47 protein-coding genes and 1 pseudogene (2 of these 48 cut by a window edge) are annotated in these 56753 nt (G+C 75.2%); 12 read left to right on the top strand and 36 right to left on the bottom strand.

What is annotated here, in order from left to right:
- The 3 genes from ACF1AK_RS15980 to ACF1AK_RS15970 form a co-directional block, all read right to left on the bottom strand.
- Window positions 1-472, bottom strand: the beginning of a protein-coding gene (locus ACF1AK_RS15980; protein ID WP_391499352.1) for a VWA domain-containing protein. The gene continues 731 nt to the left of window position 1, outside the view; only the first 472 of its 1203 coding nucleotides appear in the window; it begins with the start codon at window positions 470-472; the stop codon falls past the left edge of the window.
- A gap of 108 nt (window positions 473-580) precedes the next feature.
- Complete coding sequence (locus tag ACF1AK_RS15975) at window positions 581-2929, bottom strand: DUF5682 family protein (protein WP_391499351.1); 2349 nt, start codon at window positions 2927-2929, stop codon at window positions 581-583.
- Between the two features lie 104 nt (window positions 2930-3033).
- The gene (locus ACF1AK_RS15970; RefSeq protein ID WP_391499350.1) at window positions 3034-4128 is read right to left on the bottom strand and encodes an AAA family ATPase; all 1095 of its coding nucleotides are present in this window, start codon (window positions 4126-4128) and stop codon (window positions 3034-3036) included.
- A 189-nt stretch (window positions 4129-4317) separates the two neighbouring features.
- On the opposite strand from ACF1AK_RS15970, the gene ACF1AK_RS15965 reads away from it, so the two are divergent.
- A complete protein-coding gene (locus ACF1AK_RS15965) occupies window positions 4318-5628 on the top strand; it encodes an SWIM zinc finger family protein (RefSeq protein WP_391499349.1) in 1311 nt (436 codons plus the stop codon).
- A gap of 74 nt (window positions 5629-5702) precedes the next feature.
- Window positions 5703-7283 (top strand): DUF5691 domain-containing protein, encoded by a 1581-nt coding sequence (locus ACF1AK_RS15960; protein ID WP_391499348.1) that lies wholly within the window; start codon window positions 5703-5705, stop codon window positions 7281-7283.
- Between the two features lie 68 nt (window positions 7284-7351).
- Here the strand turns inward: ACF1AK_RS15960 and ACF1AK_RS15955 are convergent, their stop codons facing one another.
- The gene (locus ACF1AK_RS15955; protein ID WP_350542253.1) at window positions 7352-7759 is read right to left on the bottom strand and encodes a cobalamin B12-binding domain-containing protein; all 408 of its coding nucleotides are present in this window, start codon (window positions 7757-7759) and stop codon (window positions 7352-7354) included.
- Window positions 7760-8066: 307 nt separating this feature from the next.
- On the opposite strand from ACF1AK_RS15955, the gene ACF1AK_RS15950 reads away from it, so the two are divergent.
- Window positions 8067-8924, top strand: coding sequence for a M23 family metallopeptidase (locus ACF1AK_RS15950; RefSeq protein ID WP_391499347.1), 858 nt, complete (start codon window positions 8067-8069; stop codon window positions 8922-8924).
- Window positions 8925-8955: 31 nt separating this feature from the next.
- Here the strand turns inward: ACF1AK_RS15950 and pcrA are convergent, their stop codons facing one another.
- From pcrA to ACF1AK_RS15935, 3 genes are all read right to left on the bottom strand, one after another.
- Window positions 8956-11586 carry a DNA helicase PcrA gene (pcrA, locus tag ACF1AK_RS15945; RefSeq protein ID WP_391499346.1) on the bottom strand — a complete coding sequence of 877 codons (2631 nt, stop codon included), beginning with the start codon at window positions 11584-11586 and terminating at the stop codon, window positions 8956-8958.
- A 191-nt stretch (window positions 11587-11777) separates the two neighbouring features.
- The gene (locus ACF1AK_RS15940; RefSeq protein WP_380292114.1) at window positions 11778-12455 is read right to left on the bottom strand and encodes a LuxR C-terminal-related transcriptional regulator; all 678 of its coding nucleotides are present in this window, start codon (window positions 12453-12455) and stop codon (window positions 11778-11780) included.
- On the bottom strand, window positions 12448-13788 hold the full coding sequence (locus ACF1AK_RS15935) for a PspC domain-containing protein (protein ID WP_391499465.1): 1341 nt from the start codon (window positions 13786-13788) through the stop codon (window positions 12448-12450). Before ACF1AK_RS15935 ends, ACF1AK_RS15940 begins: the two co-directional genes overlap by 8 nt.
- A 262-nt stretch (window positions 13789-14050) precedes the next feature.
- Here ACF1AK_RS15935 and ACF1AK_RS15930 point away from each other — a divergent pair, with 262 nt between their 5' ends.
- Both ACF1AK_RS15930 and ACF1AK_RS15925 read left to right on the top strand, forming a co-directional pair.
- Window positions 14051-15577: a PspC domain-containing protein gene (locus ACF1AK_RS15930; RefSeq protein ID WP_391499345.1), complete on the top strand. Its 1527-nt coding sequence runs from the start codon at window positions 14051-14053 to the stop codon at window positions 15575-15577.
- Complete coding sequence (locus ACF1AK_RS15925) at window positions 15574-15786, top strand: hypothetical protein (protein WP_380292110.1); 213 nt, start codon at window positions 15574-15576, stop codon at window positions 15784-15786. The genes ACF1AK_RS15930 and ACF1AK_RS15925 overlap by 4 nt, the downstream gene beginning before the upstream one ends.
- Here the strand turns inward: ACF1AK_RS15925 and ACF1AK_RS15920 are convergent.
- From ACF1AK_RS15920 to ACF1AK_RS15885, 8 genes and pseudogenes are all read right to left on the bottom strand, one after another.
- Complete coding sequence (locus ACF1AK_RS15920) at window positions 15783-16196, bottom strand: ubiquinol-cytochrome c reductase iron-sulfur subunit (protein WP_391499464.1); 414 nt, start codon at window positions 16194-16196, stop codon at window positions 15783-15785. The two genes, ACF1AK_RS15925 and ACF1AK_RS15920, sit on opposite strands and share 4 nt — an antisense overlap.
- A 57-nt stretch (window positions 16197-16253) precedes the next feature.
- A pseudogene (locus ACF1AK_RS15915) lies at window positions 16254-16844 on the bottom strand (DoxX family membrane protein); the annotation flags it as partial.
- Between the two features lie 187 nt (window positions 16845-17031).
- Window positions 17032-18627: a glutamine-hydrolyzing GMP synthase gene (guaA, locus tag ACF1AK_RS15910; RefSeq protein ID WP_391499344.1), complete on the bottom strand. Its 1596-nt coding sequence runs from the start codon at window positions 18625-18627 to the stop codon at window positions 17032-17034.
- A gap of 1050 nt (window positions 18628-19677) precedes the next feature.
- Window positions 19678-21369, bottom strand: coding sequence for a hypothetical protein (locus tag ACF1AK_RS15905; RefSeq protein ID WP_391499343.1), 1692 nt, complete (start codon window positions 21367-21369; stop codon window positions 19678-19680).
- A gap of 174 nt (window positions 21370-21543) precedes the next feature.
- Window positions 21544-23334, bottom strand: coding sequence for a GMC oxidoreductase (locus tag ACF1AK_RS15900; RefSeq protein WP_391499342.1), 1791 nt, complete (start codon window positions 23332-23334; stop codon window positions 21544-21546).
- 58 nt (window positions 23335-23392) lie between these two features.
- Window positions 23393-25036: a succinic semialdehyde dehydrogenase gene (locus tag ACF1AK_RS15895; RefSeq protein ID WP_391499341.1), complete on the bottom strand. Its 1644-nt coding sequence runs from the start codon at window positions 25034-25036 to the stop codon at window positions 23393-23395.
- A gap of 80 nt (window positions 25037-25116) precedes the next feature.
- Window positions 25117-26871, bottom strand: coding sequence for a protein kinase (locus tag ACF1AK_RS15890; RefSeq protein WP_391499340.1), 1755 nt, complete (start codon window positions 26869-26871; stop codon window positions 25117-25119).
- Between the two features lie 172 nt (window positions 26872-27043).
- Window positions 27044-28144: a protein kinase gene (locus ACF1AK_RS15885; protein WP_391499339.1), complete on the bottom strand. Its 1101-nt coding sequence runs from the start codon at window positions 28142-28144 to the stop codon at window positions 27044-27046.
- An 86-nt stretch (window positions 28145-28230) separates the two neighbouring features.
- On the opposite strand from ACF1AK_RS15885, the gene ACF1AK_RS15880 reads away from it, so the two are divergent.
- Window positions 28231-28776 (top strand): SHOCT domain-containing protein, encoded by a 546-nt coding sequence (locus ACF1AK_RS15880; RefSeq protein WP_391499338.1) that lies wholly within the window; start codon window positions 28231-28233, stop codon window positions 28774-28776.
- Window positions 28777-28795: 19 nt separating this feature from the next.
- Here the strand turns inward: ACF1AK_RS15880 and ACF1AK_RS15875 are convergent, their stop codons facing one another.
- Window positions 28796-30706: a protein kinase gene (locus tag ACF1AK_RS15875; RefSeq protein WP_391499337.1), complete on the bottom strand. Its 1911-nt coding sequence runs from the start codon at window positions 30704-30706 to the stop codon at window positions 28796-28798.
- A 254-nt stretch (window positions 30707-30960) separates the two neighbouring features.
- Here ACF1AK_RS15875 and ACF1AK_RS15870 point away from each other — a divergent pair, with 254 nt between their 5' ends.
- A complete protein-coding gene (locus ACF1AK_RS15870; RefSeq protein WP_391499336.1) occupies window positions 30961-31524 on the top strand; it encodes a hypothetical protein in 564 nt (187 codons plus the stop codon).
- A gap of 67 nt (window positions 31525-31591) precedes the next feature.
- Here ACF1AK_RS15870 and ACF1AK_RS15865 read toward each other — a convergent pair whose 3' ends face one another.
- From ACF1AK_RS15865 to ACF1AK_RS15850, 4 genes are all read right to left on the bottom strand, one after another.
- Window positions 31592-32719: a GuaB3 family IMP dehydrogenase-related protein gene (locus tag ACF1AK_RS15865; protein ID WP_391499335.1), complete on the bottom strand. Its 1128-nt coding sequence runs from the start codon at window positions 32717-32719 to the stop codon at window positions 31592-31594.
- A 179-nt stretch (window positions 32720-32898) separates the two neighbouring features.
- Window positions 32899-34404 carry an IMP dehydrogenase gene (guaB, locus tag ACF1AK_RS15860; protein WP_391499334.1) on the bottom strand — a complete coding sequence of 502 codons (1506 nt, stop codon included), beginning with the start codon at window positions 34402-34404 and terminating at the stop codon, window positions 32899-32901.
- A gap of 258 nt (window positions 34405-34662) precedes the next feature.
- Window positions 34663-35331 (bottom strand): RNA polymerase sigma factor ShbA, encoded by a 669-nt coding sequence (gene shbA / locus ACF1AK_RS15855; RefSeq protein WP_391499333.1) that lies wholly within the window; start codon window positions 35329-35331, stop codon window positions 34663-34665.
- Between the two features lie 317 nt (window positions 35332-35648).
- Entirely contained in the window at window positions 35649-36260 is a 612-nt protein-coding gene (locus tag ACF1AK_RS15850) for a response regulator transcription factor (RefSeq protein ID WP_014136228.1), read from the bottom strand.
- Window positions 36261-36830: 570 nt separating this feature from the next.
- On the opposite strand from ACF1AK_RS15850, the gene ACF1AK_RS15845 reads away from it, so the two are divergent.
- On the top strand, window positions 36831-37160 hold the full coding sequence (locus ACF1AK_RS15845; protein WP_391499332.1) for a WhiB family transcriptional regulator: 330 nt from the start codon (window positions 36831-36833) through the stop codon (window positions 37158-37160).
- Between the two features lie 96 nt (window positions 37161-37256).
- Here the strand turns inward: ACF1AK_RS15845 and ACF1AK_RS15840 are convergent, their stop codons facing one another.
- The 3 genes from ACF1AK_RS15840 to groES all read right to left on the bottom strand — a co-directional run bounded on the left by ACF1AK_RS15840 (window position 37257) and on the right by groES (window position 40442).
- The gene (locus ACF1AK_RS15840) at window positions 37257-38261 is read right to left on the bottom strand and encodes a LysR family transcriptional regulator (RefSeq protein ID WP_387671568.1); all 1005 of its coding nucleotides are present in this window, start codon (window positions 38259-38261) and stop codon (window positions 37257-37259) included.
- Between the two features lie 134 nt (window positions 38262-38395).
- Window positions 38396-40024, bottom strand: coding sequence for a chaperonin GroEL (groL, locus tag ACF1AK_RS15835; RefSeq protein ID WP_391499331.1), 1629 nt, complete (start codon window positions 40022-40024; stop codon window positions 38396-38398).
- A 112-nt stretch (window positions 40025-40136) separates the two neighbouring features.
- Entirely contained in the window at window positions 40137-40442 is a 306-nt protein-coding gene (gene groES, locus ACF1AK_RS15830) for a co-chaperone GroES (RefSeq protein WP_014136232.1), read from the bottom strand.
- 256 nt (window positions 40443-40698) lie between these two features.
- Between groES and ACF1AK_RS15825 the strand changes: the two genes are divergently transcribed.
- Entirely contained in the window at window positions 40699-41928 is a 1230-nt protein-coding gene (locus ACF1AK_RS15825; RefSeq protein ID WP_391499330.1) for a methyltransferase domain-containing protein, read from the top strand.
- On the opposite strand, the gene ACF1AK_RS15820 is transcribed toward ACF1AK_RS15825, so the two are convergent.
- The 5 genes from ACF1AK_RS15820 to tsaB all read right to left on the bottom strand — a co-directional run bounded on the left by ACF1AK_RS15820 (window position 41904) and on the right by tsaB (window position 45520).
- The gene (locus tag ACF1AK_RS15820; protein WP_391499329.1) at window positions 41904-42833 is read right to left on the bottom strand and encodes a polysaccharide deacetylase family protein; all 930 of its coding nucleotides are present in this window, start codon (window positions 42831-42833) and stop codon (window positions 41904-41906) included. The two genes, ACF1AK_RS15825 and ACF1AK_RS15820, sit on opposite strands and share 25 nt — an antisense overlap.
- 99 nt (window positions 42834-42932) lie before the next feature.
- A complete protein-coding gene (locus ACF1AK_RS15815) occupies window positions 42933-43196 on the bottom strand; it encodes a hypothetical protein (RefSeq protein ID WP_391499328.1) in 264 nt (87 codons plus the stop codon).
- Window positions 43193-44281 (bottom strand): tRNA (adenosine(37)-N6)-threonylcarbamoyltransferase complex transferase subunit TsaD, encoded by a 1089-nt coding sequence (tsaD, locus tag ACF1AK_RS15810; protein ID WP_391499327.1) that lies wholly within the window; start codon window positions 44279-44281, stop codon window positions 43193-43195. Before tsaD ends, ACF1AK_RS15815 begins: the two co-directional genes overlap by 4 nt.
- A complete protein-coding gene (rimI, locus tag ACF1AK_RS15805; protein WP_391499463.1) occupies window positions 44274-44804 on the bottom strand; it encodes a ribosomal protein S18-alanine N-acetyltransferase in 531 nt (176 codons plus the stop codon). Before rimI ends, tsaD begins: the two co-directional genes overlap by 8 nt.
- Window positions 44805-44863: 59 nt before the next feature.
- Entirely contained in the window at window positions 44864-45520 is a 657-nt protein-coding gene (gene tsaB, locus ACF1AK_RS15800) for a tRNA (adenosine(37)-N6)-threonylcarbamoyltransferase complex dimerization subunit type 1 TsaB (RefSeq protein ID WP_391499326.1), read from the bottom strand.
- A 205-nt stretch (window positions 45521-45725) separates the two neighbouring features.
- Here tsaB and ACF1AK_RS15795 point away from each other — a divergent pair, with 205 nt between their 5' ends.
- The gene (locus tag ACF1AK_RS15795) at window positions 45726-46355 is read left to right on the top strand and encodes a hypothetical protein (protein WP_391499462.1); all 630 of its coding nucleotides are present in this window, start codon (window positions 45726-45728) and stop codon (window positions 46353-46355) included.
- Between the two features lie 31 nt (window positions 46356-46386).
- On the opposite strand, the gene ACF1AK_RS15790 is transcribed toward ACF1AK_RS15795, so the two are convergent.
- The 5 genes from ACF1AK_RS15790 to ACF1AK_RS15770 form a co-directional block, all read right to left on the bottom strand.
- Complete coding sequence (locus ACF1AK_RS15790) at window positions 46387-46602, bottom strand: hypothetical protein (RefSeq protein ID WP_391499325.1); 216 nt, start codon at window positions 46600-46602, stop codon at window positions 46387-46389.
- 118 nt (window positions 46603-46720) lie between these two features.
- Complete coding sequence (gene tsaE / locus ACF1AK_RS15785; RefSeq protein WP_380294372.1) at window positions 46721-47221, bottom strand: tRNA (adenosine(37)-N6)-threonylcarbamoyltransferase complex ATPase subunit type 1 TsaE; 501 nt, start codon at window positions 47219-47221, stop codon at window positions 46721-46723.
- A gap of 119 nt (window positions 47222-47340) precedes the next feature.
- A complete protein-coding gene (locus ACF1AK_RS15780) occupies window positions 47341-48555 on the bottom strand; it encodes an alpha/beta fold hydrolase (RefSeq protein WP_391499324.1) in 1215 nt (404 codons plus the stop codon).
- Window positions 48552-49724: an alanine racemase gene (gene alr, locus ACF1AK_RS15775; protein WP_391499323.1), complete on the bottom strand. Its 1173-nt coding sequence runs from the start codon at window positions 49722-49724 to the stop codon at window positions 48552-48554. The genes ACF1AK_RS15780 and alr overlap by 4 nt, the downstream gene beginning before the upstream one ends.
- A gap of 121 nt (window positions 49725-49845) precedes the next feature.
- On the bottom strand, window positions 49846-51366 hold the full coding sequence (locus ACF1AK_RS15770; RefSeq protein ID WP_391499322.1) for an NAD(P)H-hydrate dehydratase: 1521 nt from the start codon (window positions 51364-51366) through the stop codon (window positions 49846-49848).
- A gap of 179 nt (window positions 51367-51545) precedes the next feature.
- Between ACF1AK_RS15770 and ACF1AK_RS15765 the strand changes: the two genes are divergently transcribed.
- Window positions 51546-52094, top strand: a complete 549-nt coding sequence (locus ACF1AK_RS15765) for a Uma2 family endonuclease (RefSeq protein WP_391499461.1) — start codon at window positions 51546-51548, stop codon at window positions 52092-52094.
- Between the two features lie 30 nt (window positions 52095-52124).
- On the opposite strand, the gene glmS is transcribed toward ACF1AK_RS15765, so the two are convergent.
- Complete coding sequence (gene glmS, locus ACF1AK_RS15760; RefSeq protein WP_391499321.1) at window positions 52125-53981, bottom strand: glutamine--fructose-6-phosphate transaminase (isomerizing); 1857 nt, start codon at window positions 53979-53981, stop codon at window positions 52125-52127.
- Between the two features lie 99 nt (window positions 53982-54080).
- On the opposite strand from glmS, the gene coaA reads away from it, so the two are divergent.
- On the top strand, window positions 54081-55076 hold the full coding sequence (gene coaA, locus ACF1AK_RS15755) for a type I pantothenate kinase (protein WP_380292260.1): 996 nt from the start codon (window positions 54081-54083) through the stop codon (window positions 55074-55076).
- 64 nt (window positions 55077-55140) lie between these two features.
- Here coaA and glmM read toward each other — a convergent pair whose 3' ends face one another.
- Window positions 55141-56505 (bottom strand): phosphoglucosamine mutase, encoded by a 1365-nt coding sequence (gene glmM / locus ACF1AK_RS15750; RefSeq protein ID WP_391499320.1) that lies wholly within the window; start codon window positions 56503-56505, stop codon window positions 55141-55143.
- Window positions 56506-56675: 170 nt separating this feature from the next.
- Window positions 56676-56753, bottom strand: partial view of a 30S ribosomal protein S9 gene (gene rpsI / locus ACF1AK_RS15745; protein ID WP_030300426.1) — the 3' portion only. Its footprint extends 426 nt past the window's final position; the window shows 78 of its 504 coding nt (coding positions 427-504); its start codon lies beyond the right edge, outside the window — the gene reads right to left on this strand; its stop codon occupies window positions 56676-56678.

Here is a 56753-nt window from a genome sequence, read left to right as displayed (position 1 = left end):
CGACCACCCGGCCGACGACCGCGCGGGCGGTCTCCCGGGTGGTCTCGGGCAGCGCGTGCTTGAGCGAGAGCAGGGTGCCGACCAGGTGGACGTCCGGCTCGACGGCCTCCAGCATCTCGGGTTCCAGCAGCAGCTGTTCCAGCCCGAGCCGGGTGATGGCGTCCTGCTGCATCAGCTGGACGACGGTGGCCGGGAAGTACGCGCGGATGTCGCCCAGCCAACGGGCCACCTGGGGGGCCGAGCCGCCGAGCCCGGCGCTGCGGCGGCCGGAGCGCGGCTGCCCGGCCCGGCCGTCCTCGGCGGCGCCCCGGTAGAGCGCGGCGAGCGCGCCGTCCATCGCGGCGTCGCGGCCGTTCAGGGTGCGGCCGGTGCCGTCCGCCTCGCCGCCGAGGACCAGCCGCCAGCGGCGCAGCCGCTCGTCGGAGGAGGCGGTGAGGGCGGCGGAGGCGGTGCCGGGGGTGGTGACGGCCATCGGGGGCTCCTCTGCGGGCGGCGTGCGCTCTGCGGTCGGGACGGGGAGGGGACAGAGGGGACAGGGACGGGGACGGGGACGGGGGCGGGAACGGGGGCGGCGGGATCGTCAGGTGTCGCGGCCCTCGGCCTGACGGGGGATCCGCGGGTGGTCGCCGGACTCCCCGGCGGCGCCCGGCAGCCCGAGCAGCAGGGCGACCACGGGCAGCGCGGCGTCGGCCCGCGCCGGGTCCAGCGCGGCGTCCTGCACGACGGGTTCGGCGCTCCCCGCGTCGAGCGGTCCGGCCGCCACCCGGCTGCCGACGGTGTGCCGGACCCCGGCCTCCAGGGTGGCGAAGGTCCGCCGCAGCAGCGGCAGCACATCCGTGAAGACCTCCGCCGGGACCGTGGTCAGCCAGCCGTCGAGCAGGCCGAGCAGCCGGGGGTCGTGGAGCAGCAGTGCGCCGCCCCCGGTCAGGAAGCCCTCGATCCAGCCGGCGGCGTCCGCCGGGCTGTTGGCGGCCGACAGCACCAGGCCGAGCCGCCGGCCGGCCTCCGCGGAGTCGAGCCGGCCGTCGTCCAGCAGCAGCCGGACGGCACGCCCGCGCAGCAGGCCGGGGACACCGGTGGCCGGTCCGCCGGACGGTTCGCGCCGGGCGAGCGCCCGCAGGGTGGCGGCCCAGCGGTCGGCGAGTCCGGCGGCGGGGCCGTCCGCCCGGTCCAGCAGGCCGATCGCGCCGTGGACCTCGTCGAGGTGGCCGCGCATCGCGGCGGCTCCGGCGGCGTCCAGGCCGGTGCAGGCCGGCGGCAGGCCGACGCAGATCCGGTCGGCGAGGCCGGCGGCGACCTCGCCGAGGGCGCCGTGGTCGGTGCCCCGGACGTCGCCGTAGCGCAGCGCGCGCACCAGGGCGGGCAGCGCGCCGGCCAGGTGGGCGACATCGGTGTCCAGCGCGGCGCAGTCGGCCAGCACCCGCATCACGGCGGGCAGCGCCTCGGCGAGCCCGGCCACCAGGCAGGTCTCCACCAGGCCGGTGAGCTCGGCGAGTTCGACGGCGGCCCGGGCGGTGCCGACCGCCTTGCCGGCGGCGGCCCGCTCGACCGTGGTGCCCCACTGGGCGGCCTCGGCGATCCGGACGGCGAACTCGGGCTGCCAGCACAGCCGCCAGCTCTCCCGGAAGGTGCCGGTGGAGGTGACCGAGGAGCGGGCCGGCACGCCCCAGTCGACGCCGAGCAGGCGCAGCCGGTGCAGCAGCCGGGAGCGGGCCGCGTCGTTCTCCTTGCGCAGGTCGAGGTCGAGGTCGCGCGGGGCGGGGTCGGGCTTGAGGCGCAGGGTGCGCTGGAGGCGGGCGAGGTCGCGCTGGAGCGGGACGGCGGGCGCGGCCTCGGGCACCTCGCCGAGCGCGTCCCCGATCACCAGCCGCTCCCGGACGAGCGCGAGGGGGACGTCCGAGCCGTCGCACATCACCGCGCGGACGGCGTCCAGCGTCTCGGTGAGACCGGCCAGCGGGCGGCCGCGCAGCACGGCGAGGGTGCGGGCCAGCCGGACGGCCTCGATGACGTGCGCGGAGGAGACCGGGTGGTCCTCGGCGCGCAGCAGGTCGGCGGCCCGGGCGAGCCAGCCGGGCAGCGGGTCGCCGTCCGTGCGGTGCAGGTGGCGGTACCAGCCCGGGGAGACGATCCCGGCGCCGTAGCCGGTGAGGTGGGAGAGCCGGCGGTGCGTCCAGGGCACCCAGGTGACCTCGGTGCGCACCTTCTTCGGCAGCCCGGCGAGCAGCGCCCTGTCGTGCGCGACGGTGGGCATGGCGGCCAGGGCGGGGACGTGGAAGGCCCCGCAGACCACCGCGATCCGCTGGTGGCCGGCCCGGCGGGCGGCGCGGATCTGCTGGCGCATGTACGCCTCGCGCCGCTCGTCGCGCAGGCCCGCGCCGCCGTCCTCGCGCAGTGCGGTCATCGCCTCGGCGACGGCCGCGAAGGGCGCGAGGGCGTCCTCGCCGTCGCCGGGGCGGCGGTGCTCGACGACGTCCTCCCACCAGCGTTCCGGGTCGTCGTGGCCGGCCGCCTCGGCGAGCCGGGCGATCGGGTCGCGCGGCAGCCCGGCGTTCTCCCCGTCCTCGCCGTCACCGTCGCCGTCACCGTCGCCGTCCTGGTCGGCGGCGTCCGCGAAGGCGTAGCCGGCCGGCAGGTCGATGAAGCGCAGCGGGACACCGAGCCCGGTGGCGTAGCGGATGGCCACCCACTCCGGCGAGAACTCGGCGTACGGCCAGAACGCGGCGCGGGCCGGGTCGTCGGCCGCGTGGGCCAGCAGGGCGACCGGCGGCACCATGTCCTTCCCGGCGGCCAGCCCGAGGATCGGGTCGGCCTCCGGCGGGCCCTCCACCAGGACCGCGTCCGGTCGCAGCTGCTCCAGGGCGGCGGCCACCGAGCGGGCCGAGCCGGGGCCGTGGTGCCGGACGCCGAGCAGCGTCACCTCTGCGCTCATCGCGCTCTGCCTCCCTTGGTCTTCCGAGGTTGCGGTCGTTCGGTGCACGGCCGTACGGGGCACGGCCGTACGGGGCACCGTGCTGCGGTGCACGGTGGTGCCGTTCAGCGGGCGTTCTCACGGGCGGCGCGGTAGAAGTCCTTCCAGCCGTCCCGCTCGCGCACCACGCCCTCTACGTACTCGCGCCAGACCTGCTGGTCGGCGGCCGGGTCGCGGACCACCGCGCCGATCACACCGGCCGCGACGTCGCCGGCCCGCAGCACGCCGTCGCCGAAGTGGGCGGCGAGCGCCATGCCGTTGGTGACCACCGAGATGGCCTCGGCGGTGGAAAGGGTGCCGCTGGGGGTCTTCACCTTGGTCCGGCCGTCCGTGGTGATCCCGGAGCGCAGCTCCCGGAAGACGGTCACCACGCGCCTGATCTCCTCGGCGCCGCCGGGCAGTTCGGGCAGTTGGAGGGAGCGGCCGAGCTGCTCGACCCGGCGGCTGACGATCTCGACCTCCTCCTCCAGCGAGCCCGGCAGCGGCAGCACCACGGTGTTGAAGCGGCGGCGCAGCGCGCTGGACAGCTCGTTGACGCCCCGGTCGCGGTCGTTGGCGGTGGCGATGAGGTTGAAGCCGCGCACGGCCTGGGTCTCGGTGCCCAGCTCCGGGACCGGGAGGGTCTTCTCGGACAGGATGGTGATCAGACTGTCCTGTACGTCGGCCGGGATGCGGGTCAGTTCCTCGACCCGGGCGATCCGGCCCTCCGCCATCGCCCGCATCAGCGGCGAGGGCACCAGCGCCTCCCGGCTGGGCCCGTTGGTGAGCAGCTGGGCGTAGTTCCAGCCGTACCGGACGGCCTCCTCCGGGGTGCCGGCGGTGCCCTGCACCAGCAGCGTGGAGTCGCCGCTGATCGCCGCGGCGAGGTGCTCGGACACCCAGGTCTTGGCGGTGCCCGGCACACCGAGCAGCAGCAGCGCCCGGTCGGTGGCGAGCGTGGTGACGGCGACCTCCACCACCCGGCGCGGACCGATGTACTTGGGGGTGATGACGGTGCCGTCGGGCAGCTCGCCGCCCAGCAGGTAGGTGGCGACGGCCCACGGGGAGAGGTTCCAGCGCTCCGGGCGCGGACGGTCGTCCTGGGCGGCCAGCGCGGACAGCTCGGCGGCGAAGGCGTCCTCCGCGTGCTGCCGCAGGACCTCGGTCACGACGTCGGTCATCGGGGCTCCTTCGGGTCGGCCGCCGGGCACACGGATGCCCGGGCGGCGGGGTGATCGGGGGGAGCCAGGTCGGCGTCCCGGCCTGCGGAAACCACGATGCACCGGACCACTGACAATCCTGACCGGACCTCAGTTCGGGCCCTCCGGGCGCCGGCCCGGATGTCAGTGCCGCCGCCTAACGTCGTCGTCATGGAGGAACGCTGGAGCACCGAACACGTCCTGTCCCTGGCACCCGACGCCGCCTCGCGGAAGGCCGCGGGCAAGCTCTCCGCGCCCGCCCCCTGGTCCGCCACCGGTACCGACGGCGGCGCGGTCTGGGGCGAGTGCAAGGGCAGCGGCAGCACGCCGTACCGCACGGTCGTCGAGCTCGCCACGCCCGCCTACCAGTGCAGTTGCCCGAGCCGGAAGTTCCCCTGCAAGCACGCCCTCGGGCTGCTGCTGCTCTGGAGCGGTTCGCCCGCCTCGGTGCCGGAGGGCGCCGAGCCCGTCGACTGGGCCGCCGCGTGGCTGAAGGGCCGCCAGGAGCGCTCCGAGCAGCGGGCCGTGCGGGCGGAGGCGCCGGCCGACCCGGCCGCCGCCCGCCGCCGCGCCGAGAAGCGTTCCGCCCGGGTCGCGGCGGGCGCCGCCGAACTGCGGCTGCGGCTCGCCGACCGGGTCCGCCACGGGCTCGCCGACCAGGCCACCGCCGGCCCCTGGGAGGAGGTCGCGGCCCGCATGGTCGACGCCCAGGCCCCCGGCCTGGCCACCCGGGTCCGCGAGCTCGACGCGCTGCCGCAGCAGGGGCTGCTGGCGGAGTACGCCATGCTCCACCTGCTCGCCACCGCCGCGACCCGCCTCGACGACCTGCCCGCGCCGCTCGCCGCGACCGTCCGCAGCCGGGTCGGCTACACCACCGAGACCGCCGAGCTGCTGGCCGGACCGACCGTCAGGGACCGCTGGCAGGTGCTCGGCAGCCGTGACACCTCGGACGAACGGCTGACCACCCGCCGGCTCTGGCTGCGCGGCGGCAAGACCGGCCGCCCGGCCCTGCTGCTCGCCTTCGGCCGCCCCGGGCAGGCCCCCGAACTCGCCCTGCCCACCGGCCAGGTGGTCGAGGCCGAGGTCGCCTTCCACCCCGGCGTCCGGCCGCTGCGGGCCGTCCTCGGCACCCGCTACGGCGCCCCCGCGGCCGGGCCCGACGGCCCGCCGCCCGGCCTGGCCGTCGCCGAGGCGGTGGCCGGCTACGGCACCGCGCTGGCCGACGACCCGTGGCTGGACGCCTGGCCGACGGTGCTCACCGACGTCGTCCCGGTGCTCTCCGAGGAGGGCTGGCACCTCACCGACGGCCGGCACACCGTCCCGGTGCACCGCGCCGCCGTCCCGGAGGCCGCGCTCTGGCGGCTCGCCGCCGTCTCCACCGGCCGCCCGCTCACCGTCTTCGGCGAGTACGGCCACCGCGGCTTCGCGCCGGTCACCGCCTGGGGGCGGGACGGCCGCCCGATCGGCCTCACCACACCCTGAGCGGGCCCCGCCGCACCCCGCGCGCCCGCCGACCCCGACCCACCCGCACCCGTTCCACCGGAGGAGGAGGCCCCGTGTCCGACCCCTGGGAGTCCCTGCAGACCACCGCCCTGCTGGGCACCGACCGCCGCCCGCTCCCCGCGCCCGGCCCGGCCGCCCCGTACGACGGCGCCGTCGACCGCACCGACCCGGCCACCGCGCTGCTCGAACTCGCCGCCCTGGAGACGGTCCGCCGCCGGGCCGGCGCGCTGCCCGCCCCGGCCGCCGACCCGGTGGGCCCGCCCGCCGCCGAGGACCCCCGCCCCGAGCTGCCGGCCGGCGCCGCCCGACGGCTCTCGCTGCTGCTCTCCACCCGCGGCGGCGGCAGCGGCGTGCTCGCCAACGTCGGCGAACTGCTCCCGCAGTGGCTGGCGAGTGCCCGCGAAGGGGGCTACCGCGCGCCGGCCGCCAGCGTCCCGGCGCTGCTGGACGCCGCCCGCGCCCGCAGCGAACTGCGCCCCGACGCGGTCGCGCTGGCCGGTCCGCTGGGCCGCTGGCTCGCCGAGCGCAACGCGGACTGGCGGTTCGTCCAGCGCGCCGCCCCGGAGCCCCCGGCCGGCCCGGACGCCGCGCCCGCCGAGGGCGACCACCTGTGGCACGAGGGCCTGTTCGCCGAACGGGTCACCCACCTCACGCTGCTCCGCCGCCGCGACCCGGCGGCCGGCCTCGCGCTGCTGCGCGGCACCTGGTCCACCGAGCGCGCCGAGGACCGGCTGCTGTTCCTGGACGCCCTCCAGGAGGGCCTGTCGCTCGCCGACGAACCCTTCCTGGAGGCCGCGCTCGGCGACCGCAGCAAGAACGTCCGGGCCACCGCCGCCGAACTGCTCTCCACCCTGCCGGGCTCCGCCCTGGCCGCCCGGATGGCCGAGCGCGCGCGCGGCGCCGTGCGCCTGTCCGAGCACGGCACGCATCTGCTGGTCACCCCGCCGACCGCCTGCGACCCGGCGATGCAGCGCGACGGCATACCGCCCAAGTCGCCCACCGGGCGCGGCGAACGGGCCTGGTGGTTCGGCGAGGTGATCGCCGCCGCGCCGCTCTCCCTGTGGTCCGGGCACACCGGTCTGACGCCCGAACGGCTGCTGGCCCTGCGGGTCGGCGACGCCATCGACGAGACCAGCAGCACCTGGGCCGACGACCTGCGCGAGGCCTGGGCCCGGGCCGCCGTCCGTCAGCAGGACGCCGGCTGGTCGCGCGCGCTGCTCGGCCCCGCGCCCGTCCCCGGCCCCGGGCGCCCCGCCCGCACCACGGGCGCCCCCGCCAAACTGCTCGCGGTGCTCCCGCCCGCCGAACGGGCCGCCTGGACGGCCGCCTTCATCGAGGCGCACGGCCTCGGCGAGGCCTTCCAGCTGCTGGGCGCCTGCGCCGCCCCGTGGACGCCGCCGCTGTCCACGGCGGTGGTCGACGCACTGGCCCGGGCCGCCGCCTCCGGCGCCTACCCGTGGAGCCACAGCGGGGTGCTCGGCATGACCGAGCGCGCGCTCTCCCCGCAGAGCGCCGCGGCGGTCGAGGCACTGGCCGCCGGATCCGCGCCCGCCACCGCCTGGGGCGAGACCTTCGCCCGGCTGGCCGGGACGCTGCGCTTCCGCGAGGCGATGCTCGCCGAACTGGCGGCCTGACCGGGCGGCGCCACGCGACGGGGCCGGTGCCGGACGAGGTGTCCCGGCACCGGCCCCGTCGGCGGCGGTCAGCCCGCGGCCCGCAGATTGGCCTCGACCCAGGCGACCACGTCGCTGGTCGGCGTGCCCGGGGTGAAGATGTCGGCGACGCCCATCGCCTTCAGCTCGACGATGTCCTCGTCCGGGATGATCCCGCCGCAGAAGACCTTGATGTCCTCGGCGTCGCGCTCCTTCAGCAGCTCCAGCACCCGCGCGCAGAGCGTCATGTGCGCCCCGGACAGGATCGACAGGCCGATGCCGTCCGCGTCCTCCTGGATCGCGGTGTCGACGACCTGCTCCGGCGTCTGGTGCAGACCGGTGTAGATGACCTCCATGCCGGCATCGCGCAGGGCGCGCGCGATGACCTTGGCGCCGCGGTCGTGGCCGTCCAGCCCCGGCTTGGCGACCACCACGCGGATCGGGCCTGACACACCCATCACTGCCTCCCGGACCTCGTCGTCCATCCCCCACCGGACCTCGTGGGCTCGGGCGAGGTTAACGATCAATAACCAACCTGAGGGGAGGGTAGCGCCACCCACCCGGGTTGGCGGCTCCACCCCTCAAGACGAGGGGAAAATCACAGACCGCCACCACCCGTCCCTGTTCTACCCCGCAACCGCACACCCGCAGCCCCTTGACATCCGGACTTTTGTCCGGATGTCGGGCTTCCGGCTACAGTCTCGGTCGTTTAGCCCCGCTCCCCGCCCGACGACGCGCCCGAGGCCCACTGAGGAGGCAGCCGCGATGGCTCCCGAAGCAGCCGCCCGCCCGACCCGTGCGGAACTGCGTCTCGCCGCCCGCGAGCAGTCCCGGTCCCAGCGCCGCGACGCCGCCAGGGCGGCCACCCGCACGGCGCTGCTGCGGGTCGCGCTGCCCTCGGTGGCCGCGCTCGGCGTCGCCGCCGCGGCGGCCGTCACCGTCCAGGGCGAGGCCGACCAGCAGCGCGCCCAGGCCGCCGGCCGGGTCCCCGAGCAGGCCGGCGCCCTCGACGCGCCCGACAACGCGCACACCGAGGCCGCCCGGGCCGCCCAGCAGGCGCTGGCCGCCGGCGCGGCCGACCAGGCCTCCCGCGGCGACGGCCGCCAGGCGCTCTCGGCCACCCAGGGCGCCCCCGACGCCACCGGACAGGCCGGGCCGGGCGCGCAGGCCGGGCAGCCGGCCGCCCAGGCCGCCGTCACCGACCAGGCGCCCGCACCGGCCCGCCCCACGATCTCGATGCCGGTCGCCGAGCACGGCATCGGCGAGGCCTTCGGCGCGGCCGGCACCCACTGGGCCAAGCGACACACCGGCATCGACTTCCCGGTGGACGGCGGCACCCCGGTGATGGCCGTCACCGACGGCACCATCCGCACCCAGTGGAACCCGTCGTACGGCTACATGACGATCCTCAAGACGGCCGACGGCACCGAGGCCTGGTACTGCCACCTGCGCTCGTACAAGATCCGCAAGGGCACGGTGAAGGCCGGCGACGTCATCGCCTTCGTCGGCAGCAGCGGCAACAGCACCGGCCCGCACCTGCATTTCGAGATCCGCCCGGCCGGCGGCGGCGCCCCCGTCGACCCGCTGCCCTGGTTCCTCGCCCAGGGCCTCGACCCGCGCTGAGCACCGCGCGGGCCGCGGCGGCCCCGGTCCGCTACAGCTTCTCCACCGGCGCGTAGCGCAGCAGCAACTGCTTGCGCCCCTCCGTGCCGAAGTCCACCGTCGCCTGTGCCTTGTCGCCGGCCCCGGTGGTGGCCACCACCGTGCCCAGCCCGAAGGTGTCGTGGGTGACCCGGTCGCCGACCGCCAGCGCGACCACCTCCCGCTCCACCGCCGCGCCCGGGCGCCGCGCCGACTGCCCCCAGCCCGCCTTCGGCGAGGCCGCGGCCGACGAACCGCGCGAGGAGCCGCCGCGCGACGACCCGCCCGAACCGCCCGAGGACCTCCCGCCCCAGGACGACCCCGACGAGAAGCCCCGCGAGGCCGGCGCCGGCGCCGCCCCCGTGCGCTTCCACTCCACCAGCGTCTCCGGGATCTCCTCCAGGAACCGCGAGGCGGGGTTGTACGACGGCTGCCCCCAGGCGCTGCGCAGCACCGACCTGGTCAGGTAGAGCCGCTGCCGCGCCCGGGTCAGCCCGACGTACGCGAGGCGCCGCTCCTCCTCCAGCTCCTTGACCTGGTTGAGCGCCCGCATGTGCGGGAAGATGCCGTCCTCCATGCCGGTCAGGAAGACCACCGGGAACTCCAGGCCCTTGGCGGTGTGCAGGGTCATCATCGTGATGACGCCCTGCCCCTCCTCGTCCTCGTCCGGGATCTGGTCCGAGTCGGCGACCAGCGCCACCCGCTCCAGGAAGTCGGCCAGCGAGCCGACCGGCGGCGCGCCGTCCTCGCCCGCGTCCGGGCGCTCGCCCGGATCCTGCTCGTACTCCAGGGCGACCGAGGCCAGCTCCTGGAGGTTCTCCACCCGGGTCTCGTCCTGCGGATCGGTGGAGGCCTGCAGCTCGGCCAGGTAGCCGGTCTCCTCCAGCACCGCCTCCAGCACCGCCGCCGGGCCCGCGCCGGACGCGACGACCTGGCGCAGCCCGGCCATCAGCGCGTTGAACTTCTTCACCGCGTTCGCCGAGCGCGCGGCCATCCCGTACGCCTCGTCGACCCGCTGCAGCGCCTGGGCGAAGGAGATCCGCTCGCGCGCCGCCAGCGCGTCGACCATCGCCTCGGCCCGCTCGCCGATGCCGCGCTTGGGCACGTTGAGGATCCGGCGCAGCGGCACGGTGTCCTCGGGGTTGGACAGCACCCGCAGGTAGGCGAGGACGTCCTTGACCTCCTTGCGCTCGTAGAAGCGCACCCCGCCGACCACCTTGTACGGCAGGCCGACCCGGATGAACACCTCCTCGAAGACGCGGGACTGCGCGTTGGTGCGGTAGAAGATCGCGACGTCGCCGGGCTTGGCCGCGCCCGCGTCGGTGAGCCGGTCGATCTCGTCGGCGATGAACTGGGCCTCGCCGTGCTCGTCGTCCGCGACGTAGCCGACGACCTTCTCGCCGTCCTCGCCGGCCGTCCAGAGCTTCTTCTCGCGCCGGTTGGCGTTGCGCTCGATGACGGCGTTGGCCGCGCTCAGGATGGTCTGGGTGGAGCGGTAGTTCTGCTCCAGCAGGATCGTGGTGGCGTTCGGGTAGTCCTCCTCGAACTGGAGGATGTTGCGGATCGTCGCGCCGCGGAAGGCGTAGATCGACTGGTCCGCGTCACCGACCACGCACAGCTCGGCCGGCGGCACCTCGGCCGTCCGGCCGGCCGCCGGGCCCACCCGGTCGCCGTCGACGGTGCGCTTCGGGGCGTCGCCGGCCGCGCCGCCGGTCAGCTCGCGGACCAGCGTGTACTGGGCGTGGTTGGTGTCCTGGTACTCGTCGACCAGGATGTGCCGGAACCGCCGCCGGTAGTGCTCCGCGACGTCGGGGAAGGCCTGGAGCAGGTTCACCGTCGTCATGATGATGTCGTCGAAGTCGAGGGCGTTGGCCTCGCGCAGGCGCCGCTGGTAGAGGAAGTACGCCTCGGCGAGCTTCTTCTCCATCGGGTTGGCGGCCTGGTCGGCGTAGGTCTCCTCGTCGATCAGCTCGTTCTTGAGGTTGCTGACCTTGGCGGTGAAGGACTTCGGCGGGAACTGCTTCGGGTCCAGGTCGAGGTCGCGGCAGACCAGGGCCATCAGCCGCTGCGAGTCGGCCGCGTCGTAGATCGAGAACGACGAGGTGAAGCCGAGCAGCTTGGACTCGCGGCGCAGGATCCGCACGCAGGCGCTGTGGAAGGTGGAGACCCACATCGCCCGGGCGCGCGGGCCGACCAGCTGCTCGACGCGCTCGCGCATCTCGCCGGCCGCCTTGTTGGTGAAGGTGATCGCCAGGATCTCGCCGGGCTGCACGCCGCGCGCGGCCAGCAGGTACGCGATCCGGTGGGTGAGCACCCGGGTCTTGCCGGAACCGGCGCCGGCCACGATCAGCAGCGGCGAGCCGGCGTGCAGCACGGCCTCGCGCTGCGGGTCGTTCATGCCCTCCAGCAGGGCGGCCGGGTCGATGACCGGGCGGGCGGTGCCGTTGCGGTACCAGGCGTCCCGCTCCGCCTCGGCGGCGTGGTCGGTGTGGAACAGCCCGTCCGGGATCGCCTCCTCGTAGGCGTCGTACGGGACGTCGTCCTCGTACGGCGGCTCCTCGCCGATCGGCGGCGCGGGCTGCTTCGACCCGGCGGCGGGGGCCTCGAAACCGGGGAGCGGGAGGTCGTCAAAGAGGCTACTCATGGCACTGACGAGTCTATGGCCCCGCGCCGACAACCCGGCCCCGTCCGGCGGAGCGCCCCGCAGCGCGCGCTACGCCGTCCGGTCCGGCTCCGCCCGGCGGCGGCCGGAGGGGGTACGGTCCCCACGGCGTCCCGCACGCCCCCCCGCCCGGGCCGCGGGGCCGGGGCGGGGAGGGGCGGGGCGGGGCGGGCTCAGACCAGGCGGCGCGCGGTCGCCCAGCGGGTCAGCTCGTGCCGGTTGCTGAGCTGGAGCTTGCGCAGCACCGCCGAGACGTGGCTCTCCACCGTCTTGACCGAGATGAACAGCTGCTTGGCGATCTCCTTGTACGCGTAGCCGCGGGCGATCAGCCGCAGCACCTCGCGCTCGCGCTGGGTCAGCCGGTCCAGGTCCTCGTCCACCGGCGGGGTGTCGGTGGCGGCGAAGGCGTCCAGCACGAACCCGGCCAGCCGGGGCGAGAAGACGGCGTCCCCGTCGCCGATCCGGAAGATCGCGTCGACCAGGTCGGTCCCGGTGATGGTCTTGGTGACGTAGCCACGGGCGCCGCCGCGGATCACGCCGATCACGTCCTCCGCCGCGTCCGACACCGAGAGCGCCAGGAACTTCACTCCCCCCTGCTCCCCCATCAGCCCGGCCGAGCGGCGCAGCACCTCGACACCACCGCCGCCGGGCAGGTGGACGTCCAGCAGCACCACGTCGGGCCGCGTCTCGGCGACCACCCGGACCGCGGACTCCACGTCGTCGGCCTCGCCGACCACGTCGATGCCGGTCGTCTCGGTGCGCCCGATCTCCGCCCGTACCCCCGTCCGGAACATCCGGTGGTCGTCGACCAGCACGACCCTCGCGCGGCGCTCCGGCGCTGCCTCAGTCATCAGCTCTCTCCATCTCCAGCTCGACCTCGGTCCCGCCGTCCGGCGCCGGCCGCACCCGTGCGGTGCCGCCGTTGCGCTTCATGCGGCCGAGGATCGACTCGCGTACGCCCATCCGGTCCTCGGGCACCGTGTCCGGGTCGAAGCCCGGGCCGTGGTCGCGGACGAACACCATCACGGTCCTCCCCTCGACCTCGGCGTAGACCTGGACCGGTCCACCGCCACCGTACTTGGCCGCGTTGACGGTCGCCTCCCTCGCGGCCTGCATCTGGGCCGCGATCCGCTCGTCCATCGGGCAGTCGCCGACGATCACCACCTCGACCGGCACCCCGTGCCGGTCCTCGACCTCGGCGACCACCGCCCGCAGGCTCTCCGCCATGGTGTCCGGGGCCTGCTCGGCGACCGCCTCCGGGCGGTAGAGCCACAGCCGCAGCTCGCGCTCCTGGGCACGGGCGAGCCGCAGCACCTCCTTCGGGTCCTCGGCGCGGCGCTGGATGAGGGTCAGCGTGTGCAGCACCGAGTCGTGGACGTGGGCGGCGATCTCGGCGCGCTCCTGGGCGCGGATGCGGGCGGTGCGCTCGGCGCCGAGGTCCTGCCACATCCGCAGCGCGTACGGGCCGACCAGCACCAGCACCCCGGCCAGCACCGCGAGCGAGGCCTCGACCACCGAACCGATCGTCGAGCCGCTGCCCTGGGTGGCGAGGAAGGCGATGATGCCGGCCACCACCAGCAGCACGCCGGCGCCGACCCGGGTGTAGGCGCCCCGGCGCTTCTCGCCCTCCTCCAGGCCGAACCAGCGCTGCCAGCGCGAGTCGTCGGCCTGCCGCCAGACCAGCGCCACCCCGACGCCGATCGCCAGCAGCGGCCAGGTGTACGGCTTGGCGGTCTGCACGTTGAGCGCGTTGAGCAGGGCGATCACGCCGATCACCAGCATCACCAGCGCGGCCAGCTGGCCCAGCCCGCCCTGCCGCTGGCCGGGGGCCGCCGCGCCGGGCGCTCCGGCCCCCTCGCCCGCCTCGACCGGCTCGCCGCGCAGGGCGTGCTGCAGCACCTCGCGCAGCCGGGCGATCCACCCGCCGGACCTGCGGCCGCCCTTGCGCAGCTCGCCGCCGCCGCCCGACTGCCAGGAGCCGACCGGGACGAAGGCGCCGTTGACGTAGACCCAGTGCGCCCCGGCCCGCGGCTCGCCGATGCCGATCGGCACCACGAACCAGAACGCCGCGTAGAGCAGCGCACCGAGGCCCTGCGCGAAGAACAGCACCACGAAGGCGATCCGCACCCAGCTGACGGGCAGTCCGAGGTGCACGGCGAGGCCGTGCGCGACGCCGCCGAGCATCCGTCCCTGCGGGCTGCGGTAGAGCCGGCGGTACGGCGGCTTCCCGCCGGCGGGCGCGGACGGGTCGCCGGCGCCGGGCGGCGCGGGCTCGGGGGCGAGGGGGCGGGAGTCGGAACCGGGTGCTGCCACGGCACCGATGGTTCCACGCGGGCGGACCCGGACGCATCAGGGTGGGGCCCTGACGCTTCTCAGGGACAAGTCAGGGTCCGAGCAGGGGCGGGACCGGTTGGGCGGGGGTCCGGCACCCACCAGGATGGTGGGCATGACCGAAGACCACCGCACGGAGGAGCTCCACGAGGCCGGGACGAGCACCCCGTCCGCGCCGGACCGACCCCCGCTGACCCGGGCCGAGCACCACCGCGTGGTGGCCGGCGTCTGCGGCGGCCTCGGCCGCCACCTCGACATCGACCCGGTGGTGTTCCGCGTCGTGACGGTCGTGCTCTGCCTCTCCGGCGGCCTCGGCCTCTTCCTCTACGGCCTGGCCTGGCTGATCGTGCCGACCGAGCGGGGCGCGGACGGCAAGGGCGGCCGCGCGGCCCGCACCGAGCTCCAGCGGGTGCTCACCGGCCGGGTGGACGGCCAGTCGATCGGTGCGGTGCTGCTGACCGTGATCGGCACCGGGGTCTTCTTCTCCTCGATGGGCGACGGCGGCCAGCTGTTCCCGCTGCTGCTGCTCGCCGGGCTGGTCTTCCTCGCGGTCCGCTACGACCCGGAGCGCCGGCGCGGCGGCCGGACCCGCGGCCACCGCAACCGGCACCACCACGAGTACGGGGGCGGCGACCGGCCGGGCGGCCCGTACGACCGGTACTTCCCGGACGCCGGCCCCGCCGCCGGAACCGCCGGGACGGCCGCGGACGGCTACCGCTGGCCGCCCGAGGAGCCGGCCGCGGCCGAGGAGGCCCGCGCCCGGCACGCCGCCGCCCGCGAGGCCGGCACCGTCCCCGCCGACACCCCGCACGCCGGCCCGTCCGGCTACCTGTGGGACCCGCGCCACCCCGAGCGCAACCCGTACGACGGCGCCGCGCCGACCCCGCCCTACGGCTCCCCGGCTCCGCCGCCCGGGGCCCCGGCCCGGCCGTGGTGGCAGCGGACCGACCTGCCGCAGGGCGACCCGCTGCGCAAGGAGGCCGGGCCCGTCCCGCCGGCCCCGCCGCGCCCGCCCGTGATGGTGCACCGGCGCGAGCGCTCCCCGCTCGGCCTGATCGGCCTGCTGCTGGCGGTGGGCGCGGCCAGCGCCGTCTGGTCGGCCTCGGCCGACGGCGGGACGACGGTGCGGGCCGGCAGCGTGCTGGCCACCGCGCTGCTGGTGATCGGGCTGACCCTGCTGCTCGGCGCGAAGTTCGGCCGGGCCCGGCGGCTGGTGGTCCCGGGCCTGCTGCTCACCGTGGCGCTGACCGCGGTCGGCGGGTCCTCGGTCACCACCAGGAACCTGGCCGGCGACCGCGACTGGACCGTCACCGCGGCCACCGAGCTGCAACCGAAGTACACCCTGGGGGTCGGCACGCTGCGCCTGGACCTCAGCGGGATCGACCCGGCCGGCGCGACCCTGGCCACCACGGCCGAACTGGGCGCCGGCGACCTGACCGTGACGGTCCCGTCGGACGTGGCGGTGAACGTGCGCAGCGAGATCGGCCTGGCCGAGGTCCGCATCACGGGCCGCGAGGGCTACGACGACGGGCCCGGGGACCGCACCTACCAGCTGCTCCCGGTGAACGGACAGGCATCCAAGGGCACGCTCGACCTCACGCTGAAGGTCGGGCTCGGCAACGTCAAGGTGGTCCAGCAGTGAGGAAGCACCAGCTCGACCTGTTCTCGCTGATCGCCGGGGGGCTGTTCACCGCGATCGCGGTGCTCTACCTGGTGGCGGCGGTGAACGACGTCTCGGTGAACGGGCGGATCGTCATCCCGGTGACCTTCATCGTGCTGGGCGTGGGCGGCCTGGCCGGGGCGGTGGCGGCAGCGGTGCGCCGCTCCCGGCCGGAGGACCGCGAGGGCTAGGACTCCAGCGGTCCCAGGTGCAGCTGGTCGCCCTCCTGGGTGACCCGGTACCTGGGCAGCGCCTTGGTGGCCGGGCCGTTCACCACCGCGCCGGTGGCCGCGTCGAACCGGGAGCCGTGGCAGGGGCAGTACAGCTGGCCGTTCTTCGGCGCGTCGACCGCGCAGCCGGAGTGGGTGCAGACCGAGGAGAACGCGCAGTACTGGCCCGCCTTGGGCTGCACCACGTAGACCGCGTCGCCGCTGGCCGGGTCCTTCACCCGGGCCGAGCCGCCGACCGGGACGCTCGCGGCGGCCACCGTGACCGGCGCGCCGGCCGGCGCCGGGGCGGCCGGCTGCTTCGCCGTCGCGGTGGGCTCGTCCCGCCCGAAGGTGGCGGTCAGCGAGCCGGTGAGGAGCCCGGCGCCGCCCATCGCGACGGCCGCGATGCCGCCGTCCATCAGGGCGCGGCGCCGGACGTGGTCCTCGTGCAGGCCGCGCCGGCGGTCCCGGGCGGAGCGCCGGGCGAGGTAGCCGTCCACCGAGAGGTACGGGGTGCCGGCCAGCAGCAGCGGCGTCCAGGCCATCAGGTAGGCGAGGTCGTTGCCGAGGTAGTACGGCGTGACGCTCCAGCTGACGGTGAGCCAGAGGGTGAGGCTGATCAGGGCCCCGCCGGCGGCGGCGAGCCGGCCCCAGAGGCCGAGCAGGGTGCCCAGGCCCACCGCCAGCTCGCCGAAGGCGACCAGCAGGGCGAACGGGGTGGGGTGGTGCAGGGCCGGGCCGAGCAGGAAGCCGATCGGGCTGGCGTCCTGGACGGCCCTGGTCTGCGACAGGAACGAGGCCGGGTCGCCGGACCCGGCCAGGTAGTGGCTGTCGGAGAGCTTGTCGAGCGCCGCGTAGACGAAGGTGACGCCGAGGAAGATCCGCAGCGGCAGCAGTGCCAGCCGCGAGCCGGCCGCCTTCCACGCGGCGATCCGCCCGGAGACGCCCGCCGGGGCCGCGCCGTCCGGGGCGTCCTGGACCGGCCCGGCCGCGCCGTCGCCGACGGTCCCGGCCGCCACAGAGCTGCTGGCCTCCGCCATGACCCACACCTTCCCTCACCGGCCCGTCACCGCCTGACAGGTCCGGACGCATTCTGCCCGCTCATGAGCGCTTTCGGTGGGAGGGCCCACCAGGGGGCCCGGAAACCACCGGCGCCACCGACCCCTGGTACGGGGGCGGCGGCGCCGGTGTTCAGAACCGGTCAGGACCGGCCGGGACGGGGAGTGCTCACTCCCACTCGATGGTGCCCGGCGGCTTGCTGGTGCAGTCCAGCACCACGCGGTTGACGTCGCGGACCTCGTTGGTGATCCGGGTGGAGATGCGGGCCAGCACGTCGTACGGCAGGCGCGACCAGTCGGCGGTCATGGCGTCCTCGGAGGACACCGGGCGCAGCACGATCGGGTGACCGTAGGTGCGGCCGTCGCCCTGGACGCCGACGCTGCGGACGTCCGCGAGCAGGACCACCGGACACTGCCAGATCTCGCGGTCCAGGCCGGCCGCGGTCAGCTCCTCGCGGGCGATCGCGTCGGCCTCGCGCAGCAGGTCCAGGCGCTCCCTGGTGACCTCGCCGACGATCCGGATGCCCAGACCCGGGCCCGGGAACGGCTGGCGCTGGACGATCTCCTCCGGCAGGCCCAGCTCCTGGCCGACCATCCGGACCTCGTCCTTGAACAGCTTGCGCAGCGGCTCGACCAGCTCGAACTGGAGGTCCTCGGGCAGGCCGCCGACGTTGTGGTGGGACTTGATGTTGGCGGTGCCGGTGCCGCCGCCCGACTCCACCACGTCCGGGTACAGGGTGCCCTGGACCAGGAAGTCGACCGACTCGCCCTGCTCGCCGGCCTCGGCGACGATCTCGGCCTGCGCCTGCTCGAAGACCCGGATGAACTCCCGGCCGATGATCTTGCGCTTCTCCTCCGGGTCGCTGACGCCCTTCAGCGCGTCGAGGAAGCGCTCCTGCGCGTCGACGACCTTCAGCTGCACGCCGGTGGCGGCCACGAAGTCCTTCTCGACCTGCTCCGTCTCACCCTTGCGCATCAGGCCGTGGTCGACGTAGACGCAGGTCAGCCGGTCGCCGATGGCCTTGTTGACCAGGGCGGCGGCGACCGCCGAGTCCACACCGCCGGACAGGCCGCAGATCGCGCGCCGGTCGCCGACCTGGGCGCGGATCAGCGCGACCTGCTCCTCGACCACGTTGCCGGTGGTCCAGGTGGGGGCGAGGCCGGCGCCGCGGTACAGGAAGTGCTCCAGGACCTGCTGGCCGTGGTCGGAGTGCAGCACCTCGGGGTGGTACTGGACGCCGTAGAGGCGGGCCTCGTCGTTCTCGAAGGCCGCGACCGGCACCACGTCGGTGGAGGCGGTGACGGTGAAGCCCGCGGGGGCCGCGGAGCAGGCGTCGCCGTGCGACATCCAGACCGAGTGCTGCGCCGGGACGCCCTCGAACAGGGTCGAGCCGGTGCGCGAGACGGTCAGCGGGGTGCGGCCGTACTCCCGGGCGCCGGTGTTGTCGACGGTGCCGCCGAGCACGGTGGCCATCAGCTGGAAGCCGTAGCACATGCCGAAGACCGGAACACCGGCCTCGAAGATCGCGCGGTCGAGCTGCGGCGCGCCGTCCTCGTAGACCGACGAGGGGCCGCCGGAGAGGATGATCGCCTTCGGGTTCTTGGCGAGCATCTCGGCGACCGGCATGCTGCTCGGCACGATCTCGCTGTAGACCCGGGCCTCACGCACCCGACGGGCGATGAGCTGGGCGTACTGGGCACCGAAGTCGACGACCAGGACGGTGTCGGTCTCGGGTGCGGACTGGACGGGAGTAGCAGAGGACACAGACGGCCTTCCGGCAGCGGTACGAAAGGTGTCGCGCGGCGCGCCCTACGGAGGGTGCGCGGGCGACGGGCGGGGGTCTGCCACCGAGTCTACCGGGCTGGCCGGTTTCACTCGTCTGCCCGCCCCGGCGGCCGTGACCGGTGCGGCGCCCGGTTCGTTGCTCCGGGCGGACCGTACGACCCGCGCCGCGCCCGCCAGACGCGTCGCCCCCGCCCCGGCCAGGGCGCCCCCGTACGGCACTGCAGGACCACGCGTGGAGCTCACCCCAGTCCACCGGCGCACGTGGCGCCGTCGCGGAGAACCGGCCCCGGCCGGGGAGCGGCGCGCCGTGGGACCGTGCGCGGGTGCTGCGGCCGGCCAGCAGGGGACAGCGACCCCGGCCGCGACTGGACCAGGAGGTGGGGCGGCCGGCCGCCGGGGACGCCCGGAGCCGGCCGCCGCACCCACCGCGATCCCGGCGCACGCCGCCCGCCGTCCCCGCGCCGCCGTGCACGTCCCCCGTGCGCTCCGGCCGGTTTCGTCACGCACCGTGATCACCGCGGTCGTCCCTCGTCGGCCCTCCCCGCACCCGGCGCGGCGGCCCCGCCCCTGGCCGGCCATCGGCCCGGCCGGAAACGGCCTGTACCGAATCATGCCGAATCGGTTGCAGAGCAAGCCCTTCGTCCAGGACGATGCTGCATGGAAGAGGTTCTCCCGGTGGCCGAACGGCTCCCTGTGGAGTACCGTCCCGTGCCGCCGGGACCCACGGCGACCACGACCATCACCTCACGCTCCGTGAGCCATGGTCCGACGCAGGCCTACGCGCCCGCCGGACCGCCGCCACGGCACTGTGCGCCCGCACGCCGGCCCACCCCCGCCGGAGCGGCCGCGGCGCACGATCCCTTCCGGCCAACCGTCCGGACGGCGCTCCTCCCCCGGCGCCGTCATCCAGCACCGGCGCGGCCCTGACGCCGAGTGCTGAACGACAAAGGGCCCCGTTTCCCCCGCGGGGCCCTTTGCCCTGTCCGGGGCCGGCCGCCCCGGCCCGCCCCGGCCCGCACCGGGCCGCCGTTACGGGCGCCGGCTCCAGACGCCGGGATCCACCGGCCCGTCGTCCACCGGCCCGGCGTCCGGCCGCGTGTCGCCCGAGCCGATCACCTCCGAGACGACCGGCGCACCGGGGTGCTCACCCTCGGGCTGGGCCGGCACCCCGGCCGGCGACCCCTCCGGCGACGACGACGGCGACGGCGACGGCGACGTCCGCGCCCGGCGGTCGCGCGCCGCCAGCAGCGGCGGCACCGCCAGCGCGCCGGCCGCCGCCCAGACCAGATTGGCCACCAGCAGCGTCCACGGCACCAGCGAGAGGGTGCTCTCGAACCCGGTGTCCTGGCTGCGGCCCAGGTAGCGGACGGTGGCCTTCGAGGAGCTCAGCAGCCCGGACACCGCCATCAGCAGGCTGAGGCCCACGGCGTACACCGCCGCCAGCCGGAGCCGGTCCGCGGCGTCCAGCCGCCGCCGGTACGCCGTCCAGCCGAGCACCGCGGCGGCGGCCAGCGCGAGCAGCCCGGTCCAGCGCCAGTCGCCGTCCGCGCCGTGCAGGTCGAAGAAGGAGTACTCGTCGACGCCGCGCGGCTCCCGGTACCAGTCCGAGTCGCGGGCGGCCGGCGTCTCGCTGCTGGTCCGGAAGGTCGCCCCGGAGCCCAGCCCGAGCAGCATCAGGCCGACGTTGGGCAGGAAGGCCGTCGCGCTCGTGGTCAGTTCGCCGCCGACGCCGTCGTCGTCGCCCAGGACCACGGTCACCACCAGGCCGACCGCCGACGCCAGGCCCACCGAGACCGCCAGCGCGCGGCCGGCCGCCAGCCCGGCGACCGCCCAGCCGCGCACCGCCCGGTTGCGCCAGGCCGCCCAGCGCAGCGCGTCGGTGCCGTACACGGCGAACGCCAGCAGCCCGGCGAGCAGCGCCGTCCAGCCGGCCGCCTCGACCCAGCCGGCCGAGGACTCGTAGCCGATCCGGCCCACCGCTCCGGCGACGGCGTCCGGCTCGAAGCGGTCCCCCGGGTGCCAGGCGGCGCCGCCCACCAGGCCGAGCAGCACGGTCACCGCGGCGGCGACCACGGCGGTGCGCACGGCCTCGCCGGCCGCCTGCCGACGGGTCTGCTGCGCGCCGGTGCGCTCCTGCCCGCGGCGCGCCCCGATCCGCAGGCCGGGCCAGAGCGCGAGCAGCCACAGCGCGGTGACGGTCAGCGGCACCGCGCGGACCAGCACCTCGCTGCCGTGCGCGAGGCCGACCGGGCCGCCGGTGCCGACGTCCAGCCGGAACGGCGCGCCGAGGGCGCCGAGGACGATCGCCAGCGCGGTGCCGAAGCGCGTGCCGTAGGAGGGCGCGTCGAGGACGGGGGTGTAGGGGAAGAGGTTCTCCGGGATCGCGACGACGAGCGCGGCCAGCAGCAGTACGGCGGTGGGCGCGACGACCGCGCGCAGCGCCGGGCGCCAGTCCGCGCCGGTCAGCCAGGAGAGCACGGGGGGCCGCTCGGCGGCCGGGTCGTACGGCCGCCCGGCGCCCCAGGGGCCGCCGGGCGCGGCGGCCCGCGGCGGCGGGCCCGGCGGCGCGGCGGACGGCGCGGCGGACGGCGCGAACGGGGGCGGCGGCGGCAGGACGGGCGGTGGCGGCAGCGTGGGCGGCGGCGCCGACGGCCTCCCGCAGGACGCGCAGCCGGACGCCCCCTCCGCCGTGACCGCGCCGCAGAATGCGCAGATGGCCATGGACCGCGTCCCCCCGTCCGAACGAACGATCCCCTGGTCCCCCCAGGGCGCCCCTTTTCTCCCACCGGGTACGGACGGCTGTCAACCGGTCACCCGCCGCGGAACGCGCCGGGGAGCCCTCCGGACACGTCCGGCCGGGGTCCGTGGGGGGCCGCCGCCCGGCCGGACGCCAGGTCAGGCCTGCTTCTTCGGCACCTCCGGGACGGCCAGCAGCGGCAGCCGCAGCGCGCCGAACGCGCCGTCCGGCACCGCCGGGGCGGTGGGCGGGACGGGCGCGATGCGGCGGTACTCCTCGCCGGGCGCCGGGCGGGGGTCCGGCTCGCCCTTGTTCGGCCACAGCGACATGGCCCGCTCGGCCTGCGCCGTGATGGTCAGCGACGGGTTGACGCCGAGGTTGGCGGAGACCGCGGCGCCGTCCACCACGCTGATCCCGGGATGCCCGTAGAGCCGGTGGTACGGGTCGACCACACCGGTCAGCGGGGAGTCGCCGATCGGGCAGCCGCCCAGGAAGTGCGCGGTCATCGGGATGTCGAAGATCTCGCCGACGCTGCCGCCGGGGAAGCCGTTGATCTCCTCGGCGAGCGCCCGGGCACCGCGCTCGGCGGCCGGGATCCAGGTCGGGTTGGGCGTGCCGTGGCCCTGGCGGGAGGTCAGCGTGCCCTTGCCGAGGCCCTTCTCCTTCAGCGAGACGGTGATCGAGTTGTCCAGGGACTGCATCACCAGGCCGATGATCGTCTTCTCGGACCACCGGTGCTGGTTCATCGACCGGGCGAAGGTCACCGGATGCTTGACCGAGTTGCCGAGGTAGCGCAGCCAGCGCGGGACCCGCCCGCCGCCGGCGACCTGGGCGATCGACAGCGCACCCATCGCGTTGGAGCCCTTGCCGTAGCGGACCGGCTCGATGTGGGTGTTCTCGTCCGGGTGGATCGAGGAGGTGATCGCCACGCCCTTGGTGAAGTCCGCGCGGGCGCCGTACCGCCGGTCGGTGGTCTGCGCGCCCACCAGCGCCTCGGAGTTGGTCCGGGTCAGCTCGCCGAGCCGGGCGGAGATCCGGGGCAGGTGCCCGGCCGCCCGCATCCGGTGCAGCAGGCGCTGGGTGCCGTAGGTGCCGGCCGCGACCACCACCCGGGCGGCGGTGACGGTCCGCGCCCCGGCCTTGACCGGGTCGGTGGTGGACCGGCTGTCGGTGCGCCGGACGTCCACCGCGAAGCCCTCGCCCCGCTCGCGGATCCGGGCCACCGTGGTGAGCGGGTGGATCTCGGCGCCGCCCCGCTCCGCCAGGTACAGGTAGTTCTCGGTGAGCATGTTCTTGGCGCCGTGCCGGCAGCCGGTCATGCACTCGCCGCACTCGACGCAGGCCCGGCGGGCCGGACCGGCCCCGCCGAAGTACGGGTCCGCCACCTCGCCGCCGGGCTCCGCCTTCGCCGTGCCGTCGCCGTCCTCGCCGTCGCCGAAGAAGACCCCGACCGGCGCCAGGTGGAAGGTGTCGCCGACGCCCATCCGCTCGGCGGCGGCCCGCAGGTGGACGTCGGAGGGGGTGACGGTCGGGTTGAGCCGCACCCCGAGCATCCGCCGCGCCTGGTCGTAGAAGGGCGCCAGCTCCTCCTGCCAGTCGGTGATGTGGCGCCACTGGCGGTCCTCGAAGAACGCCTTCGGCGGCACGTACAGGGTGTTGGCGTAGTTCAGCGAGCCGCCGCCGACCCCGGCGCCGGCCAGGATCATCACATGGGCCAGCAGATGGATGCGCTGGATGCCGTAGAGGCCCAGCTTCGGCGCCCACAGGTAGTTGGCGACGTCCCAGGAGGTCGTGGGCAGCTCGTCGCGGTCGAAGCGGCGTCCGGCCTCCAGGACGGCGACCCGGTACCCCTTCTCGGTCAGCCGCAGCGCCGCGACCGAACCGCCGAAACCGGAGCCGACCACCACCACGTCGTAATCGAACTCCCGGTCCTCAGCCGAACCCACCATCTGCCACTGCTCCTTCGGAAGTCGTCCACGAAACGGGGAGGGCCGGCCGGCGCCGGGACTACCGGACGCGCAGGGCCTTCAGCATCCGCAGTCCGGCGGTCATCACCGCCGCGTACTGCCGGTCGTCCTGGCCGAGCGCCGGGGCCAGCGGCAGCAACCGCTGGCTGGCGATCGTCTGCGCCTCGGTGAACCGCAGGATGCCCTCGGCGCCGTGCCGCCGGCCGAGGCCGGAGTCGCCCATGCCGCCCATCGGCGAGCCGGCCGAGCCGTACGCCGCGCCGTAGGCCTCGTTGACGTTGACCGTGCCGGTGCGCAGCCGGGCCGCGACCGCCCGGCCGCGCCGGACGTCCCGGGTCCAGACGCTGGAGTTGAGGCCGTACGGGGTGGAGTTGGCGGCGGCCACCGCCTCGTCCTCGGTGTCGAAGCGGTAGACGGAGACCACCGGGCCGAAGGTCTCCTCGCCGCACACCGCCATGTCCGGGGTGACGCCGTCCAGGATGGTCGGCTCGAAGAAGAACGGGCCGAGGTCCGGGCGGGCCCTGCCGCCGGCCACCACGGTGGCGCCGGCCCGGACCGCCTCCTCGACGTGCCGGGTGGTGGTCTCCAGCTGCCGGGCGGAGACCAGCGAGCCCATGTCGGCCCCGTAGGCGAGGCCCCCGCCGAGCCGCAGCGCACGGGTGCGGGCGGCGAACTTGGCGAGGAACTCGTCGGCCACCGAGCGGTGCACCAGCAGCCGCTCGATCGAGATGCAGAGCTGGCCGGCCGAGGAGAAGCAGGCCCGGACGGCACCCTCGGCGGCCCGGTCGAGGTCGGCGTCGGCGAGCACCAGCATGGCGTTCTTGCCGCCGAGTTCGAGCGAGGCGCCGACCAGCCGCCCGGCGGCCCGGCGGGCCACGTCGCGGCCGGTGCGGGTGGAGCCGGTGAACGAGACGTAGTCGCCGTGCTCGACCACCGCCGGGCCGATCACCGGGCCGTCGCCGATCACGATCTGCCACAGGTCGGCCGGCAGCCCGGCCTCGACCAGCAGTTCGCGGGCCCAGAGCGCGGTCAGCGCGGTCTGCGTGTCCGGCTTGTTGACCACCGCGTTGCCCGCCACGAAGGCCGGCAGGGCGTCGCCGACGGACAGCTCCAGCGGGTAGTTCCACGGCGAGATGTGGCCGATCACGCCCTTGGGCCGGCGGGCCTCGACGGCCTGGGTGAGCAGCGGCACCGCGCCGAGGTGCCGCTTGTCGCGCAGGTAGGACGGGGCGGAGCGGCCGTAGTGCCGGGCGGCGATGGCGACCGCGAGGACCTCCTCGAAGGCGTGCAGCCGGGCCTTGCCGGTCTCCGCCTGGATGAGGTCGAGCACCTCGTCCTGCCGCTTGAGCAGCAGGTCGTGGAAGCGCAGCAGCACGGCGGCGCGGCGGCGGACCGGCAGCGCGGCCCAGGCCGGCTGGGCGCGCCGGGCCAGCTCGAAGGCGACCTCGACGTCCGCCGGGGTGGACTGCGGCAGCCCGGCCAGCCGCTCGCCGGTCAGCGGGGCGACGGTCTCCACCACACTGGGCTCGCCGGTGGCGGTGACCCCGGCGGCGAGCCGGGCGACCAGGGACGGCGGCACGGCCGAGGCGACGGTGCGGCCGCCGCCGGGCGCGGCGGGATTGCGGCCCGGCGCGCCGGTGCCGGCGGGGTCGTGGGCCGTGGCAGCTGCAGTGAGGTCCGTCATAGGGCGCAGCCTAGGCGCTCGGCGCCCGGTTCGGTACCCGTCGGTAACAACAAACCGGGGGCCGGCGGCGGCCCCTGCGGTCAGCGGGTGGGAGTGAAGTAGTGCAGCACCGCGTTGAAGCGCTGCTCGGCCTCGTTCCACTCGTTGCCCCGCTCCGGGCTGGACGAGTAGATCGCGTAGCTGGTGCCGTCCTGGTCGATGAACTCGGCCTCGATCGCCCGGCGGCGACCGCCCTCCTTGGCCAGGTAGCTGAACTCCCAGACCGCCGCCTCGTGGCCGTTCACCGCGACGCTGGTCAGCCGGTGCTGTTTGTAGTCCTTCAGCGAGGAGACGGTGCTCTCCATCTGCCGCATGTGCTCCAGCGGCCTGACCGACTGGCCCACGGTGACCGCGAACTGCAGGTAGTGCACCTTGTTGTCGGGGCTGTAGTAGATCTGGTTGTCGGACGTACTGGTGCGCTGCCAGACCGGGGTGGCCGTGGGCAGCGGGAAGCGGAAGCCCGCCGGGTCGTCGACCCAGTGGTAGCCGACGGGCGGCGCGGGCGTGCCGTCGCCGGGTCCGCTCGGCTGCGGCTCGGCCGGGACCGGGGTCGGCCGGCCCGTCTCCGGCCCGCCGTCGCGGTCCGCCAGCAGGACCGCCCCGGCGGCCCCGGCGACCAGGACCACCACCGCGACCGCCAGCACCAGCAGCTTCCGCCGGCGCTTGGCCGGTCCGCGCGCCGGCGTACCGGCGTACGGCACCGGCGCGACCGGCCCGGTGGGCTCCCCCTCGGTGGGCTCGTGCGCCGGGCCGGCCCCGACGGGCTGCCCCGGCGGCGCCTGCTCCACCGTGGCGGCGGCCCGGGCCGCCACCGGACGCGGCACGGTGACCGCCTCGGGCGCACCGTCCGGCTCAGCCGCCCCCTCCGGCCCGCCCGGCTCGCCCGACCGGTCCACCACCGGCACCGACTGGGTCGGCATCCGCACCGGCGCGACCGGCTTGAGCCCGAGGGTGTGCCCGGCCTGCACCTCGGCCAGCATCCGGGCCGCCTCGTCCGCGGTCGGCCGCTCCGCCGGGTCCTTGGCCATCAGCGCGGCCAGCACCGGTCCGAGCGGACCCGCCCGGCGCGGCTCCGGCAGCGGATCGCCGACCACCGCGGCCAGGGTGGTCAGCGGCGAGGTGCGGCGGAACGGCGAGTCGCCCTCCACCGCCGCGTACAGCGTCGCCCCGAGGCCCCACAGGTCGGAGGCCGGGCCCGGCCGCTCGCCCTGCGCCCGCTCCGGCGCCAGGTAGTCCGGCGAGCCGACCAGGTCGCCCGGCCGGGTCAGCTCCGCCGAGCCCTCGTACGTCGCGATCCCGAAGTCCAGCAGCACCGCCCGCCCGGTCCCGTGCTCCAGCAGCACATTGGCCGGCTTCACGTCCCGGTGCAGCACGCCCAGCTGGTGGCCCCGGTGCAGCGCGGCCAGCACCTGGCCGCCCACCTCGGCGGCGGCGCGCGGCGGCAGCGTGCCGTCCTGGCTGATCACGTCGGCCAGCGAACGGCCGTCGACCAGCTCCATGACGATCCACGGCCGGCCGTCCTGCTCCAGCACGTCGTGCACGGTGATCACCCCGGGATGCTTGATCCGGGCGGCCGCGGAGGCCTCCCGCTTCATCCGGGCGTGCAGGATCTCCAGCTCCTCCTCGGGGAGGTGGCTGACGGTCAGCTCCTTGACGGCGACCTCACGGTCCAGCATCCGGTCCCGGGCCCGCCACACGGTGCCCATCCCGCCGCGGCCCAGCCGCTCACCCAGCTCGTAGCGCCCGGCCAGCAGCCGCTCCGCCTCGGCCGACTCCGGCCGGTCCTGCGCGCCCATCCGCGACGCTCCCCCTCATCCACCTGCCGTCACCGCGACGGCAGGGCCCGGCGCAGACCACTCGGTGCAGACCACTGAATCGAACAATCCCACGGACACATTAGGCGCCCCGGGCTCCCCCCGGTAATCTCCCCCACCCGCCACGGCGGCCACCACCGTTCCACCGGCCCCGTCAGCCTGCGAACAGCACCACGGCCGCCACCCCGAGGAGCAGCAGCAGGAACACGCCGCCGACCAGCAGCGGGCCCAGCATCGCCGGCGGGATCCGCGGCGGCCGGGCCGGTCCGGGCTCCTCCGTCCGCCCCGCGCCCGCCGCACCACGGCGCTGCGCCGCACCGCCGCGCTCCGCCGCACCGCGCCGCCCGGCCGCACGCCGCGGCTCCGGCAGCGGGGGCGGCGCCACCCGCTCGCCGGCCACCGGCTCCGGCGCGCCCGCCAGCAGCTCCGCCAGCTCCGCGCGGACCTCCGCCGCCGTCGGCCGCAGCGCCGGATCGGGCTGCACCAGCCGCTCCACCAGCGGCCCCAGCGGACCGCACGCCTCCGACGGCACCCGCCGGCCCTCCCGCACCGCCGTCACCAGCTCCGGCACCCCGCTCTCCGGGTACGGCGCACGGCCGGTCGCCATCCGGTGCAGCAGCACCCCGAGCGCCCAGCAGTCACCGGCCGGACCGCCGTCCAGCGGCCAGCGCTCCGCCACCGCGCCGACCAGCTCGGCCCGGATCTCGTAGCGGCGCCGCCCGCCCGGGCCGCCCAGCTCCTCGGCCAGCACCTCCTCGGCCACCCCGGGGAGCAACCCGCCCAGCAGCGCCGCGCCGTCCTCGCAGACCAGCACCGACCCGGCGGTCAGGTTCCCGTGCGCCAGCCCCGCGTCGTGCAGCGCCCGCAACGCCGCGGCGAGGTCCGCCGCGACCTCCGCGGCCCGGTACGGCGGCAGCGGGCCCTCCGCGAGCAGCGCTTCCAGCGGCCGTCCGGCCGGCCACTCCTCGACGGTCCACAGCAGCTCGCCCTCGACGAACGCCCCGGCGCCCTGCAGCAGCCGCGGGTGCCGCGGCGCGGCTGCGCCGACCGCCGCCACCCGGCGCACCAGCCGCTCGCCCTGCACCGGATCCTCGCCGTCCGGCTCCTGACCCCCGGTCAGCGCCGCGGGCAGCTCCCACCCGCGCAGCCGGACGACGTCCCCGCTCCGCTCGTCCACGGCGAACGCGTCCAGCGCCTCCGGACGGTCCGTCAGCCGGTAACGCCCCGCCAGCACCTGCCCCGGGCCCGCTCGCATGCGTGTTCCTCTCCGCTCACCGCCGCCAAGCCTAGGGCCTGACCGCGGCCGACACGGCGTACGTGCCCCGGATTACCCTCGGTCCCATGGACTGGACCGATCTGATCGACGCGGCCTTCGACGTGGCCGGCAACAGCAGCAGTGACAACCGGGCGGCGGCCCTGCGCACCGTCGAAGCGAACGTCGCCCCCGACGAGAAGCCCGTCGCCTCCACGGCCGGGCGCCACCCCGACCACTTCCGCAAGGGCGTACTGGTCCTGACCACCCACCGGCTGCTCTTCCTCAAGGACGGCAAGCCCCCGATTCCGGTTCCGCTGGACGCGGTCACCGACGCGACCGTCACCAGGACCAGGATCAACGGCGAGGTCCTGCTGGTGGTCGCGCTGACCGGCTCGCACCGCTTCGAGGACGTGGTCAAGGCGGAGGTCTTCGCCGAGCAGGTGCGCGCCACCGCCCGGCTGGCCCGCGAGGCCGCCTCCCGGAAGGCCCTCGCCGCCCCGGCGCCGGCCGGCCCCGCCCCCGCCGCCGGCGCCGAGCTGCTGGACCAGCTGGAGCGGCTGGCCGCCCTGCGCACCGCCGGCGCGCTCACCGACGAGGAGTTCACCCGGGCGAAGCAGCGCCTCATCGGCTGACGGCCCGCCGCCCCGGCGGTCAGCCCGCGGGCTGGAAGGTGTCGAACGCGGTCTGGCGGGCCTCGGCGTTCTGCGGCGCGGCCCAGTCCGCGTCCGGCGTCGTCCAGTAGATGGCGTAGCCGTACTTGGCCGGGGAGCCGGTGACGAAGCCGCGGTTCAGCGAGTGCGTCCGCGGGCTGCCGCTGATCCACTCCCAGTCGGCCGCGTTGGTCCACTCCCGGTAGGCGACGGACTGCAACTGCACCCGCTGGTAGTTGGTCACCTGACCGCGCAGCCCCGGCTCGGCCTCCTGCCAGTCGGCGAGGGCACTGGCGCCCGGCGTGGTCGTCCACTCGATCCGCAGGGTGCTGCCGTTGCCCTTGAAGGTCCGGCGGATCGACTCCGAGCTCGACAGCTGCAGCCAGTCGGGCAGCACGATCGAGAAGCCGGCCGGGTCCTTGTACTCGTGGTACCCGGCCGGCACGACCGGCCCGGTGGGGGTCGGCGTGGGCGTCGGGGTCGGGGTGGGCGTGGGCGTGGGCGTCGGGGTCGGAGCGGCGCTCGGGGTGGGCGTGGGCTCGGGAGCCGCGCCCTCCGCCGGGGCGGAGCTCTCCGGAGCCGTCTCCGGAACCGCTTCCGGCGCCGCGCCGCCCGTGGCGGTGTCCGTGACCGCCACCACCGGGGCGGTGCCGCCCGCACCGGACGCCGTGCCGTCCCCGGAGCCGCCCAGCGCCTGGACCAGCGCGACCACGCCCGCGATCAGCAACAGCACCACCACGACCGTCGCCACCGCCAGCCGCCGCCGTCCGGTGCGCGGGTCCGCCCCGGCCGCCTGGGTGGCGCCCAGCGTCCATTCACTGGTCACCGGGCGGGCCGCCTCGGTCTCCTCTCCCGATGCTCCCGACGGCCCCGCGTCGCCGGGCGCCCCGGACGGCTTCGCGGGTGCCGCCGCCCCCTCGGGCCCCGGCACCGCAACCGGCGCCGCCGGCGACTCGCCGCTGCCGGCGTCCCCGGCCCGGCTGCCCACCCGGACCGTCCCGAGCAGTCCGCCGACCGGCGGCTTCCCGCCGCGCTCCGCGACCGGCACCGACTGCTCGGTGGTCGACTCGGCCCGCGCGGTCGCCTCCGCGACCACCCGCTTCAGCATCGACCGGGTCTGCGAGGCGGTCAGCCGCTGCGCCGGGTCCTTGGCCAGCAGCCCCTCGATCACCGGCAGCAGCGGCCCGGCGTTCGCCGGGGCGGCCAGCTCCTCCGTCATCACCGCGGTCAGGGTGGCCAGCGCCGAGCCCCGGTCGTACGGCGGGCGGCCCTCGACCATCGCGTACAGCGTGCCGCCCAGCGACCACAGGTCGGCCGGCGGCCCGGGCTTCTGCCCCTGGGCCCGCTCCGGGGAGATGTAGGAGGGCGCGCCGACCAGCATGCCGGTGGAGGTCACCGAGGTGTCGCCCTCCACGCTGGCGATGCCGAAGTCGGTGAGCACCACCCGGCCGTCCTCGCCGATCAGCACATTGGACGGCTTGACGTCACGGTGCAGGATGCCGAGCGCGTGCGCGGCGCTCAGCACGCCGAGGACGTCCAGCGCGATCTCCGCCGCCCGGGCGGGCGCCAGCGGGCCGTCCTCGCGGACCACGTCCGCCAGCGACCGGGACTCGACCAGCTCCATGACGATCCACGGCCGGTCGTCCTCCTCGACCACGTCGAAGACGGTGACCGCCGAGTTGTGCCGGATCCGCGCCGTCGCCTTGGCCTCGCGCAGGGTGCGGACGACAAGCCGGTGCTTCTCGTCCTCGTCCACGCTGGCGTTCATCCGCAGTTCCTTGACCGCGACCGTCCGGCCCAGCATCTCGTCCTCGGCGCGCCAGACGGTGCCCATGCCGCCGCGCCCGAGCACCGCGTTCAGCCGGTAGCGTCCGGCCAGGAGGCGGCCGGTGGAACCCTGCGCCTGGGTCATTCGGAACGTTCCCCCATGTGCTGCTGGCGGTCGTGGTGACGGCACGTCGGACCGGCGTCGGGCCCGAACGCCCAAGCCTCCATCATCCCCTGTCGCGCGCGCCCCCGACCACCCGGCCCCCGGCCACCCTGGCACGCACCCCGGCCGGGGGCGGCGCTCCGTGCCCGATCTGTGATCGAAAACTCTGTCGGCCCCGCTCCGGACCCTGCTACCGTGCGGCAGCTCACCGTCTTTCCGGGGGGAACACGACGTCCATGACCGCATCCGCACCGGGCGCTGACGGCCCGTCGGGCCGCCCGCCCGCGGCCCCGCACTTCTCGGTCGCACCGGAACCGGAGACCCCGGAGGGGTACGTGGCCCCCGGCATGCCCGGCGCCCCGGTGGCCGGTTACCGCCCCGCCGCCCCGGGAGAGCGCCGCCGCCGGAACCGGACGGGTGCGGCCGTCGCCCTGGCCGTCCTCGCGATGCTGGCCGGCGCCGCGGCGCTCGGCGGCGCTCCGGCCCGCGCCGAGGCCACCGTCGGCTGGCTGGCCATCGCCCCCGCGGCGGCGGTCGCCCTGCCGCTGGGCCGGCTCGGCGGCCCGGGCCGGCTGCTGCCGCCGCTGGGCGCTGTGCTGGCGGCCGGCGCGCTGTTCCTCGGCCAGCTGCTCGGGCAGCTCCGCCGGCTGCACCACCTGGCCGGCACCGGGTACGGGGAGCTGCTGCACGACGCCCTCCCGCTGTGGCGCGACGGCCGCCGCCCGCTGGACCTGGTCTTCTACGGCATCGCGCTGATCGGCGGCTTCCTGCTGACCCGCCGCGCCGCCGCCCGGCAGTAGTCCCGGTACGGCGCGGGCCCCCGTCGCGGCGCGCGACGGGGGCCCGGGCGGCAGCGGCCGGGACGGCTCAGCGGTGGTTGAGCGCCGGGTTGACCGTCACCTCGACCCGCTGGAACTCCTTGAGCTCGGTGTAGCCGGTGGTCGCCATCGCCCGGCGCAGCGCGCCGAACAGGTTCATGGTGCCGTCGGGGGTGTGCGACGGGCCGGCGAGGATCTCCTCGGTGGTGCCGACGGTGCCGAGGTCGACCCGCTTGCCGCGCGGCAGCTCCTCGTGGACGGCCTCCATGCCCCAGTGGTAGCCCTTGCCGGGAGCGTCGGTGGCCCGGGCCAGCGCGGCGCCGATCATCACCGCGTCGGCGCCGCAGGCGACCGCCTTCGGGATGTCGCCGCTGTAGCCGACGCCGCCGTCCGCGATGACGTGCACGTAGCGGCCGCCGGACTCGTCCATGTAGTCGCGGCGGGCCGCGGCCACGTCGGCGACGGCGGTGGCCATCGGCACCTGGATGCCGAGCACGTTGCGGGTGGTGTGCGCGGCGCCGCCGCCGAAGCCGACCAGCACGCCGGCCGCACCGGTGCGCATGAGGTGCAGCGCGGCGGTGTAGGTGGCGCAGCCGCCGACGATGACCGGGACGTCCAGCTCGTAGATGAACTGCTTCAGGTTGAGCGGCTCGGCCGCGCCGGAGACGTGCTCGGCGGAGACGGTGGTGCCGCGGATGACGAAGACGTCGACCCCGGCGTCCACGACGGCCTTGGAGAACTCGGCGGTGCGCTGCGGCGAGAGCGCGGCGGCGGTGACCACGCCGGAGTCGCGGACCTCCTGGATCCGCTGCTTGATCAGCTCGGCCTTGATCGGCTCGGCGTAGATCTGCTGCAGGCGGCGGGTCGCGGCGGCCTCGTCGGAGATCGCGGCGATCTCGTCGAGCAGCGGCTGCGGGTCCTCGTAGCGGGTCCAGAGGCCTTCCAGGTTCAGCACGCCGAGGCCGCCGAGGCGGCCGATGGCGATGGCCTGCTGCGGGGAGACCACGCTGTCCATCGGCGCGGCCAGGAACGGCAGCTCGAAGCGGTAGGCGTCGATCTGCCAGGCGATCGAGACCTCCTTCGGGTCACGCGTACGGCGGCTGGGGACGACGGCGATGTCGTCGAAGGAGTACGCCCGGCGGCCCCGCTTGCCTCGCCCGATCTCGATCTCAGTCACTTCGAGCCCTTCTGGTGGTGTTGCTCATGCCCGCCGGGTCACCCCGGCCGCCCCCCAGTATCCCGCACCCGCCCGCCGTCGCACGGCGCCGCCCGCCCGCGCTCCCCCGGCGGGCGGCCGCCGGACAGCCCGCGGGGCCCGCCACCGGGAGTGGCGGGCCCCGCGGGCGGGTGCCGGGATCAGCGGCGGGCGCTGTAGTTCGGCGCCTCGACGGTCATCTGGATGTCGTGCGGGTGGCTCTCCTTGAGGCCCGCCGAGGTGATCCGGACGAACCGGCCCTTGCTCTCCATCTCGGCGACGGTGGCGGCGCCGACGTAGCCCATGGTCTGGCGCAGGCCGCCGACCAGCTGGTGCAGCACCGCGGCGAGCGGGCCGCGGTAGGGCACCTGGCCCTCGATGCCCTCGGGGACCAGCTTGTCGTCCGAGGCGACCTCGGCCTGGAAGTAGCGGTCCTTGGAGTAGGAGCGCCCCTGGCCGCGGGACTGCATGGCGCCCAGCGAGCCCATGCCGCGGTAGGACTTGTACTGCTTGCCGTTGATGAACAGCAGCTCGCCCGGGGACTCCTCGCAGCCGGCCAGCAGCGAGCCCAGCATCACGGTGTCGGCGCCGGCGGCGAGCGCCTTGCCGATGTCGCCCGAGTACTGCAGGCCGCCGTCGCCGATGACCGGCACGCCGGCCGCCTGGCAGGCCAGCGCGGCCTCGTAGATCGCGGTGACCTGCGGGACGCCGATGCCGGCGACCACGCGGGTGGTGCAGATGGAGCCCGGGCCGACGCCGACCTTGACGCCGTCCACGCCGGCGTCGATCAGCGCCTGGGCGCCGTCGCGGGTGGCGACGTTGCCGCCGACCACGTCGACCTTCACGGCCGACTTGATCTTCTCGATCCAGGCCAGCGCGTTGTGGCTGTGGCCGTGCGAGGTGTCGACGACCAGGAAGTCCACGCCCGCCTCGACCAGGGCCTGGGCCCGGTCGAAGGCCTCGGCGCTGGCGCCGACCGCGGCGCCGACCAGCAGCCGGCCCTCGGCGTCCTTGGCGGCGTTCGGGTACTGCTCGGCCTTGACGAAGTCCTTGACCGTGATGAGGCCCTTGATCCGGCCGTCGTCGTCGACCAGCGGGAGCTTCTCGATCTTGTGGCGGCGGAGCAGCGCCATCGCGTCGACGCCGGAGATGCCGACCTTGCCGGTGATCAGCGGCATCGGGGTCATGATCTCGCGGACCTGGCGGGTGCGGTCGGTCTCGAAGGCCATGTCGCGGTTGGTGACGATGCCGAGCAGCTTGCCGCTCGCGTCCGCGATCGGCACACCGGAGATCCGGAACTTGGCACAGAGCGCGTCGGCCTCCGCGAGGGTGGTCTCCGGGCCGACCGTGATCGGGTCGGTGACCATGCCGGACTCGGAGCGCTTCACCAGGTCGACCTGGTTGGCCTGGTCCTCGACCGACAGGTTGCGGTGCAGGACGCCGACGCCGCCCTGACGGGCCATCGCGATCGCCATCCGCGACTCGGTGACCTTGTCCATCGCCGCGGAGAGCAGCGGAATGTTGACGCGCACGTTGCGGGAGACCCGCGAGGAGGTGTCGACCTGGTTCGGCAGCACCTCGGACGCCCCCGGCAGCAGCAGGACGTCGTCGTACGTGAGTCCGAGCATCGCGAACTTCTCGGGTACGCCTGCGGCGTTGTAAGACATTTCGGGGGTACCTTCCGTGGCCGGCTCGATCAGCTCGCGCCCTGGGGGTGAGGGGCGCTGTCATCGGCTCACTCGCTCGGACCGCCTAAAGCGCGGTGGCTCTCGGAGGATCCTCCAGGGGATCCCCGCGCACACCGTCGAATCTTTGGCGACCCGCCCAGGCGCCGATACCCCATGGTACTGGCACCGCGAATGCGCTCTCGTGTGCCCTTGACAACACAGCCCGGCCGTGGACCATTCCGGCCCGAGGGCCTGCTCCTAGGAGGACTCCTCCGCGAGCGCCCGCAGCCGGCTGAGCGCACGGTGCTGGGCGACCCGGACGGCCCCCGGCGACATCCCCAGCACCTCGCCGGTCTCCTCCGCGGAGAGCCCGGCGGCCACCCGCAGCAGCACCAGCTCGCGCTGGCGGGCCGGCAGGTTGGAGAGCAGTTCCTTGGCCCAGGCCGCGTCGCTGCTGAGCAGCGCGCGCTCCTCCGGGCCGAGCGCCTCGTCCGGCACCTCCGGCAGGTCGTCCTGCGGGATCACCGTCGAGCCGGGTCCGCGCATCGCGGCCCGCTGCAGGTCGGCGATCTTGTGCGCGGCGATCCCGTAGACGAAGGCCTCGAAGGGGCGCCCCTGGTCCTTGTACCGGGGAAGCGCGCAGAGGACCGCGACGCAGACCTCCTGGGCGATGTCGTCCACGTGGTGCCGGGCGCCGCCGGGCAGCCGGACCAGCCGGCCGCGGCAGTACCGCAGGGCCAGCGGGTGGACGTGGGCGAGCAGCGCGTCGATCGCGGGTCCCTCGCCGCGGACGGCGGCCGCGACCAGTTCGGCGAGCGCGCCGGGTCCGCCGTCCGGTTCCGCGTACGCCGGGCCGGGCCCGGGCGCGGAGGGCTCGGCCTCCACCGGGTCCGCCTCACCGGGAGCCCCGGTCACGTCGTCACGCATCGGTCCATGGTGCCTGGTCGCGCGGGAAAACGCGGCACCGCGTCCGGAGTTGTGCACCGGAACGTTATGCGGTGCGGTACCGGTCCGCACCACCGGCCCCTCCTGCACCGTCCCGCCTCCCGCCCCGCCGCTCCGGGCGGTCCCGTCCGCGGCGCCGTCCGCCGAGTCTCCTGCGGCTGCGTGGTTCGCCGCAGTTCCTGCCCGCTGGTCCCCGAGGTGCTCCACTCCTCCATGGTGCAACCTCGGGACCGTAACGTCACACGCCCCCGCGCGGACAATCGCGCGGAGCGTGCCGGAACCGGCGGCGCCGGCGGCGGTCAGCGGACCAGGCCCCAGCGGAAGCCCAGCGCCACCGCGTGCGCGCGGTCCGAGGCGCCGAGCTTCTTGAACAGCCGTCGGGCGTGGGTCTTGACGGTGTCCTCGGAGAGGAACAGCTCGCGGCCGATCTCGGCGTTGCTGCGGCCGTGGCTCATGCCTTCGAGCACCTGGATCTCACGCGCCGTCAGGGTCGGCGCCGCGCCCATGTCCGGGCTGCGCAGCCGGCGCGGGGCGAGCCGCCAGGTCGGGTCGGCGAGGGCCTGGGTGACGGTGGCCCGCAGTTCGGCGCGCGAGGCGTCCTTGTGCAGGTACCCGCGGGCGCCCGCGGCGACCGCCAGGGCGACGCCGTCGAGGTCCTCGGCGACGGTGAGCATGATGATCCGGGCGCCGGGGTCGGCGGAGAGCAGCCGCCGGACCGTCTCCACCCCGCCGAGGCCGGGCATCCGGACGTCCATCAGGACGAGATCGGAGCGGTCGGCCACCCAGCGGCGGAGGACCTCCTCCCCGTTCGTCGCGGTGGTGACCCGGTCGACACCGGGTACGGTCGCGACCGCGCGGCGAAGCGCCTCGCGGGCGAGCGGGGAATCGTCGCAAACGAGAACGGAAGTCATGACCGTCGTCCTCCGCAGCTGATCCGCGTCACGTTGAGCCTCCTGGCTGGTACGAACCTCTTCGACACGGCCGATCGGCGTCAGACTCCGTGCTGATCGCCTGAGATTCCCCGCGATCGTTCCCGACGTCCGGCGTCCGCTAACCGCCTCCGCACTTCCAACGACCGTCACCCGAATGAGTTACGGCCTTCGGGGCCATCTCCACCACTGTACGTGGCCGACCCGTTACCGATCAGCCGCATCGCGGTGCACACGCCGCACTTTTGCGCAGCTCGCGCGCGGTCGGCGTACAACCCGCACATCCGCGCGGGTCCGCGCGCGCCCGTCGGCCACCCGATTGCCACATCCGCGCCCGGCGGTCACCGACCGGGCCGTAACGTGCACTTTGCCCGTTTTTAGAGCCTTTGTGTGGTCATTGACTGTTGTGCCACTCTGTGGGTGACTTGTCCATGGAGTTGCCGTAAGTCATATTTCCAGGTGTCCACACCGCGCCGGACGCCCCGCCGTGCCGCCGCCGACGCAACCGCCGGCGACCGGCCCGCGGTCGACGACCTCTGAAGGGAATGAGCCATGGCAGATTTCTCCCGACTCCCCGGCCCCAACGCGGACCTCTGGGACTGGCAGCTCTCCGCAGCCTGCCGCGGCGTGGACAGCTCGCTCTTCTTCCACCCCGAGGGCGAGCGCGGCGCGGCCCGCAGCTCGCGCGAGGCGAGCGCCAAGGAGGTCTGCATGCGCTGCCCCGTGCGCACCGAGTGCGCCGCCCACGCACTCGCGGTCCGCGAGCCGTACGGCGTCTGGGGAGGCCTGACCGAGGACGAGCGCGAGGAGATGATGGGCCGTTCGCGCCACCGCCTGGTGGAGGTGCCGCTCGCCGCACCGGGTGCGGCCCGCCAGCAGTAGCACAGCGACTCCGATGCCCGGGAAGAAACGTTTCTTCTCGGAGTGGGGCCTGCCCCGTGGGGCCTGCCCGGAGCCTCCCGGCCCGCGACGGCCGGCTCAGCGCCCGGCCGCGGCCCCCGCCAGCCGCTCCAGCATCAGCGCCACCGCCGGTACCTCGGCGAGGTCCGGCAGCGTCAGCGCGACCACCTGCCGCACCGCCGGCGCCCCCGACACGGCGTGCACCGCCACCGGCACCACCCCGTCCGGGCGCACCGACTCCAGCGCCAGCCCGGGCAGCACCGCCACTCCGAGCCCGGCCGCCACCAGCCCGACCACCGCCGGGTAGTCGTCCGTCGCGAAGTCGATCCGCGGCTCGAAGCCGGCACCCGCGCAGAGCTCCACCAGGTGCCCCCGGCACTGCGGACAGCCCGCGATCCACTGCTCCCCCGCCAGCTCGCCCAGCTCCACCGGCCCGCCGCGCCCGGCCAGCCGGTGCCCGACGGGCAGCAGCCCGACCAGCGGGTCGTCCAGCAGCGGGGTGGCCACCAGGTCGGACCAGTCGGCCCCCGCGCTCAGCTGCTGGGCCTCCAGATTGGCCTCGGCCCGCGCCTCCCGGGGAGTGCCGTGCGCGGGCGCGGGCGCCGGCGCGAGGGCGGATCCGGGGGCCTGCGGGTAGCGGAAGGCGAGCGCGATCTCGCACTCGCCGCCGCGCAGCATCGCCAGCGACTCCGGCGGCTCCGCCTCGACCAGCGACACGCGCACGCCCGGATGGCTGTCCCGCAGCCGGGCGACCGCCGGCGGCACCAGGGTCGAGCTGGCGGTCGGGAAGGACACCAGCCGGACCCGCCCGGCCCGCAGTCCGGCGATCGCCGCCACCTCCTCCTCGGCGGCGGAGAGCCCGGCGAGGATCCCGGTGGCATGCTTGAGCAGGACCCGGCCGGCCTCGCTCAACTGCATCCCGCGGCCCGAGCGGACCACCAGCGGGGTGTCCACGGACTTCTCCAGGGCCTTCATCTGCTGGCTGATGGCGGGCTGGGTGCAGCCCAGCTCGCGGGCGGCCGCGGAGAAGGAGCCGGTGCGGGCGACGGCACGCAGGACGCGCAGGTGGCGGGCCTCGATCATGCCTTCAAGATATAAGGGATTCTTTGCTGCATGCAAAATTCCACTGATAGTTGAAGACTGGAACACGCCGCAGGCCCGGCCCGCCACCCCTCGCGGGGCGCGGACCGGGCCTGCGGTCGTCAGTGCCTGCGGCCTCAGTGCGAGTGGCCGTGGCCGCCGTGCGAGTGGCCGTTGTCGGCCTCCTCTTCCTTCTTCTCCACCACGAGGGTCTCGGTGGTGAGCAGCAGGGAGGCGATCGAGGCGGCGTTCTCCAGGGCGGAGCGGGTGACCTTGACCGGGTCGATGACGCCGGCCTTCACCAGGTCGCCGTACTCGCCGGTGGCGGCGTTGTAGCCCTGGCCCTGCTCCAGCTCGGCGACCTTGGAGGTGATGACGTAGCCCTCCAGGCCGGCGTTCTGGGCGATCCAGCGCAGCGGCTCGTGCAGCGCCTTGCGGACGACCGCGACACCGGTGGCCTCGTCGCCGGACAGGCCCAGGCCGTCGTTCAGCACCTTGGCGGCGTGGACCAGGGAGGCGCCACCACCGGCGACGATGCCCTCCTCGACCGCGGCGCGGGTCGCCGAGATGGCGTCCTCCAGGCGGTGCTTGCGCTCCTTGAGCTCCACCTCGGTGGCGGCACCGACGCGGATGACGCAGACGCCGCCGGCCAGCTTGGCCAGGCGCTCCTGCAGCTTCTCGCGGTCCCAGTCCGAGTCGGTGTTGGCGATCTCGCCCTTGATCTGGGCGACGCGGCCGGCCACGGCCTCCGACTCGCCGGCACCGTCGACGACGATCGTGTCGTCCTTGGTGACGGTCACGCGGCGGGCCGAGCCCAGCACGTCCAGACCGGCCTGGTCGAGCTTGAGGCCGACCTCCTCGGAGATCACGGTGCCGCCGGTCAGGACGGCCAGGTCGCCGAGGATCGCCTTGCGGCGGTCGCCGAAGCCCGGGGCCTTGACGGCCACCGCGTTGAAGGTGCCGCGGATCTTGTTCACCACGAGGGTGGACAGCGCCTCGCCGTCGACGTCCTCGGCGATGATCAGCAGCGGGCGGGAGGAGCCGCCCTGCAGGATCTTCTCCAGCAGCGGCAGCAGCTCCTGGATGGAGGAGATCTTGCCCTGGTTGATCAGGATGTACGGGTCCTCCAGGACCGCCTCCTGCCGCTCCGCGTCGGTGACGAAGTACGGCGACAGGTAGCCCTTGTCGAACTGCATGCCCTCGGTGAAGTCCAGCTCCACGCCGAAGGTGTTCGACTCCTCGACGGTGATGACACCGTCCTTGCCGACCTTGTCGATCGCCTCGGCGATCAGCTCGCCGACCTGGGCGTCCTGGGCGGACAGGGTGGCGACGGCGGCGACGTCGTCCTTGCCCTCGATCTCGCGGGCGACCGACAGCAGGTGCTCGGAGACGGCGGCGACGGCCTTGTCGATGCCCTTCTTCAGGGCGGCCGGGCCGGCGCCGGCGGCGACGTTGCGCAGACCCTCGTTGACCAGGGCCTGGGCCAGCACGGTGGCGGTGGTGGTGCCGTCACCCGCGACGTCGTTGGTCTTGGTGGCGACCTCCTTGACGAGCTGCGCGCCAAGGTTCTCGTACGGGTCGTCGAGCTCGACCTCGCGGGCGATGGTGACGCCGTCGTTGGTGATGGTCGGGGCGCCGAACTTCTTGTCGATGACGACGTTGCGGCCCTTGGGGCCGATGGTCACCTTGACGGTGTCGGCCAGCTTGTTGACACCGCGCTCCAGCGAGCGGCGGGCGTCCTCGTCGAACTGCAGGATCTTCGCCATGTTCCCTATTCCCTCGGGGGTGCGGCCGAGGCGGCCGCCGACTACGTGAACCAACAGCCACGCCCCGGTCCCCTGTCGCTAGGGACACGGATCCGGGGCGTGGCTGGACGCTTTACTTCTCGATGATGGCGAGAACGTCGCGGGCGGAGAGCACCAGGTACTCCTCGCCCTGGTACTTCACCTCGGTGCCGCCGTACTTCGAGTACAGGACGATGTCACCGACGGCGACGTCGAGCGGCAGACGCTGGCCGTCCTCGAAGCGGCCCGGGCCGACGGCCAGGACGACGCCCTCCTGGGGCTTCTCCTTGGCGGTGTCCGGGATAACCAGGCCGGAGGCCGTGGTGGTCTCGGCGTCGAGCGGCTGGACCACGATGCGGTCCTCGAGCGGCTTGATGGCAACCTTGCTGCTGGTGGTCACGTCCGAGCTCCCCTTCGGAGATTACGGGGCTTTCTAACGGGTAGGGGCGAGCTCACGCATCTGCCGTCGCGGGGGTCAGACACGCACTGTCGCGTTAGCACTCCCCCCGTGGGGAGTGCTAGTGATGACCATAGGCCGCGGTTAGCACTCAGTCAACCAGAGTGCCAACGACGCGCCTGCCGGCCCCTGCCGCGGACACATGGTCGTACGCCTGTGCGGGCCGGCCCCGGTCACGGCCGGTCCGGCCGGCCCGCCCGTGACCGGTGAGAATGGCCCCGTGGAGAACGACGACTTGCGGCCCCTGCTGACCGACCGGGGCCAGGCCCTGCTCGCCGAACTGCGTGACTTCGCGCCCGGGGAGGAGCTGGCGCTGGCCACCCGGCTGCGCAGGGACCACCCGGCCGGGCTGGTGTCGGCGGCCTTCGGGCAGGCCCGGCTGCGCCAGCGGGCCCGGGCCAAGTTCGGCGCCGACGCCGACCTCATGTACTTCACGCCCAACGGCGTCGAGCAGTCCACCCGGCGCGAGGTCGCCGACTGGCGGGCACGGCGCTTCGCGGACCTCGGCGTGAAGCGGCTGGCCGACCTCTGCTGCGGGATCGGCGGCGACGTGCTGGCGCTGGCCCGGGCCGGCGTCGAGGTGCTCGCCGTCGACAAGGACCCGGCCGCCTGCGCCGCCACCGCCGCCAACGCGGCCGCCCTGGGCCTGGCCGACCTGGTCGAGGTGCGCTGCGCGGACGTCGCCGACGTCGACGTCACCGGCTTCGACGCGGTCTTCACCGACCCGGCCCGGCGCACCTCGCGCGGCCGGGTCTTCGACCCCGAGGCCTACGCCCCGCCGCTGTCCTGGGCGATCGAGGCCGGCCGGCGCACCCCGGTCGGCGCGCTCAAGGTGGCCCCCGGCATCCCGCACGAGGCGGTGCCGGCCGACGCGGAGGCCGAGTGGGTCTCCGACCACGGCGACGTCAAGGAGGCGGTGCTCTGGTTCGGCACCCGGGCGGAGCACCCGCACCGCGCCACCCTGCTGCCGCAGCGGGCCAGCCTCGGCGGCGGCGACCTGCCCGATCCGCCGGCCGGCCCGGTCGGCCGCTACCTCTACGAGCCGGACGGCGCGGTGATCCGCGCCCATCTGGTCGCCGAGGTGGCGCAGCGGGTGAACGGGCGGCTGATCGACCCCAAGATCGCCTACGTGACCTCGGACGAGCTGGTCGACACCCCCTACGCGCACGGCTTCGAGCTGACCGACGTGCTGCCGTTCCACATCAAGAAGCTGAAGGCGCTGCTGCGCGAGCGCGGCGTCGGCACGGTGGTGATCAAGAAGCGCGGGATGGCGATCACCCCGGAGGAGCTGCGCCGTCAGCTCAAGCCCGTCGGCCCGAACACCGTGACGGTGATCCTCAGCCGCACCGACCACGGCCCGCTGATGATGCTCGGCCGTCCGGTGACCGGCCCGGCCGCGGCCGTTCAGGCGGCCGGCACCTCGATGTAGTCCTCCAGCCGGGCCACCGTGAAGCCCTGCTCCTGGATCCGGGCCAGCAGCTCGCCGAACATCTGCGTCATCGTCTCGCCCTTGAGGTCCTTGGGGCCGCGGAAGTGGGCGAGCACGATGTCGCCGGGCCGCAGCTTCTTGTCCGTCGCCTGGTACTGCATGTCGTGGATCTGCATGGACTCGCGCCACAGCACGATCGCCCGCGGCCCGCACTGCTGCACCGCGGAGTTGACCGCCGGGGTGTTGGCGCCGTCGCCGTACGGCGGGCGGAACAGCAGCGGCGGGGTGCCGTACTGCTGGGTGAGCGCGGCCTGGGCGTCGCAGATCTCGGACTTCTGCTTCTCCGGCGCCGCCTTGCTCAGCTGGGCGTGGTCCACGGTGTGGTTGTGGACGTGGTTGCCGAGCGCCTGGAGCCGCTTGAAGTAGCCGTAGTCGTCCTTGACGATGTCGCGGGTCAGGAACATCGAGACCGGCACCTTGAGGTCGGTCAGCATCTCGACGAAGGTCGGGTCCTTCTCGGCGCCGTCGTCGATGGTGACGAAGACGACCTTGTCGGTGGTCCGCACCTCGCTGAACACCGGGACCGGGCCGGTCCGCTGGAGCTTCACCGGCTTGTCGGCGGGCGCCCGGGGCGCCGGCGGCAGCGGGGTGAGGTGCCACTTCGCCCAGGCGGCGGCCTCCGCGGCCTCCGCGGCGGCCGGGGCGGGGGGCGCGGGCGGCGCGGTGGCCGTGTCCCGCCCGGGCGGCGCGGCGGACCCGGCCGGGGCGGTGGGGGTGCCCGTCGCCACCAGGGCCGCGGACGCGGCGCCGCTGTCGCCCCCGCCCGCGCACCCGGTGGCGGCGGCCAGCAGGACCACCGCCCCCGCCGCGTACGCCGTCGTCCTGCTCCACCTGTGCCTGTTCACCGCGCCGTGCTCCCCGTTCCCGTTCAGCGATCCCGCTCGCTAGCACGGTAACGGTCGGACGTTCGGTTCCCGCTCGGGCGTGCGAACGGCTACCGGGGGCTACTCCACATGCTCGCTGGTGAAGGACCAGCGGTGCACCGGACGGCCCAGCAGCGCGGCGGGCGGCTCGGCCACCGGCTCCGGCTCGCCGGACCACCAGGTGATCAGCAGCACGCGCTCGCCGGGGGCGGCGAACAGCTCGCTGCGCAGCAGCCCGGGCCGGCCGCGCAGCGCGGGCAGCGCGCTCTCCCGCACCCACGCGGAGAGCTCGGCGCCGCGCCCGTCGGCGGCCCGGGCCTCCCACATCGCGGCGGTGGTGGTCACTGCCCGCCGCCCAGCGCCCGGTAGGCCTCGCCGTGGACGTCGGTGTGCGGGACGTGGACCTCGGTGACGGGCAGCGAGGAGTCCGCCGACAGGTCGAAGGAGGACGGCGCGCGGTCGCGCCAGACCATCTCGGAGCCGAGCGCGGCGACCATCGCGCCGTTGTCGGTGCACAGGCCCGGGCGCGGCACCCGCAGCCGGATGCCGGCCCGGTCGCAGCGCTGCTGGGCCATCTCGCGCAGCCGGGAGTTGGCCGCGACGCCGCCGCCGATCATCAGGTGGTCGACGCCGTTGTCCTTGCAGGCCTTGACCGCCTTGCGGGTCAGCACGTCGGTCACCGCCTCCTGGAAGGACGCCGCGACGTCGGCGACCGGCACGTCCTCGCCGGCCCGCCGCTTCGCCTCCACCCAGCGGGCGACGGCGGTCTTCAGGCCGGAGAAGGAGAAGTCGTACTCCGGGTCCTTGGGGCCGGTCAGGCCGCGCGGGAAGGCGATCGCCCGGCGGTCGCCCTCGCGGGCGGTACGGTCCACCACCGGGCCGCCGGGGAAGCCCAGCCCGAGCACCCGGGCCACCTTGTCGAAGGCCTCGCCGGCCGCGTCGTCGATGGTGGCGCCGAGCGGGCGGACGTCGCTGGTGATGTCCTCGCTGAGCAGCAGCGAGGAGTGCCCGCCGGAGACCAGCAGGGCCATCGTCGGGGACGGCAGGCGGCCGTGCTCCAGCTGGTCCACGCAGATGTGCGAGGCGAGGTGGTTGACGCCGTACAGCGGCTTGTCCAGGGCCCACGCGTACGCCTTGGCGGCGCTCACGCCGACCAGCAGCGCGCCGGCCAGGCCGGGTCCCGCGGTGACGGCGATGCCGTCCAGGTCGCTCGCCTTGACGCCCGCGGTGTCCAGGGCGCGCTGGATGGTGGGGACCATCGCCTCCAGGTGCGCGCGGCTGGCGATCTCGGGGACGACGCCGCCGAAGCGGGCGTGGTCGTTGACGCTGGAGGCCACCGCGTCGGCGAGCAGGGTGGTGCCGCGCACGATGCCGACGCCGGTCTCGTCGCAGGAGGTCTCGATGCCGAGGACGAGCGGTTCGTCAGCCATGGGGGGTGTCCTTCTTCACGTCCGGTCGCGGGTGGCCCGCGGGTTCGTCGAGGTCTTCGGGGGCGGCGCCGTCGGCGGCGGCGGCCGCGAGGTCGAGGCGCATCACCAGCGCGTCGACGCCGGCGGGCTGGTAGTAGCCGCGCCGGATGCCGACCGGCTCGAAACCGAAGCGCTCGTAGAGCCGCTGCGCGCGGGCGTTGTCCACCCGTACCTCCAGCAGCAGGTCCGCGCAGCCGCGCCGGCCGGCCTCGCGGACCAGGTCGGCGAGCAGCGCCGCGCCGAGGCCGGTGCCCTGGTGGCGGCCGTCGACGGCGATGGTCTGCACGTCGCCCTCGCCGGCCACCGCCATCAGCCCGGCGTAGCCGACGAGCGCGCCGTCCGGGGCGACGGCGACGGTGTAGTGCCGGGTGCCGCCGGGGCGGGCCTCGGCCAGCTCGGACCAGAACATGCCGGCGGACCAGGCGTCCTCGGGGAACAGCTCCCGTTCCAGCGCCAGCACCGGGGCGATGTCCCACCAGCGCATCGGGCGCAGGGCGGCGGCGGGGACGGCGGTGCGCACGGCCCCGTCGGTGCTCGGGCCGGTCACGCCGGGAGCACCGCCTTGTAGCCGGCCGGCACCTGGGCGTCCGGGCGGCGCAGGTAGAGCGGGGCGTTGGGCAGCAGGGCCCGGCCGGCGGCCAGCTCGGCGGCGGCGAAGTCGGCGAGCGCGCCGGCCGAGACGTGCTCGGGGCCGTGCGCGCCGGGGAAGGCGTCCGGGTAGAGCAGCGCACCGGCGCCGACCGAGCGCGCCGGCGGCGTCAGGTCGCCCGGGCGGTCCACCGACGGGCCCTCGGTGCGGCGGCCCCCGGCGTCGTAGGCGGCCCAGTAGACCTCCTTGCGGCGCGCGTCGGTGGCCACCGTGAACGGCTCGCCGGCCAGGCCCTCGGCGCGGGCCCGGTGGGCGATCGCGTCCAGGGTGCAGACGCCGTGCACCGGCAGGTCCAGGGCGTGGCCCAGCGCGGCGGCGGTCACCAGGCCGACCCGCAGGCCGGTGTACGGGCCGGGGCCGACGCCCACGGCGATGCCGGTCAGCCGGTGCTTGTCGACACCGGCCGCCCGCAGCACCTGGTCGATCGCGGGCAGCAGGAGTTCGCCGTGGCGCCTGGCGTCGACCTGGTCGGTCTCGGCGAGGACGGCCGTGCCGTCGTGGACGGCGGCGGTGACGGCGGGGGTAGCGGTGTCGAACGCGAGCAGCAGCACGGGTCAAGGTTAGACCGGTCGGGCGGTGACCGGTCCTGCGGTGACCGCCGGGGCGCGGTCCCGCCCCGCCGCCGGTGTGCGCCGCACGACCGAAAACCCGCAGCATGGCGGAACACACGTCCGACGAGATGCGGACCGGACGGGCGAACCTGGCACGATGGGGCCGACGGTTTCAGGGACGGCGGTGGGAGCACACGTGGCGAAGATGGGTCCTGGAGTGGTGGTCACGGGGCTGACCCTGGGGGCCCTGGCGGTGGTGAGCCTGCTGGCCTTCCAGGCCAACGGCGCGCAGGACCGCGCGATCGCCGCCGATCCCGGCGCGAGCACCTCCGCCCCGTCCACCGGGCCGGCCGCCTCGGCCACCCCGACCACCACGCCGACGCCGACCGCCCCGGCGCTGCCGACCGCGGGCACCGGAACCGGCCTGCGGGTCGTCTACTCGATCAGCGGGCACTACGTCTGGCTGATCGACCCCAAGAAGACCCCGCAGGTGGTGGCCGCCTTCCCGGTCACCCCGGGCACGGTGGAGCCGGCCCCCGGCAGCTACCCCGTCTACAGCCGCACCCAGTCCGGCACCGGCACCGACGGCAAGCAGATCGAGCACGTGGTGCGGTTCGCCCAGCAGAACGGCGTGGTGTTCGGCTTCAGCGCGGCCGTCGACGGCGCGACCGGCACGCCGGCCGCCGCCCCGACGGCGTCCGCGTCGGGAACGCCCTCCGCGATCGGGGGCGGCGACGCGAAGGCCAAGACCGGCGGCATCCGCAGCAGCCGGGCCGACGGCCAGCTGCTCTGGGACTTCGCGCCGAAGGACACCAAGGTCGTCGTGATCGCCTGACCCCTGCCGGGGGCGGGCGGCCCTGCGGCGCCTACGCGGCGCGGCGGGTGTCCTGCGCGCCGCCGTCCGCCGGCTCCGCGGGCCGTGCGCTCCCCGCCGGGCGGCGTCCGGGCGGGGTGGAGACCGCTTCCGCCGCCGCGCAGGCGGCCAGCAGGGCCCGCATCGGCTCGCCCGCGACACGTCGGTCGGGCCCCTCGGCCCCGGTCCCGCGCGGTTCGCGCTCCGGGGCGGGCGTGGTGCTCGGCATGGCGCCTCCTAGTTAGGCAGACCTAACCTCAGAACCCATCCCACCACGCCCGGGACCCCGACCGCAACATCTTCCCGACGGACTGTCGGCAAACCGTGACCCGGGCCGGGCGGCTCCCTCAGGCGAGCACCGACAGGTCGACGCCCGCCCAGCGGGGCCCGATCCCGGTCAGCCGGACCCGGCGCGGGTCCAGGTCGCCCTCCGCCGCCGCCTCGGCGCCGACCGCCCGCTCGATCCGGACCTCCAGGCGGTCCTCCGAGAGCCGCTCCACCTTGCCCTCGCCCCACTCGACCACCACCACCGACTCGGGCAGCGAGACGTCCAGGTCGAGGTCCTCCATCTCGTCGAGGTCCCCGCCCAGCCGGTAGGCGTCGACGTGCACCAGCGCCGGGCCGCCGACCAGCGACGGGTGCACCCGGGCGATCACGAAGGTCGGCGAGGTGACCGCGCCGCGCACCCGGAGCCCCTCGCCGAGGCCCCGGGTCAGCGTGGTCTTCCCCGCGCCCAGCTCGCCGGAGAGCAGCACCAGGTCCCCCGGGCGCAGCAGCGCGGCCAGCTCCCGGCCGAGCCGGCCCATCCGGTCGGGGGTGGCGGCGGTGAGAGTGGCGTGCGAGCCCATGCGTGAATCAAGCCCTTCGGTCCGTACGGCGGCGCACCGGCCCTCGGGCGCCCCCGCTACCGTGCCACATCGCCGGCCCCGGCCGCGCCGGGCGTCCGCGGCGACCCGGAAGAGAGGGCCTAGGGTTCCCCGACCGCCGGGGGCACCGGCGGAACGGCGGCACCGCGGAAGCGGGCGGCCCGCTCGAACAGCGCGGCCAGCCGGCCGTCGACCGCGTCGGGGCGCTCCAGCATCACCAGGTGCCCGGCGTCCTCGACCAGGACCAGCTCGGCGCCCGGCAGCTGTTCGGCCATCACCTCGCCGTGGCCGGGCGGGGTGAGCAGGTCCTTGGTGCCGGTCAGCACCAGCACCGGGATGCCGCGCAGCGCGGCGAGGGCCGCGGTCTTCTCGTGCGCCGAGAACACCGGGTAGAACTCGGCCACCACGTCGATCGGGGTGGCGTCCAGCATCTGCTCGGCGAACCGGGCCACACCCGGGTCGACGTCCTTCCCGCCGAAGGAGAACCGCCGGTAGAAGACGGCGCTGACGTCCGCACCCAGCCGGCGGGTCGCCTCCACCAGGTCCGGCTGACGGCCGAGCAGCTTCATCATGCCCGGCGCGACCCGGCGGAACAGCCTGGCGCCCGCCTGGGGCAGGCCGAAGGTGACGGCGTCCCAGTTCCCGGCCAGGGTGCCGATCAGCGCCACGCCGGCGACCCGCTCGCGGAACAGCCCGGGGTACTGGTCGGCCAGCGCCATCACCGTCATGCCGCCCATCGAGTGGCCGACCAGGACCAGCGGGCCGGTCGGCGCGACGGCGTCGATCACCGCCTTGAGGTCACCGCCCAGCTGGTCGATGCTGGCGGGCTCGCCGGCCAGGAAGGAGCGGGAGCGCTCGGAACGGCCGTGGCTGCGCTGGTCCCAGAAGACCAGGCGCGGACCGTCGCGGAAGGCGGCGCGCTGGAAGTGCCAGCTGTCCTGGTTGAGGCAGTAGCCGTGGCAGAAGACCACGGTCAGCGGCCCGGCCTCGCCCGCCACCCCGGCTCCGTCCGGCTCCGGCCCGTCCAGCTCGACGTACAGCTCGGTGCCGTCCGCGGCGGCGACGGTGCGGGGGCGGCCGCGCAGCGAGCCGTACGGGGCCTTGGCGTCCAGCTCGGCGCGGGCCCGGCGGCGCATCGTCCGCCCGACCGTCAGCCGTTCGATCGCCACGCCCGCGGCGGCGCCGGCCGCGAGCACGCCGACCGAGATGCCGATGAGGCCGGCCCGGCTCACCCCGGTGGCGGTCCCGGCCGCCTTGACGGCGCGGGCCACGCCGCCGACCGCCTCGGCCGGGTCGGCGCCGGGCTGCCCGCTCATCCGAGCGGGTCCTCGTCCAGGCCGCCGACGTAGCGGCGCGGCACCCGGGAGCCGATCCGGGTCACGATCTCGTAGGAGATGGTGCCGCAGGCGCGGCCCCAGTCCTCGGCGGTCGGCTCGCCGCGGTCGCCGTTGCCGAAGACGAGCACCTCGTCGCCGATCTCCGGGGTGTCGCCGCCGAGGTCGACGACGAACTGGTCCATCGCCACCCGGCCGGCCACGGTGCGCCACTTGCCGTCGATCTGCACCGGGCCGGTACCGCTGGCGTGCCGGGGGACGCCGTCGCCGTAGCCGAGCGGGACGAGGCCCAGCGTGGTCGGGCCGGGGGTGGTGTAGTGGTGGCCGTAACTGACGCCGTGGCCGCCGGGGACGTGCTTGACCAGGGCCAGCCGGGCGGTCAGCGACATCACCGGGCGCAGGCCGAAGTCGGCCGGCGAGCCGACCTCCGGAACCGGCGAGAGCCCGTACATCGCGAGGCCGGTGCGGACCATGTCGAAGTGCGACTGCGGGAGCAGCAGGGTGGCGGGCGAGTTGGCCAGGTGCCGCACCTCGGGGCGCAGGCCGGCCGCCTCGGCGGTGTCCAGGGCGGCGCGGTAGGCGTCCAGCTGGGCCTGGATCGAGGGGTGGCCGGGCTCGTCGGCGGCGGCGAAGTGCGACCAGACGCCGACCACGGTGAGCAGGCCGTCCAGCTCGGCACGGCGGGCGGCGGCGACCAGCTCGGGCCAGTCGTGCGGCTGGCAGCCGTTGCGGCCGAGGCCGGTGTCGGCCTTGAGGTGGACCCGGGCCGGTATGCCGGTGGCGCGCACGGCGGCGAGCAGCTCGGCGAGCGCCCACCGGCCGCTGACCGAGATGTCGAGATCGGCGAAGAGGGCCTCGCGCCAGGGGCCGCCGGGGGTCCACAGCCAGCACAGGATGCGGGCCCGGTCCGGCCCGATGCCGGCGGCGCGCAGCGCGAGCGCCTCGTCCGGCGTCGCGGTGCCCAGCCAGCGGACTCCCGCGGCGACCGCCTCCCGGGCGCACCGGACGGCGCCGTGCCCGTAGGCGTCCGCCTTGACCGCGGCCATCACCGAGGCGCCGCCGACACGCTCGCGCAGCGCGTCGAGGTTGCCGCGCAGGGCGGCGAGATCGATGGTCGCCTCGGCCCGCGCGCCTTCGGTGAGAGTGGGCATAACGGTCGTCTTCGCAGTTGTCATCAGGGTCAGTCTCCCAGACGTCCCAGGGTCCTCGCCGAACGGCCCGTCGGCACACCACTCCCCCGCAACCCCCACCCTCCCTCGGGACGCCCACGCATCACCCCCGGTTCCCTCCCGGCCCCGGTGCCGCCGTGCGGACGTCGTTCCAGGCCGTGGAGAGGGCGCCCGCCACGTCGAGGGCGGTCACGGGCGCGCCGGGAGCGGCGGCGGCCTGGCGGGCGGCCAGGCCGTGCAGGTAGGCGGCCGCCGAGGCGGCGTCCAGCGGGGACAGGCCCGCGGCGAGCAGCGAGCCGGCCAGGCCGGCCAGGACGTCCCCGCTGCCGGCCGTCGCCAGCCAGGAGGTGCCGGTCGGGTTCACCCGCACGGCGCCGCCCGGATCGGCGACCACCGTGGTCGAGCCCTTCAGCAGCACCGTCGCCCGGTACGCCGCCGCGAGCCGCCGCGCCGTGGCCAGCCGGGCGGCCGCCAGTTCACCGGCGGCCGGCGGCCGGGCGCCGCCGCCCCCGCCGCCGTCCTCCGCGCCGGCGAGCAGCCGGGCGGCCTCGCCCGTGTGCGGGGTCAGCAGCGTCGGCGCCGTCCGCCCCGCCAGCGCGTCCGGCCCGAGCCGGGCCAGCTCGGTCAGCCCGTCCGCGTCCACCAACACCGGCACATCGGCCGCCAGCGCCTCCGCGAGCGCCCGCCCGGCCCCCTCGCCACCGCCCGGCCCGACCACCCAGGCCTGCACCCGCCCCGCCCCGGCCGGCCCGCCCTCGGTGACCAGTGCCTCCGGGAAGCGCCGCACCACCTCCTCGGCCGCCGTCCCCACGTACCGCACCGCGCCCGCGCCGCCGCGCAGCGCCCCGGCGACCGCCAGCAGCGCCGCCCCCGGGTAGCGCGCCGACCCGGCCGCCACCCCGACCACCCCGCGCCGGTACTTGTCGCTCTCCGCCCCCGGCACCGGCAGCAGTCCGGCCACGTCCGCGTGCTGCGGCGCCTGGACCTCCGCCGCCGGCAGCTCCAGCCCGATCCCCACCAGCTGCACCGCCCCGGCGTACGAGGCGCCCGGATCGATCAGCAGCCCGGGCTTGTACGTGCCGAAGCAGACCGTCACGTCCGCCCGCAGCGCCACGCCCGCGACCTCTCCGGTATCGGCGTCCACCCCGCTGGGCACGTCGACGGCCACCACCACCCCGGACCGCCCGGCGCGCGCGTACGGCCGCGCCTCCGGCCGCAGGCCGCCCTGCCCGCCGATGCCGACGATGCCGTCCAGCACCAGGTCCGCACGCGAGAAGTCGGCCAGCCCGGCGTCCTGATCCGCCACCACCCGCCCGCCGGCCGCCCGCAGCGCCGCGAGCCCCCCGGCATGCGCCCGCTCCGGGGCGAGCAGCACCGCCGACACCCGGGCCCCGCGCCGCGCCAGCGCCGCACCGGCGTACAACGCGTCACCCCCGTTGTCCCCGCTGCCCGCCAGCACCACCACCCGGCTGCCGTACACCCGCCCGCGACGGCGGATCAGCAGCCGTGCGCAGGTCGCGGCGAGCCCGGCGGCGGCCCGCTGCATCAGCGTCCCCTCGGGAAGCCGGGCCATCAGCGCGGCCTCGGCGGCACGGACGACTTCGACGCGATGGGCGTGGCGCATGCGGAGACTCCTTCAGCGGTCGGCTACCGCCGACGCTAGCCCGCGCCACCGCCCCACGGGGGCCCGGCCTGCGGCACACTTTCGAGTGACACCCACTTCGATCCCCCGCCGGTGTCGGTCCGGATGCCTACCGTGTGGCTCGGCACGGACCCACAGGAGGGAGAAGGGCCATGGTCGCCATGCCGGCTGTCGAGCACCCGCTGGACCAGGACGACGTCCTCCAGGCATTTCTGGCGCTGGACACACCACCGGGCTTCAAAGCCGAACTCGTCGAAGGGGAGATCGCCGTGACGCCGCCGCCGGACGGAGCACACGAGACGGCGTTCTCGCTGCTTGCCAGGCAGTTCTACCGCAAGGCCGCGATCGACCTGGATCTCTCCCCCAACAAGGGACTGATCACGCCGAAGGGCCGATACATCCCAGACGGCACCGTGAGTCCTGTCGAGCACTTCATCGACGCGGATTCATGGGCTCCGGCAACGGGAGTCCTGCTGGTGTTCGAGGTGACGTCCACCAACCCCCACAAGGACCGCGGACCCAAGCGCCACGGCTACGCCGCCGCCGGCATCCCCTGCTACCTGCTGGTCGACCGCGGCGATCGCAAGGTCGTCCTGTTCACCAGCCCCGAGGGCGAGGACTACACCGTCCACACCCAGGTCGAGTTCGGCAAGCCGGTCGACCTGCCCGCGCCGTTCTCGTTCACGCTCGACACGGCGCCCCTGCGGTAGGACGCGGCCACCGCAGAGGCACCGGCCGGCCTACTCGACGGTGACCGACTTCGCCAGGTTGCGGGGCTGGTCGACCTCGTGGCCCTTGGCCGTGGCGAGCTCGCAGGCGAAGACCTGCAGCGGCACGGTGGAGACCAGCGGCTGCAGCAGGGTCGGCGTGACCGGGATGCGGATCAGGTGGTCGGCGTACGGGACGACCGCCTCGTCGCCCTCCTCCGCGATCACGATGGTCCGCGCACCGCGGGCCCGGATCTCCTGGATGTTGGAGACGATCTTGTCATGCAGGATCGAACGGCCGCGCGGCGACGGCACGACGACCACGACCGGCAGCCCCTCCTCGATCAGCGCGATGGGCCCATGCTTCAGCTCGCCGGCCGCGAAGCCCTCGGCGTGCATGTAGGCGAGCTCCTTGAGCTTGAGCGCGCCCTCCAGGGCCACCGGGAAGCCGACGTGCCGGCCCAGGAACAGCACCGAGCGCGCGTCCGCCAGGGAGCGGGCCAGCTCGCGCACCGGCTCCATGGTCTCCAGCACCTGCTCGACCTGCTTCGGCGCGTCGCCGAGCTCCTTGATGACGGCGAGGATCTCGTCGCCCCACTTGGTGCCGCGCACCTGGCCCAGGTACAGCGCCACCAGGTAGCAGGCGACCAGCTGGGTGAGGAACGCCTTCGTGGAGGCGACGGCCACCTCGGGGCCGGCGTGGGTGTACAGCACCGCGTCCGACTCGCGCGGGATGGTCGAGCCGTTGGTGTTGCAGATCGCCAGCACCTTGGCGCCCTGCTCGCGCGCGTGCCGCAGCGCCATCAGGGTGTCCATGGTCTCGCCCGACTGCGAGATGGCGATGACCAGCGTGCCCGGCCCCATGATCGGGTCGCGGTAGCGGAACTCCGAGGCGACCTCCACCTCGCACGGGATCCGGGTCCAGTGCTCGATCGCGTACTTGGCGATCATGCCCGCGTGGAAGGCGGTGCCGCAGGCCACGATGACGACCTTGTCGACCGAACGCAGGTCGGCGTCGGACATCCGCAGCTCGTCGAGGGTGAGCCGGCCGTCGGTGCCGATCCGGCCGAGCAGGGTGTCGGCGACCGCCTTCGGCTGCTCGGCGATCTCCTTGAGCATGAAGTAGTCGTAGCCGCCCTTCTCGGCGGCCGAGGCGTCCCAGTCGACGTGGTACTCGCGCACGTCGGCGGGGGTGCCGTCGAAGTTGGTCACCGTCACGCCGTCCCGGCGCAGCTCGACGACCTGGTCCTGGCCCAGCTCGACCGCCTCGCGGGTGTGCGCGATGAACGCGGCGACGTCGGAGGCGAGGAAGTTCTCGCCCTCGCCGCGCCCGACCACCAGCGGCGAGTTGCGCCGGGCGCCGACCACCACGTCCGGGGCGTCGGCGTGCACCGCGACCAGGGTGAAGGCGCCCTCCAGCCGGCGGCAGACCGCCCGCATGGCCTCCGCCAGGTCGCCCCGGTACTCCTCGCCGAGCAGGTGCGCGACGACCTCGGTGTCGGTCTCCGAGCGCAGCGTGTGGCCGCGCTCGGCCAGCTCGGCACGGAGCTGGGCGAAGTTCTCGATGATGCCGTTGTGGACGACCGCGACCCGGGCGGCGTCGTCCAGATGGGGGTGGGCGTTGGCGTCCGTCGGACCGCCGTGGGTGGCCCAGCGGGTGTGGCCGATGCCGGTGGTGCCGCCGGGAAGAGGGGTCTCGGCGAGCGACTTCTCCAGGTTCGCGAGCTTGCCGGCCCGCTTGTCGGTGGCGAGGCTCCACTGCCCGTCGGAGCCCTGCACCTGCACCGCGACACCGGCCGAGTCGTAACCCCGGTACTCCAGTCGCTGCAGGCCTGCGATTACTACGTCAAGGGCGGGCTGGGAGCCCACGTATCCAACAATTCCGCACATGCGTGCCAGCATAAGGGCGCCCCGTGCGCCCCTTTCGCACGGTTCGCCCGCGGGCCGTGACCGACACCACAACCGCCCCGAACGGCGCTACGGCCCACAATGGAGCATGTGCTGACCGAACTCTGTACGCGAGGCGACACCACGCCCGGCCCTTCGCCGTCCCCCTACGTGGACCTCAGCCGGGCCGAGTGGAGCGCGCTGCGCGAGCGTACGCCGCTGCCGCTGACCGCCGAGGAGGTGGAGCGGCTGCGCGGTCTCGGCACCGCCCTCGACCTCGACGAGGTCCGGGACGTCTACCTGCCGCTGTCGCGGCTGCTGAACCTCTACATCCACGCCACGCACGAACTGCGCGGCGCCCTGGGCACCTTCCTGGACACCCCGGACACCGAACGCACCCGCACGCCGTTCATCATCGGCGTGGCCGGCTCGGTCGCGGTCGGCAAGTCCACCACCGCCCGCCTGCTGCAGGCCCTGCTGGCCCGCTGGCCGGAACACCCCCGGGTCGAGCTGGTCACCACCGACGGCTTCCTGCTGCCCAACGCCGAGCTGCGCCGGCGCGGCCTGATGGCCCGCAAGGGCTTCCCCGAGTCCTACGACCGCCGGGCGCTGATGCGCTTCGTCGCGGACGTGAAGGCCGGCAAGGAGCGGGTCACCGCGCCGGTCTACTCCCACCTGGTGTACGACATCGTGCCGGACCGCCGGCTCACCGTGGAGCGCCCGGACATCCTCATCGTCGAGGGCCTGAACGTGCTCCAGCCGGCCCTGCCCGGCACCGACGGCCGCACCCGCCTCGCGGTGGCCGACTACTTCGACTTCTCCATCTACGTCGACGCCCGCACCGACGACATCGAGAGCTGGTACCTGGACCGGTTCCGCAAGCTGCGGCAGACCGCCTTCCAGGACCCGAACTCCTACTTCCGCCGCTTCACCGAGGTGCCGGAGGAGGAGGCGATGGAGTACGGCCGCCAGGTCTGGCGCACCATCAACCGGCCCAACCTGCTGGAGAACGTGCTGCCGACCCGCGGCCGGGCCACCCTGATCCTGCAGAAGGGCGCGGACCACAAGGTCCGCCGCGCGCTGCTGCGCAAGCTCTGAGCGGACGACGGCCGGGCCCCCGCCGCGCGCGTGCGCGACGGGGGCCCGGCCGTTGCGGGACCGCTCAGCCCAGGTGGGTGCGGACCGCGGTGGCCAGCGTCTGCGCGACGGACTGCGCCTGCACCTCGTCGGACGCCTCGACCATCACCCGGACGAGCGGCTCGGTGCCCGAGGGGCGCAGCAGGACCCGGCCGGTGGCGCCCAGCTCGGCCTCGGCCGCGGAGACCGCGGCGGACAGCTCCACGCAGGTCGCGACGCGGGCCTTGTCGACGCCCTTGACGTTGATCAGCACCTGCGGCAGCCGGGTCATCACGGCGGCCAGGTCGGCCAGCGGCTGCTTGGTCGCCGCCAGCCGGGCGCCCAGCATCAGGCCGGTCAGCGTGCCGTCGCCGGTGGTCGCGTGGTCCAGCAGGATGACGTGGCCGGACTGCTCGCCGCCCAGCGCGAAGCCGTGCTCCTTCATCGCCTCCAGCACGTACCGGTCGCCGACGGCGGTCTCCACGAGGTCGATGCCCTCGCGCTCCATGGCCAGCTTGAAGCCCAGGTTGGACATCACGGTGGCGACCGCGGTGTTGCGGCGCAGCGTGCCGGCCTCCTTCATGGCGACGGCCAGGATCGCGATGATCTGGTCGCCGTCGACCTCGTTGCCGTCCGCGTCGGCGGCCAGGCAGCGGTCGGCGTCGCCGTCCAGCGCGATGCCGAGGTCGGCCGCGTGCTCGCGCATGGCGGAACGCAGCCGGTCCAGGTGGGTGGAGCCGACGCCGTCGTTGATGTTGAGGCCGGTGGGCTCGGCACCCAGCGTGTGCACGACCTCGGCGCCGGCCCGGGCGAAGGCCTCGGGGGCGACGTACGCGGCCGCGCCGTGCGCACCGTCGATGACGACCCGGATGCCGTCCAGGCGGTTGGGCAGCACGCCGATGAGGTGGGCGACGTACTTGTCGAAGCCCTCGGTGTACTCGCGGACCCGGCCGACGGCCGCGCCGGTCGGACGGTTCCACTCCTCGCCGCCCGCCGCGTGCTTGCGGTAGTGGGCCTCGATGGCGTCCTCGATCCGGTCGTCCAGCTTGTGGCCGCCGCGGGCGAGGAACTTGATGCCGTTGTCCGGCATGGCGTTGTGGCTGGCGGAGAGCATCACGCCGAAGTCGGCGCCGAGCGCGCCGGTGAGGTACGCCACCGCCGGGGTGGGCAGCACACCGACCCGCAGGACGTCGACACCCGCGCTGGCCAGGCCGGCGATGACCGCGGCCTCCAGGAACTCGCCCGAGGCGCGCGGATCGCGGCCGACCACCGCGACCGGCCGGTGGCCGTCGAAGGCCCCCGCCTCACCGAGCACGTGCGCCGCCGCGACGGACAGGCCGAGCGCCAGCTCCGCCGTCAGTCCCTCGTTGGCCACACCGCGTACGCCGTCCGTACCGAAGAGTCGTCCCACTGTCCCGTCCTCCATCGCCGCAATGCCTTGCAGTGAATCCGATCGAATCCCCGGGCTCCGCACAATGGCCGGGGAACACGACGCCCCGGAGTACACGGGGTACTCCGGGGCGTGTAGAGCGCATCCAGGGGCGTGCACCACCAGGGCGGTACGCACCCCCGGGGGCGCAATTAGCGCTTGCTGTACTGCGGCGCCTTGCGGGCCTTCTTCAGACCGGCCTTCTTGCGCTCGACGGCGCGGGCGTCACG

It is taken from the genome of Kitasatospora sp. NPDC015120, from assembly GCF_043080305.1.
In the GTDB taxonomy this organism is placed as follows: domain Bacteria; phylum Actinomycetota; class Actinomycetes; order Streptomycetales; family Streptomycetaceae; genus Kitasatospora.
The sequence above is the reverse complement of the archived record's forward strand: the minus strand, read 5'-3'. Positions and strand labels throughout refer to the sequence as shown.

Bases quoted from the DNA above. Each gene is read 5' to 3' on its own strand.
- ACF1AK_RS15975 (WP_391499351.1), bottom strand. From the start codon at position 2,929: ATGAGCGCAGAGGTGACGCTGCTCGGCGTCCGGCACCACGGCCCCGGC.
- ACF1AK_RS15970 (WP_391499350.1), bottom strand. From the start codon at position 4,128: ATGACCGACGTCGTGACCGAGGTCCTGCGGCAGCACGCGGAGGACGCC.
- ACF1AK_RS15965 (WP_391499349.1), top strand. From the start codon at position 4,318: ATGGAGGAACGCTGGAGCACCGAACACGTCCTGTCCCTGGCACCCGAC.
- ACF1AK_RS15955 (WP_350542253.1), bottom strand. From the start codon at position 7,759: ATGGGTGTGTCAGGCCCGATCCGCGTGGTGGTCGCCAAGCCGGGGCTG.
- ACF1AK_RS15950 (WP_391499347.1), top strand. From the start codon at position 8,067: ATGGCTCCCGAAGCAGCCGCCCGCCCGACCCGTGCGGAACTGCGTCTC.
- pcrA (WP_391499346.1), bottom strand. From the start codon at position 11,586: ATGAGTAGCCTCTTTGACGACCTCCCGCTCCCCGGTTTCGAGGCCCCC.
- ACF1AK_RS15940 (WP_380292114.1), bottom strand. From the start codon at position 12,455: ATGACTGAGGCAGCGCCGGAGCGCCGCGCGAGGGTCGTGCTGGTCGAC.
- ACF1AK_RS15935 (WP_391499465.1), bottom strand. From the start codon at position 13,788: ATGCTCGGCGGCGTCGCGCACGGCCTCGCCGTGCACCTCGGACTGCCC.
- ACF1AK_RS15930 (WP_391499345.1), top strand. From the start codon at position 14,051: ATGACCGAAGACCACCGCACGGAGGAGCTCCACGAGGCCGGGACGAGC.
- ACF1AK_RS15920 (WP_391499464.1), bottom strand. From the start codon at position 16,196: ATGGGCGGCGCCGGGCTCCTCACCGGCTCGCTGACCGCCACCTTCGGG.
- ACF1AK_RS15905 (WP_391499343.1), bottom strand. From the start codon at position 21,369: ATGGCCATCTGCGCATTCTGCGGCGCGGTCACGGCGGAGGGGGCGTCC.
- ACF1AK_RS15900 (WP_391499342.1), bottom strand. From the start codon at position 23,334: ATGGTGGGTTCGGCTGAGGACCGGGAGTTCGATTACGACGTGGTGGTG.
- ACF1AK_RS15895 (WP_391499341.1), bottom strand. From the start codon at position 25,036: ATGACGGACCTCACTGCAGCTGCCACGGCCCACGACCCCGCCGGCACC.
- ACF1AK_RS15890 (WP_391499340.1), bottom strand. From the start codon at position 26,871: ATGGGCGCGCAGGACCGGCCGGAGTCGGCCGAGGCGGAGCGGCTGCTG.
- ACF1AK_RS15885 (WP_391499339.1), bottom strand. From the start codon at position 28,144: ATGCGAGCGGGCCCGGGGCAGGTGCTGGCGGGGCGTTACCGGCTGACG.
- ACF1AK_RS15880 (WP_391499338.1), top strand. From the start codon at position 28,231: ATGGACTGGACCGATCTGATCGACGCGGCCTTCGACGTGGCCGGCAAC.
- ACF1AK_RS15875 (WP_391499337.1), bottom strand. From the start codon at position 30,706: ATGACCCAGGCGCAGGGTTCCACCGGCCGCCTCCTGGCCGGACGCTAC.
- ACF1AK_RS15870 (WP_391499336.1), top strand. From the start codon at position 30,961: ATGACCGCATCCGCACCGGGCGCTGACGGCCCGTCGGGCCGCCCGCCC.
- guaB (WP_391499334.1), bottom strand. From the start codon at position 34,404: ATGTCTTACAACGCCGCAGGCGTACCCGAGAAGTTCGCGATGCTCGGA.
- shbA (WP_391499333.1), bottom strand. From the start codon at position 35,331: ATGCGTGACGACGTGACCGGGGCTCCCGGTGAGGCGGACCCGGTGGAG.
- ACF1AK_RS15850 (WP_014136228.1), bottom strand. From the start codon at position 36,260: ATGACTTCCGTTCTCGTTTGCGACGATTCCCCGCTCGCCCGCGAGGCG.
- ACF1AK_RS15845 (WP_391499332.1), top strand. From the start codon at position 36,831: ATGGCAGATTTCTCCCGACTCCCCGGCCCCAACGCGGACCTCTGGGAC.
- ACF1AK_RS15840 (WP_387671568.1), bottom strand. From the start codon at position 38,261: ATGATCGAGGCCCGCCACCTGCGCGTCCTGCGTGCCGTCGCCCGCACC.
- groL (WP_391499331.1), bottom strand. From the start codon at position 40,024: ATGGCGAAGATCCTGCAGTTCGACGAGGACGCCCGCCGCTCGCTGGAG.
- tsaD (WP_391499327.1), bottom strand. From the start codon at position 44,281: ATGGCTGACGAACCGCTCGTCCTCGGCATCGAGACCTCCTGCGACGAG.
- rimI (WP_391499463.1), bottom strand. From the start codon at position 44,804: ATGCGCTGGTGGGACATCGCCCCGGTGCTGGCGCTGGAACGGGAGCTG.
- ACF1AK_RS15795 (WP_391499462.1), top strand. From the start codon at position 45,726: ATGGGTCCTGGAGTGGTGGTCACGGGGCTGACCCTGGGGGCCCTGGCG.
- ACF1AK_RS15790 (WP_391499325.1), bottom strand. From the start codon at position 46,602: ATGCCGAGCACCACGCCCGCCCCGGAGCGCGAACCGCGCGGGACCGGG.
- tsaE (WP_380294372.1), bottom strand. From the start codon at position 47,221: ATGGGCTCGCACGCCACTCTCACCGCCGCCACCCCCGACCGGATGGGC.
- ACF1AK_RS15780 (WP_391499324.1), bottom strand. From the start codon at position 48,555: ATGAGCGGGCAGCCCGGCGCCGACCCGGCCGAGGCGGTCGGCGGCGTG.
- alr (WP_391499323.1), bottom strand. From the start codon at position 49,724: ATGCCCACTCTCACCGAAGGCGCGCGGGCCGAGGCGACCATCGATCTC.
- ACF1AK_RS15770 (WP_391499322.1), bottom strand. From the start codon at position 51,366: ATGCGCCACGCCCATCGCGTCGAAGTCGTCCGTGCCGCCGAGGCCGCG.
- ACF1AK_RS15765 (WP_391499461.1), top strand. From the start codon at position 51,546: ATGCCGGCTGTCGAGCACCCGCTGGACCAGGACGACGTCCTCCAGGCA.
- glmS (WP_391499321.1), bottom strand. From the start codon at position 53,981: ATGTGCGGAATTGTTGGATACGTGGGCTCCCAGCCCGCCCTTGACGTA.
- coaA (WP_380292260.1), top strand. From the start codon at position 54,081: ATGGAGCATGTGCTGACCGAACTCTGTACGCGAGGCGACACCACGCCC.